Annotated in this window: 44 protein-coding genes and 1 tRNA gene (2 of these 45 cut by a window edge); 19 read left to right on the top strand and 26 right to left on the bottom strand. The window is 67.0% G+C overall.

The window, feature by feature from the left end; all coding sequences use genetic code 11:
* Both AAF604_01430 and AAF604_01435 read left to right on the top strand, forming a co-directional pair.
* A protein-coding gene (locus AAF604_01430; GenBank protein MEM7048283.1) for a M14 family zinc carboxypeptidase crosses the window boundary here: on the top strand, positions 1 to 840 show its 3' portion. 282 nt of this gene lie to the left of the window's left edge; the window shows 840 of its 1,122 coding nt (coding positions 283-1,122); the start codon falls outside the window, past its left edge; it ends in the stop codon at positions 838 to 840.
* Positions 841 to 923: 83 nt separating this feature from the next.
* The gene (locus tag AAF604_01435) at positions 924 to 3,539 is read left to right on the top strand and encodes a VWA domain-containing protein (GenBank protein ID MEM7048284.1); all 2,616 of its coding nucleotides are present in this window, start codon (positions 924 to 926) and stop codon (positions 3,537 to 3,539) included.
* A gap of 61 nt (positions 3,540 to 3,600) precedes the next feature.
* Here AAF604_01435 and AAF604_01440 read toward each other — a convergent pair whose 3' ends face one another.
* On the bottom strand, positions 3,601 to 3,939 hold the full coding sequence (locus AAF604_01440; protein MEM7048285.1) for a hypothetical protein: 339 nt from the start codon (positions 3,937 to 3,939) through the stop codon (positions 3,601 to 3,603).
* A gap of 238 nt (positions 3,940 to 4,177) precedes the next feature.
* Between AAF604_01440 and AAF604_01445 the strand changes: the two genes are divergently transcribed.
* Complete coding sequence (locus AAF604_01445) at positions 4,178 to 4,753, top strand: intradiol ring-cleavage dioxygenase (protein ID MEM7048286.1); 576 nt, start codon at positions 4,178 to 4,180, stop codon at positions 4,751 to 4,753.
* Between the two features lie 50 nt (positions 4,754 to 4,803).
* On the opposite strand, the gene AAF604_01450 is transcribed toward AAF604_01445, so the two are convergent.
* The 4 genes from AAF604_01450 to AAF604_01465 form a co-directional block, all read right to left on the bottom strand.
* On the bottom strand, positions 4,804 to 5,073 hold the full coding sequence (locus AAF604_01450; protein MEM7048287.1) for an ArsC family (seleno)protein: 270 nt from the start codon (positions 5,071 to 5,073) through the stop codon (positions 4,804 to 4,806).
* 117 nt (positions 5,074 to 5,190) lie between these two features.
* Positions 5,191 to 5,634, bottom strand: coding sequence for a thioesterase family protein (locus AAF604_01455; protein MEM7048288.1), 444 nt, complete (start codon positions 5,632 to 5,634; stop codon positions 5,191 to 5,193).
* On the bottom strand, positions 5,631 to 6,947 hold the full coding sequence (locus AAF604_01460) for a hypothetical protein (GenBank protein MEM7048289.1): 1,317 nt from the start codon (positions 6,945 to 6,947) through the stop codon (positions 5,631 to 5,633). Before AAF604_01460 ends, AAF604_01455 begins: the two co-directional genes overlap by 4 nt.
* Entirely contained in the window at positions 6,944 to 7,375 is a 432-nt protein-coding gene (locus AAF604_01465; protein ID MEM7048290.1) for a hypothetical protein, read from the bottom strand. The genes AAF604_01460 and AAF604_01465 overlap by 4 nt, the downstream gene beginning before the upstream one ends.
* 69 nt (positions 7,376 to 7,444) lie before the next feature.
* Here AAF604_01465 and AAF604_01470 point away from each other — a divergent pair, with 69 nt between their 5' ends.
* On the top strand, positions 7,445 to 9,808 hold the full coding sequence (locus AAF604_01470; GenBank protein ID MEM7048291.1) for a YfhO family protein: 2,364 nt from the start codon (positions 7,445 to 7,447) through the stop codon (positions 9,806 to 9,808).
* On the opposite strand, the gene AAF604_01475 is transcribed toward AAF604_01470, so the two are convergent.
* Positions 9,741 to 12,131, bottom strand: coding sequence for a hypothetical protein (locus tag AAF604_01475; protein MEM7048292.1), 2,391 nt, complete (start codon positions 12,129 to 12,131; stop codon positions 9,741 to 9,743). The two genes, AAF604_01470 and AAF604_01475, sit on opposite strands and share 68 nt — an antisense overlap.
* 32 nt (positions 12,132 to 12,163) lie before the next feature.
* On the opposite strand from AAF604_01475, the gene AAF604_01480 reads away from it, so the two are divergent.
* From AAF604_01480 to AAF604_01495, 4 genes are all read left to right on the top strand, one after another.
* A complete protein-coding gene (locus AAF604_01480) occupies positions 12,164 to 13,501 on the top strand; it encodes a class I SAM-dependent methyltransferase (protein ID MEM7048293.1) in 1,338 nt (445 codons plus the stop codon).
* On the top strand, positions 13,498 to 14,946 hold the full coding sequence (locus AAF604_01485) for a hypothetical protein (GenBank protein MEM7048294.1): 1,449 nt from the start codon (positions 13,498 to 13,500) through the stop codon (positions 14,944 to 14,946). The genes AAF604_01480 and AAF604_01485 overlap by 4 nt, the downstream gene beginning before the upstream one ends.
* Positions 14,947 to 15,012: 66 nt before the next feature.
* A complete protein-coding gene (locus AAF604_01490; GenBank protein MEM7048295.1) occupies positions 15,013 to 15,759 on the top strand; it encodes a hypothetical protein in 747 nt (248 codons plus the stop codon).
* A 38-nt stretch (positions 15,760 to 15,797) separates the two neighbouring features.
* On the top strand, positions 15,798 to 17,624 hold the full coding sequence (locus AAF604_01495; GenBank protein ID MEM7048296.1) for a DUF885 domain-containing protein: 1,827 nt from the start codon (positions 15,798 to 15,800) through the stop codon (positions 17,622 to 17,624).
* A gap of 78 nt (positions 17,625 to 17,702) precedes the next feature.
* Here AAF604_01495 and AAF604_01500 read toward each other — a convergent pair whose 3' ends face one another.
* From AAF604_01500 to AAF604_01510, 3 genes are all read right to left on the bottom strand, one after another.
* A complete protein-coding gene (locus AAF604_01500) occupies positions 17,703 to 20,345 on the bottom strand; it encodes a fibronectin type III domain-containing protein (protein MEM7048297.1) in 2,643 nt (880 codons plus the stop codon).
* A 174-nt stretch (positions 20,346 to 20,519) separates the two neighbouring features.
* Complete coding sequence (locus tag AAF604_01505) at positions 20,520 to 20,837, bottom strand: FmdB family zinc ribbon protein (GenBank protein ID MEM7048298.1); 318 nt, start codon at positions 20,835 to 20,837, stop codon at positions 20,520 to 20,522.
* Between the two features lie 106 nt (positions 20,838 to 20,943).
* A complete protein-coding gene (locus AAF604_01510; protein MEM7048299.1) occupies positions 20,944 to 21,762 on the bottom strand; it encodes a DUF4388 domain-containing protein in 819 nt (272 codons plus the stop codon).
* Positions 21,763 to 21,947: 185 nt separating this feature from the next.
* Between AAF604_01510 and glp the strand changes: the two genes are divergently transcribed.
* The 8 genes from glp (at position 21,948) to AAF604_01550 (ending at position 33,288) form a co-directional block, all read left to right on the top strand.
* Positions 21,948 to 23,138: a gephyrin-like molybdotransferase Glp gene (gene glp, locus AAF604_01515; protein ID MEM7048300.1), complete on the top strand. Its 1,191-nt coding sequence runs from the start codon at positions 21,948 to 21,950 to the stop codon at positions 23,136 to 23,138.
* Positions 23,139 to 23,285: 147 nt separating this feature from the next.
* The gene (locus AAF604_01520; protein MEM7048301.1) at positions 23,286 to 24,701 is read left to right on the top strand and encodes a VWA domain-containing protein; all 1,416 of its coding nucleotides are present in this window, start codon (positions 23,286 to 23,288) and stop codon (positions 24,699 to 24,701) included.
* A 157-nt stretch (positions 24,702 to 24,858) separates the two neighbouring features.
* A complete protein-coding gene (locus tag AAF604_01525) occupies positions 24,859 to 25,575 on the top strand; it encodes a hypothetical protein (protein MEM7048302.1) in 717 nt (238 codons plus the stop codon).
* Positions 25,576 to 25,650: 75 nt separating this feature from the next.
* Positions 25,651 to 25,750 (top strand) — tRNA-Sec (locus tag AAF604_01530).
* A gap of 546 nt (positions 25,751 to 26,296) precedes the next feature.
* Positions 26,297 to 31,315 carry an FG-GAP-like repeat-containing protein gene (locus AAF604_01535; protein MEM7048303.1) on the top strand — a complete coding sequence of 1,673 codons (5,019 nt, stop codon included), beginning with the start codon at positions 26,297 to 26,299 and terminating at the stop codon, positions 31,313 to 31,315.
* A gap of 250 nt (positions 31,316 to 31,565) precedes the next feature.
* Positions 31,566 to 32,180: a hypothetical protein gene (locus AAF604_01540; protein ID MEM7048304.1), complete on the top strand. Its 615-nt coding sequence runs from the start codon at positions 31,566 to 31,568 to the stop codon at positions 32,178 to 32,180.
* An 8-nt stretch (positions 32,181 to 32,188) separates the two neighbouring features.
* Positions 32,189 to 32,668 carry a DUF4442 domain-containing protein gene (locus AAF604_01545; GenBank protein MEM7048305.1) on the top strand — a complete coding sequence of 160 codons (480 nt, stop codon included), beginning with the start codon at positions 32,189 to 32,191 and terminating at the stop codon, positions 32,666 to 32,668.
* A complete protein-coding gene (locus AAF604_01550; GenBank protein ID MEM7048306.1) occupies positions 32,665 to 33,288 on the top strand; it encodes an NTP transferase domain-containing protein in 624 nt (207 codons plus the stop codon). The genes AAF604_01545 and AAF604_01550 overlap by 4 nt, the downstream gene beginning before the upstream one ends.
* Before the next feature lie 31 nt (positions 33,289 to 33,319).
* On the opposite strand, the gene AAF604_01555 is transcribed toward AAF604_01550, so the two are convergent.
* Positions 33,320 to 33,538 (bottom strand): zinc ribbon domain-containing protein, encoded by a 219-nt coding sequence (locus tag AAF604_01555; protein ID MEM7048307.1) that lies wholly within the window; start codon positions 33,536 to 33,538, stop codon positions 33,320 to 33,322.
* Between the two features lie 151 nt (positions 33,539 to 33,689).
* Between AAF604_01555 and AAF604_01560 the strand changes: the two genes are divergently transcribed.
* Entirely contained in the window at positions 33,690 to 34,412 is a 723-nt protein-coding gene (locus tag AAF604_01560) for a DUF4412 domain-containing protein (GenBank protein MEM7048308.1), read from the top strand.
* Between the two features lie 3 nt (positions 34,413 to 34,415).
* Positions 34,416 to 35,054, top strand: coding sequence for an NAD(P)-binding domain-containing protein (locus AAF604_01565; GenBank protein MEM7048309.1), 639 nt, complete (start codon positions 34,416 to 34,418; stop codon positions 35,052 to 35,054).
* Positions 35,055 to 35,333: 279 nt separating this feature from the next.
* Here AAF604_01565 and AAF604_01570 read toward each other — a convergent pair whose 3' ends face one another.
* The 14 genes from AAF604_01570 to AAF604_01635 all read right to left on the bottom strand — a co-directional run bounded on the left by AAF604_01570 (position 35,334) and on the right by AAF604_01635 (position 53,121).
* Positions 35,334 to 36,191, bottom strand: coding sequence for a YajG family lipoprotein (locus AAF604_01570; GenBank protein MEM7048310.1), 858 nt, complete (start codon positions 36,189 to 36,191; stop codon positions 35,334 to 35,336).
* A gap of 251 nt (positions 36,192 to 36,442) precedes the next feature.
* Entirely contained in the window at positions 36,443 to 36,682 is a 240-nt protein-coding gene (locus AAF604_01575) for a hypothetical protein (protein MEM7048311.1), read from the bottom strand.
* A 156-nt stretch (positions 36,683 to 36,838) separates the two neighbouring features.
* Positions 36,839 to 37,075, bottom strand: coding sequence for a hypothetical protein (locus AAF604_01580; GenBank protein MEM7048312.1), 237 nt, complete (start codon positions 37,073 to 37,075; stop codon positions 36,839 to 36,841).
* A 15-nt stretch (positions 37,076 to 37,090) separates the two neighbouring features.
* Positions 37,091 to 39,328 (bottom strand): PQQ-binding-like beta-propeller repeat protein, encoded by a 2,238-nt coding sequence (locus AAF604_01585; GenBank protein ID MEM7048313.1) that lies wholly within the window; start codon positions 39,326 to 39,328, stop codon positions 37,091 to 37,093.
* A gap of 15 nt (positions 39,329 to 39,343) precedes the next feature.
* On the bottom strand, positions 39,344 to 41,608 hold the full coding sequence (locus AAF604_01590; GenBank protein ID MEM7048314.1) for a TonB-dependent hemoglobin/transferrin/lactoferrin family receptor: 2,265 nt from the start codon (positions 41,606 to 41,608) through the stop codon (positions 39,344 to 39,346).
* Positions 41,609 to 42,004: 396 nt separating this feature from the next.
* Positions 42,005 to 42,808 (bottom strand): mechanosensitive ion channel domain-containing protein, encoded by an 804-nt coding sequence (locus AAF604_01595; protein ID MEM7048315.1) that lies wholly within the window; start codon positions 42,806 to 42,808, stop codon positions 42,005 to 42,007.
* A 99-nt stretch (positions 42,809 to 42,907) separates the two neighbouring features.
* Positions 42,908 to 45,163 carry an MMPL family transporter gene (locus AAF604_01600; protein ID MEM7048316.1) on the bottom strand — a complete coding sequence of 752 codons (2,256 nt, stop codon included), beginning with the start codon at positions 45,161 to 45,163 and terminating at the stop codon, positions 42,908 to 42,910.
* Between the two features lie 90 nt (positions 45,164 to 45,253).
* Positions 45,254 to 46,213, bottom strand: coding sequence for a 6-bladed beta-propeller (locus AAF604_01605; protein MEM7048317.1), 960 nt, complete (start codon positions 46,211 to 46,213; stop codon positions 45,254 to 45,256).
* A gap of 89 nt (positions 46,214 to 46,302) precedes the next feature.
* A complete protein-coding gene (locus AAF604_01610; protein ID MEM7048318.1) occupies positions 46,303 to 46,869 on the bottom strand; it encodes a hypothetical protein in 567 nt (188 codons plus the stop codon).
* Positions 46,866 to 48,050 (bottom strand): choice-of-anchor Q domain-containing protein, encoded by a 1,185-nt coding sequence (locus AAF604_01615; protein MEM7048319.1) that lies wholly within the window; start codon positions 48,048 to 48,050, stop codon positions 46,866 to 46,868. The genes AAF604_01610 and AAF604_01615 overlap by 4 nt, the downstream gene beginning before the upstream one ends.
* A 39-nt stretch (positions 48,051 to 48,089) precedes the next feature.
* Entirely contained in the window at positions 48,090 to 48,626 is a 537-nt protein-coding gene (locus AAF604_01620; GenBank protein MEM7048320.1) for a DUF6265 family protein, read from the bottom strand.
* 201 nt (positions 48,627 to 48,827) lie between these two features.
* Positions 48,828 to 49,589, bottom strand: coding sequence for a hypothetical protein (locus tag AAF604_01625; GenBank protein MEM7048321.1), 762 nt, complete (start codon positions 49,587 to 49,589; stop codon positions 48,828 to 48,830).
* Positions 49,590 to 49,888: 299 nt separating this feature from the next.
* Entirely contained in the window at positions 49,889 to 52,552 is a 2,664-nt protein-coding gene (locus AAF604_01630; protein ID MEM7048322.1) for a tetratricopeptide repeat protein, read from the bottom strand.
* Complete coding sequence (locus tag AAF604_01635) at positions 52,549 to 53,121, bottom strand: ECF-type sigma factor (protein MEM7048323.1); 573 nt, start codon at positions 53,119 to 53,121, stop codon at positions 52,549 to 52,551. The genes AAF604_01630 and AAF604_01635 overlap by 4 nt, the downstream gene beginning before the upstream one ends.
* A gap of 281 nt (positions 53,122 to 53,402) precedes the next feature.
* Between AAF604_01635 and AAF604_01640 the strand changes: the two genes are divergently transcribed.
* Positions 53,403 to 54,167: a hypothetical protein gene (locus AAF604_01640; GenBank protein ID MEM7048324.1), complete on the top strand. Its 765-nt coding sequence runs from the start codon at positions 53,403 to 53,405 to the stop codon at positions 54,165 to 54,167.
* Positions 54,168 to 54,305: 138 nt separating this feature from the next.
* Here AAF604_01640 and AAF604_01645 read toward each other — a convergent pair whose 3' ends face one another.
* Positions 54,306 to 55,583, bottom strand: a complete 1,278-nt coding sequence (locus AAF604_01645; protein ID MEM7048325.1) for a DUF1501 domain-containing protein — start codon at positions 55,581 to 55,583, stop codon at positions 54,306 to 54,308.
* A gap of 209 nt (positions 55,584 to 55,792) precedes the next feature.
* Positions 55,793 to 57,671, bottom strand: the 3' portion of a protein-coding gene (locus AAF604_01650; protein ID MEM7048326.1) for a DUF1800 domain-containing protein. Its footprint extends 77 nt past the window's final position; the window shows 1,879 of its 1,956 coding nt (coding positions 78-1,956); its start codon lies off the right edge, out of view; the stop codon is at positions 55,793 to 55,795.

Below are 57,671 nucleotides of genomic sequence, written 5' to 3' on the forward strand. Positions count from 1 at the left end.
GTCAACCCCGACGGCGAGGAGCGCAACCGGCGCTGGTCGGACCACACGCTGCCGGTCGCCGATTGGCAGGGCCGATCGGACCGCGGCTACGACCTCGAGCGCTACCTTCGCGACGTCGTCCGTGAGGCTCCCGGCGACGATCTCGAGTTCGGTTTTCCGCGCTCTTCCACCGACCTCGAAGCAAGGCCCGAGGCGCGTGCGGTGGCCGCCTTCCTGGAGTCCGCGCCAGGCCGAATCGTCTTTCACGCCACCCTCCACGGCATGGCCTTCGCCGACGGCCCTTGGTTTCTGCTCGAAAAGAGCTGGGTCGAACGTTCGGAGACCCTGCAACGGAACCTCGCGACCCGAGTCGAGTCGATGGGCTATCGCCTCCACGATGTCGACCGCGGTGGAGAAAAGGGCTTCGAGCGCATCGCTCCGGGCTTCTCGACCCGCCCCGACTCGCGCGCCATGCAGGCCCACTTCGAGGCTCGCGGCGAGCCGCAGACGGCGGCCCTCTTCCGACCGAGCTCGATGGAGACGGTGCGCCGCATCGCCGGCGATCCCCTGACCGTCGTCTCGGAGATGCCAATCTTCCTACTGCCTCCCCCGGAGCGCTGGCCGGCGAAGCTGCCGCATCCCACCGGTACCGAGGGGAAGGCTCGCTTCCTCACCGCGCTGATGCCTCGTCTGGCGGCCGGAGAGGAGATTCTCCGGCCAATGGCCCTGCGGGACCAGATGACCCTGCAGCTCGCCCTCATTGAGCAGGGCATCGTCTGCGCCCTCTTTCAGGGGCGCCCGGCTGAGGGGCGCCCGGCTCAGGGGCGCCCGGCTGAGGGGCGCCCGGCCGAGGGGGGCTAAAAGGCGACCTGAGCTTGCGACCAGCGGCCTCGAGCTCGCCCCTCGCCATGGCGCAGCGACATCCCTGATAGACTTCCGCGGCGATGAAGAGGACTTGGGCTGCAGCACAAGCCCAACCGGCAAAGGAGTCCATCGAGCTTGCGCGCACCGTACACCGCTACGTGCCGGTCTTGATCGCCCTTCTCCTGAGCCTGTTGCTGACCGCCGGCCTGGCTTCGGCCACCGAACCGCCGGCTATCGACGCCCCTGCGACCGAATCCCCCTCCGAAAAAGCCGGCTCCGGGGACGCCGAGGTCGATACGACCGACCCCATCGCCAACCTGAAACCGCGCTTCCGGCAGTGGCTGCGGGCCGCTTCCCCATTCATCACCGTCAACGAACGGCGGGCCTTCCTGCGGCTGACGCGGGACTACCAGCGCGATGCCTTCATCGACCGCTTCTGGCGCATGCGAGACCCCTTCCCGGAGACCGCCCGCAACGAGCTGAAGGAGCGCTGGGAGCGCACCGCCTCGACCATCGAGGCGCGCTACGAGACCTTCGACGACGATCGCGCCCGCATCCTGCTGACCCACGGCATGCCGCAAGGCGGCTTCCAGGTGCGCTGCACCACCACCCGGATTCCGGCCGAGGTGTGGGTCTATCAGCACAGCGAGATGGTCGACTTTCCGTTCTTCCTGGTCTTCATCAAGCGGCGCATGGACGGCCCCGCCTTCGTGCTGCGGCCCGACCAGGCGGCCTTCTACCAGGCCAACATCGACGCCGCCATCGAGTGCATCAACGGCCGGCGCCTGACCGACGTGCTGTCGGTCATGCGACGCATGGGCATCGACTACCAGCGAGTCCTGGTGCGAGTGCTGGCCAAGCCGCGACCGCGCAGCGAGGAATGGCTCGCCACCTTCGCCGCTTTCTCGACCGACGTCGCCGAGGGCACGACCCCGCTCAACGCCGCCTTCGAGACCACCTATCCCGGGCGTCGCGATAGCCGCACCGTGCTCCAGGGCCTGCTGACGCTGCCGCACCAGGAGATCACCTTCGGTGAGTTCGCGGGCCATCGTTCGGCCGACTTCCTGCTCGTCGGCGAGGTGGTGGCGGAGGATCGCCTGTTCGAGAACTTCCGCTACAAGTTCGGATTTCCCGCCGCCTCCCTGGCCGCCGGCCGCAACGTTCCGCTGGCCTTCCAACGCCTGCTGAGGCCCGGCACCTACCGGCTCATCCTGCGCCTCGAAGACCTCAACAGCCATGCCGTCTTCCGCCACGAGCAGGACATCACGGTGCCGAAGGTCGAGCGGGTGATCGCGGCGAGCCGCACCACCGACTCCGAGACCGCGCGCCTGTTCACCGAGGCCACCGAAGCGATCAGCGCCGGCGAGACCACGGTGCGCATCATCCCGCCGAGTGGCGACTTACACACTGGCCTGGTTCGCATCGACACCCTCGCCGTCGGGGACGACATCAAGAAAGTCTCGTTCTTTCTCGACGAACGGCTGGTGATGACCAAGAACCGGCCGCCCTACAACGTCGAAATCGACCTCGGCGAGTTTCCGCAGCTCCACACCCTGCGGGTCGAGGCCTACGACAGCGCCGGCCGCGACATCGCTCGCGACGAAGCTCTGATCAACGCCGGCGGCAATCGCTTTGCGGTGCGCTTGACGGAGCCGGTCAAGGGACGCCAGTACGAACAGAGCCTGCAGGCCCGGGCGGAGGTCGAGACGCCCGACGGCCGCGAAGTCGATCGGGTCGAGTTCTTCGTCAACGAGGACCTCATCGCCACCCTCTACCAACCGCCCTACAGCCAGCCCATCGTGCTGCCCCAGAGCGACGATCTGACCTACGTGCGCGCCGTCGCCTATCTCCCCGACGGCAACTTCACGGAAGACCTGGTGTTCGTCAACGCCCCGGAGTACCTGGAAGAGCTCGACGTCCAGTTCGTCGAGCTCTACACCAGCGCCTTCGATGGCCGCGGGCGACCGATTCAGGGGCTGACCAAGGACGAGTTCCAGGTCTCCGAGGACGGCGTGCCCCAGTCCATCGAACGCTTCGAAGAGGTCCGCGATCTACCGATCCACGCCGGCATCCTGATCGACAACTCGGGCTCCATGCGGGGCTCCCTGGAAGCAGCTCGCAAGGCGGCCCTGTCCTTCTTCGAGCAGGCGATCACTCCCCGTGACCGCGCCGCGGTGATCACCTTCAACAAGTTCCCGCACCTGGCGGTGAAGCTGACCAACAACCTACAGGCCCTCGGAGGAGGTTTGGCGGGATTGACGGCCGAGGGCGAAACGGCGCTCTATGACAGCCTGATCTTCTCCCTCTACTACTTCGCCGGCATCAAAGGCCAGCGGGCACTGCTGGTGCTCTCCGACGGCCGCGACGAAGCCAGCAAGTTCACCTTCGAGGAAGCCCTCGAGTACGCTCGCCGCGCCGGTGTGACGGTCTACACCGTCGGCCTCAACCTGGGCTCCAATGACGCCCGTCGCAAGCTTGCCCAGATCGCCGACGAAACCGGCGGACGCAGCTTCTTCATCGGCAACATCGGCGAGCTCGACGCGATCTACCAGTCGATTCAAGAAGAGCTGCGCAGCCAGTACCTGATCGCCTACCAGTCCTCCAACACCGCCGAGGATCGCGAGTTTCGCAGCGTCGAGCTCGAAACCGTCCGGCCGGGCGTCAAAGTCAAAACCATCAGCGGTTACTACCCTTAGGTCGAAGCTTCTCGCAAGCTACAACGGAGCTCCTCGACTCCCCGAAAAGCCGGTAGCCACCTCAACTTCGGTAGTTCGCGTGATCGGCACGCAGTCCGAGCTGGGTATCGGTCTTGCCACTGGTGGCTCGCTGGTGGCGGTTATAGCTCTCCTTGACATCCTTCTCGAACTGACAGCCCTGGAGGATCTGATCCACCGTCCAACCGGCCGGTGGGCTCTTGGTCTCCATCTCCTCCTCCACCAGCTCGAACAGTGACTTCTCATGGTCGTTGGCCAGGTAGATACCACTCGCCTTGCGAATCTTGGCGATGACCGCGGACTTTCCAACCAAGCTGCTGTAACCGTAGTACCTGTCTTCATAGTCCTTCCACTTCACACTGGTGTCACCCTGCTTGCCCATGCTCGGTACCCTCCTCAAAATCGAGTCCATACATCGTTGACTGCGGCGCTCGAGCAAAGCTAGCAACAGCAACCGGCGGTGCGGAATGATGCCTGTTCTTGGGGTTCCGAACGCGAATCAGTCGGCAAGGCCCGGTGGCCCCGCTGCTTCGAAGTGACCAGGCTGGGCTCGAAGCAACTTCGCCGGACCTATCTCGTACACGTGTAGTAGAACTTTCACGAGAAAGGACCCTGACCCGATGCGAGATGCCCTCTTGATCGTCGCTTTGGTGGCGACGCTGGTGCCAAGCCCCTTCGCCTCGGCGGCGCAGGACCGCAGCTCCCGTCCCTGCCGCGACTGCACCGTTCTCGATGAGGCCCCGGAGAAGCTCGACTGGCGCCTCACCATTCCCAGCCAAGGCGAGCCGGGTTCACCCTTGGTGCTCACCGGCCGAGTCCTCGCCGCCGATGGCGAGACGCCGGCCGCCGGCGTGCTGCTCTACTTCCACCACACCAACGGCGAAGGGGTCTACCCACCTCCTCCGGGAAGCACCGGATGGCGCCGGCGCCACGGCACCCTCCGCGGCTGGCTACGGACCGACGCCGAGGGGCGCTACGAGCTCCGCACCCTGAGGCCGGGTCCCTACCCCGACGCCAGGATTCCGGCTCACATCCACCTGCACATCCGAGAAGCGGACGGTAGTTCCTACCGCGGCAGGGACTTCCACTTCACCGACGACCCGTTCCTGAGTGAGACGGCGAGACGACGCGCCGTCGAGCTCGTGCGAGCAGGAGACGGCTGGCGCGGAGAGAAGGACGTCATCTTGCGTCCCTGAGTTGAATCGGGGAAGTCAGGGGGCGCCTGGGCGCCCCCTGGAAGCCGGTACTAGCCGCTGACCAGGTCCGCAGCCAGCTCCCGGTTGAAGCCCACCAACAGGGTATCGCCCGTCAGCACCATCGGGGCCCGGTAGTTGCCGGTCGGGCCTTTGAGGGCATCGAGATCGGTCTCGCCGGCCTCGAAGGTCACCACCTTCTTGCCCTTGGCGACGTGCACCGTGCTCACCTTGCCGAGCAAGACCTGGACCTCGTCATCGGAGAGGGGTTGTTTGCGCGCCGAGCGCTCCTCGACGATCTCGGCATCGTGGTTCGTCAGCACCTCACGGGTGCGCTCACAGCTCTTTCAAGAGGGGCGATGGTAATAGAGTTCGACCTGACTCACGGGATCTCCTTGAGAATTGTCTTCAATTCCAGCGACGCGAATGCTAGCAGGCTGCTAAGACCCAAGCTCTTCGAAGTCCTCACTGCGCGCGATCGAACGGAGGGCCGCGAGCAGCGCCGGCGGCGGCCGACGAATCCGCCGAGTGGTGAGATCGAGCCATGCCCCTTCGACGGTCACCGTCGCCGCGAGCTCGCCATCGGCTCGCAGCACCCGGTGGGTCAAGCGGTACTTGCGGCCGTTGGCGGAGAGGCCGGCAACGCGAAAGTCGATGGTGATGGTCTCTCCCATCGCCACCTCACGGCGGTATCGGGTCTCCTCGCGGAAGATCACCGGACCGACATTCGCGGCCTCGAAGCGCTCAGCCCCGAAGCCGCGCTCGGCGAGGCAGGAGAAGCGCACGTGGGTGGCGTAGTCGTTGAAAGCGGTGTGGCGAAGATGCCGATTGGGATCGAGATCCGCCCACCGGACAGGGAAGGCTTGCTCGTAGGTCTGACTCATGACGGCAGTGGCTTCTGTCTCGTGTCGGCTCGTTGTAGCCAGAGGGCCGAAGCCACCAGCAGCACCGGAACCAGATGGAAGAGGAGACGCGGGAAGCTCGAGCGAACGTAGAACCCGACGTCCACCGGAGCGGTGAAATAGACGAATAGATAGAAGGCGAGCTGGCCAGTGCAGACCCACGCGATGGCGCGCGTCGAGCGCCACCCCAGCAGCACCGGCAGAAGCAGCAGCACCCAGGGCAGGAAATGCCACTCGGGCAAATTGAGGATCTCGACCAGGGCGAGGGCGATCTCGCGACCGCGGGAGAGGTCCGGCCAGCCGGTGTTGGTGGTCTGAAACAGGTCGTGGCGAAGGTTGAGCGCCAGCCAGGGCACCACCACCAAGGCGGCGGGAGCCAAGGTGAGGATCGCACCACCCCAGCGCCAGGTGCCACTGCGCCAGCGGCGGATCAGCCAAACCAGGGCGAGAACCGCCGCCAACGCCGGGCCTTCGATCTTGGCCCCGGCCGCCAGAGCGGCCGCCGCACCGAGGCGGAGATCGTCCTCGAGACCCCGCGGCACCAGCAGAGCCGGCAGCGCGAGGAGCGGTGCCAGGGCCATGAACCAATCGGCCCCACCGGCGATGCGGTAGCCGATTCCGAACATGGCGACGGCGACGGCCATGAGGCCAACGGTCACCTGGCCCCCGAAGCCTCGTATCGCCAACCGCCGACAGGCTTCCTGGGCCGACAGCACCATGGCCGCGAACAGCAACACAGACCACAGCATCGAGGCGGCGACATCGAAGCCGCCTCCCAAGGTGTAGGTCAGGCCGTAGAGATTGGGCACCAGATTCGGATAGTCGGGATGGGCCGCAAGGTCGAGCGGATCGGCGAGATAGGCGAAGTCGGTGCCCTGGGCGAGGTAAGCGCGATGGGCCTTGATCCCCCAGTGATAAACAAAGTCCGGGAGATCGATGCGGCCCGCCACGGCGAGAAAGCCATAGAGGGCGACCGCCCCCCAGGCCGCCAGAGCCGGAGGGTGGAAAGCCGCTTCTGTCGCCGGTAGGCGGCCGACAGGACGCCCATTGCCCGACCGCTGTCGGATCAGCGTCCACAGGCCGACGAGGAGGAAGAACACCAGCGTCAGGGCCATCGGGTGCCACCGCCAACCGGCCAGATCGAAGAGCAGCAGAATGACGTGAACCTGAACCAGGCCAACCGCTCCCTCGACGGCCCAGCGATCGCCCGCAGCGCCTTGCCCGGCGGCGAGCCCTTCGCCCGCCCAGCGGCCCAGCAACACCGTCAGAACGGCGAGGAGGAGGACGCCGGTCACGGCGGCATCACCCGGTAGATCACGCCGCTCGGCGAGCGCTTGGCCTCGCGGATGCGCGGGTGCTCGAGCTCGGTGTTGTAGGCCGCCAAAACCTGGCCCATCTGCTGCGCTCGGGGATGGCTCAGGGGAATCACCCGATGCCGGGGCAGAAAGTAAGCCACCCAGTAGGTGAGGAAGAAATCCTGGGTCTCGGAGCCGGTCCCGGAGGCGAACACCACCACCCGGTTGGCGGGCACGCCGGTCGCGATCGGCGTCAGAAAGTCGCGCAGGGCTTCCGGACGCCCCTCGCCCAGGCGCCACTTCGCCACCTCGCCATGGCCGAGAGGGTCGGCGGTCGAGTGATGGTAGCGCTCGACTTCCCGGCCGAGCTGCGCGAGACACCACAGAAAGACCGCGAAGAGCACCAGTCGGGGCAGAAAGCGTCGCATTTGAATGGCTTCGAGGGACCGGACGCTCCGCGAGCCGGAGCCGTCGCCGGGGGCAGTATAATCGCGTCGATGGACACCTGGAGCCCCGCGGACCTCCTTCCGGGAATCTCCTTCCTGCTCTTCGGCGGCCTCTTGCTGGGCCTCCTGCACCGCCGCTTCGACGCCATTCCGCGGGCCTGCGGCGCCCTCTTCCTGGCCTTGCCCGTGCTGCTGTTCGGTAGCAGCCTGTTCGGCGGACGCGTCCTGCTGCCGCTCGACTTCCTGCTCGGCTTCGAGCCCTTCCGCCAGATCGAGCCGGCAGCCGGTCCGGGACACCCCCTGCAGGGCGACCTGCCGCTCCTCATCCACCCGTCACGGATCGCCGCCGGCGACGAGATCCTGGCCGGCCGCTGGCCCCTGTGGACGGATCACGTCGGTGCCGGCATGGGACTGCAGGCCGACCCTCAAGCCCAGGCCTTCCAGCCACTGGTGCTCGCCGCCCTGGCGCTGAGCCCCGACCAGGGACCCGCCCTCACCGCCGCCCTCAAAGAGCTCGTCGCCCTACTGTTCACTTTTCTGCTGCTGCGACGCTCGGGCTCGCAGCCGACCGCCGCCACCCTGGGGGCCTGCGCCTACGGCCTCGGCAGCTTCGTCATTCTGTGGGTCGGCTGGCCCCTCTCGACCACCTCCGCCGTCCTGCCGGCGGTGCTCTACGGCATCGAGGGCTGTCGGCACGAGCGCGGGACACGGTTCCCCTTACTCCTCACCGCCGCTCTCGTCACCCTGATGCTGGCGGGCCACCCCCAGACCATCGCCTTCGCCCTCGGTTTCGTCTTCCTCTTCGCCGCCGTCGGCTGGTGGAGCACCTCGGCGCCACAGCGCGGAAGAGTGTTCGCGACCTGGCTCTGCTGCACCCTGATCGCGGTCGGAATCACCGCCCCCCTGTGGCTGCCGGCGAGCCGCCTGCTCGACCTCAGTGATCGCCGCGCCGTCATGACCGGTCCGCCGGCCGAGCACGGCTTCACCTTCGCCGCCGCCGTCGCGCCGCCGGCCCTCGGGGACCATCGCCTGGGCGCCCACTGGGGTCCGATCAATCGTCTCGAGGACAGCGCCGCCTTCGCGTCGACCATCGCCTGGCTCCTCGCCCTCGCCGCCGGCACCGGCGGTCGGCGAAACCCCAGAGAGCTTCTGATCGCGGCCGTCGCCGTGGCCAGCCTGGGGCTCGCCGCCCTTCCGACGACCTGGACTGCAGGATTCCCGGCCATCGGAATCCTGTTCGCCGCCGGTCCCCAGCGGCTCGGATTTCTCACCGCCTTGGCCCTCGCCCTCCTCGCCGCTCGCGCCGTCGGACGCTGGCAGCAGGGCGAGATCCGTCGTCGACGCCTGGTGGCCGCTGCCGGCTTCTTGGTCGCGGCCTTGCTGTGGGCCTACCTCGCCCACCCGCCTCCCGTCGCCGGCACCCTCGCCGACTTTCGTCATGGCTGGCTGGCGGCTCAGATCGGTCTCGTCGTCCTGGCGACGGTGCTCCTGCTGCGCCCACCGAGTCGCCTCTCCGGGGGACTCCTGGTCGCCCTGGTGGCCGCCGAGCTGCTGGTCGCCCACGGCTCGGCCAATCCGGCTCAGCCGAAGCGCCTGGCGTTCCCGGAGACGCCGGCCATCACCGAGCTGCGCGCCGCCTCAGAGGAGAATCCAGGATCCCGCTTCGTCGCCCTCGGCAACGCCCTCGCCCCCAACCTCGGGAGCCTCTACGGCCTGCGCGACCTGCGCATCAACAACCCCACCGGCCCGGCGGCGCTGCGACGGGTGACGGCGCCGCTCCGCCCGGCGACGGGAGGACAGCGCTGGCACCTCGAGCGCCCCGAGCACCCGCTCTACGACCTGCTCGGCGTCGGCCAGGTGCTGACCCCTCGGGGGCGAACCCTGCCGCCTCCCCTCGAGCCCAGACTGCGTCATCCCTCGGGCTGGCTGTGGCAGCGCCCGCATCCCCTGCCGCGGCTGTTTCTGCCGGCGAGCGCCGAGCGCTTCACCGGCGGCTCCTGGGAGCGGTGGCTGGCTGACAACCACTCCTTCGCGGAGCGCGCCCTGGTGCAGTCCATGCCCGGCGACCCGTCGGAATGGCGCCAGCAGTCGCCGGGGCGGCTGACGGCGGCGACCCCGGAGAGCACCCGCTGGAGCGCTCAACTGGAAACCCTCGAAACTCGGCTGGTGGCCTCCTCGATCTACCAGGACGGCGGCTGGCGTGCCCTGATCGACGACCGAAGCCGACCGATCGTGCTCACCAACGGCCCCTTCGTCGGCCTGTGGGCGCAGCCCGGAGAGCAACGGCTCGAGCTGCTCTACCGCCCGCGAACGCACCTCCAGGGTTGCCTTCTGGCCGCCCTCGCCCTCAGCTTCGCCGGCGCCTTCCTGGGCCGGCCGCGAGGGCGCCGAGCAGCAGAGCGGCAAGGCCGGTGAACGCGCCACCAACGCCAATTCCGGAAGGCCGATAGTGCAGCTCGACGGCGCCCACGCCGGGCGGTATCCGCAGGCCGAGGAAGGCCCCGTTGACGGTCAAGGTGTCGAGGAGCCGGCCCTCGCTGGTCCGGGCTCGCCAACCGTCCGGCCCCCGCAGACTGGTCGCCAGCAGCCGATCCTCGGCGCCCGGTGACCACTGCAAACGCCGGTATCCTCGCCGCTCCTCGACCACCTCGACCACCGGTCGCGGCCCCGGGGTGGGCTGCCACCCCCCGGCCTCGCGCTGCAGTAGGGCCACTCGGTCGGCACGCTCGAGATCGCGCACCCAGGCGGGCAGGTCCTGCCGCGGCAGAACCTCGACGGCGGCAGGAAAGAAGGCCTCGGGCAGCGCCTCCGGATTGCTGAAAACGAAGAAGGGATAAAACCGCCCGTCGTCGAACTGGCGGAGCCCATCGGGCCGCGGCACGCCGAGACTGAGCAGGGCGCCGCGCACGCCGAGGAAGTCGAGCAGCGGATGGTCGAGATTCGAGAAGGGAGCGAAGTACTCCTCGGTCGAGGGCGAGAAACCGAAGGCGGCTTCCAGAACCGCGAGCTGGCGCACGTCCGCCAAGGGGTTGTGCGACCGCACGTCGCCGAGGTCATAGACGGAAAGCAACGCCGGATAGGCCAGCCGATCACCGCCCACGACCCGGCCTTCGCCGGTCGCGTCCGCCAGCGTCTCCACCAGTCCGGTGCGCGGGTAGAAGAGGGCCGACTGGCCGCGCGGCAGATGGCTACGGGCCCAGGGCACCAGATCGAGCAGCACCACCGCGGCCAACGCCCAGGCAGCGAGCCGTGGCTGCACCAGCAACAGGGCGCCGGCGGCGGCCAGCGAGAGCCAGAGCAGCAATCCCCAGCCGTCCGGCTGCAAAAGGAGGCTGACAGCGGCGGCGAGGCCGAAGGCCAGCGCCGGCCGAGGCCATGGACGCCGTGACCAGTGTCGCCGTGACTGGCGCCACCGTGACTGGGTTCGGCGCGCCAGGGAGTCGATGCCGAGCGCCGCCGCGACGTTGAGCGCCAGGCAGGCGACCAGCAAGAAGCGCGACCAGGCGGGACTGCGCAGCGCCGGCACCAGCTCGAGGAGCAAGGCGAGGGGTACGAAGCGGGCGGTCAGCAGATAGGCCAGCCCGACGAAACCTAGCCAGGGCACCAGGCGTCGCCGGGGGCCGACGAAGAGCGCCAGCCAGGCCCCGGCCCAGGCGACCAGGCCGGCATAGCCGCTGCAGGCATCGACCCAATTGATGGGGCCTCGGAAGGGCTCCGCGTAGGGCCAACCGAAGGCCCGCGGATGGCTCGGAGCACGCAAGAAGGACACCGCTTCGGGAACGAAGCCGGCGGTCTTCAGGCTGGCACCGAGGGCGCTCGTCGGGAGACGCCGGGCAAGGGTCTCGTCGGCGCGCTGGGAGTGCGACAGGACCTCTGCGAAGGGCACCAAATGCACCGCCGCCAGGGCCAGACCGAGGCCGCAGGCGAGACCGACGGCGATCAACCCGCGACGCCGGCGTAGGCGGTCCGCGGGCGCCAGGGCGAGGCCGACGACGGCCGCCAGTCCGGCGCCGGCGAAGGCCGTTTCGGGATGCCCCGAGAGCAGCGTGACGGCGGCCACCAGCGCCGCCACCACCAGATTTCGACGCACCGGACGCCGCACCAGGCGCAGCGTCGCCGCCGCCAGCCAAGGCACCCAGGCGACGGTGGCGGTGTGCGGAAAGAGGGACCAGGCCATCAGTCCACCGGAAAGGGCAAAACCGGTCGCAGCGATCAGAGCGGCCGGTGAGCGCACCCCGACCAGCCGAGCGAGAACCCAGGTCCCGAGGGCCGCGATCAACACCTTGAGGCCCAACATCACCAGCAGGAAGTGCTGAATCGGCACCGCGCGGGCGAGGTTGTGGATCGGCGAGAAGACGCCGGCCTGGGGATTCGCCCACGGCGAGCTGCCGCCGTCGAGCAGGTCGGACCATAGCGGCAACCGCCGCTCCGCCAGAGCGTGGCGCACCTCCAGCTCCCAAGGCAGAAACTGGTAGACGGCGTCGTTGAGCAGGTCGTGGCGCGGGCTCGCTTCCACCCGAGGAGCGTCGGGCAGCCAGCGCAAGACGTCCGTCGGTGCCAGCAAATGGTCGCCAACCAGCCAGGGCGCCAATAGCAGCCAGGGCAGGAGGAAACCGAGAAGGCGGGCTCCCGCGGACAGTGGACGCCGCAGGAGGCGCGCCAACAGCTCGCACGCGCCCAGGGCCAGCAACAGGGGCAAGGCGAGCTGGATCCAGAGCTGCCAGTGGAAGGTCGCCATTCGGCCGCGACTTTACACCTTAGAATCGCTCCATGGCGTCCCCCGGCCGATCGATCCCCCCCTCCTTGGAGGACGCCTTCTTCGCCGCCTTGCCCGGCGAGGGTCGAGCGATCGACCGCGCCATCCACCGCGACGACGAGATGTTGCAGTTCCTCCGCCAGGCTCTACGCGGCGACATGGCCCAGGCCCGCGGTCACTACTTCCGCTCTGGTCACTCGATCGCCGAGGCCCTGCTGCAGATTCTGCGCTGGCGCTATGGCGGCCTCTCGTCGGTGCCGTCGCTGCTCGACTTCGCCAGCGGCTACGGCCGAGTCACCCGCTTTCTGGCCCCCGCGCTGGGCGCCGAGCGGGTCTGGGTGTCGGACCTCTACGAGGCCGGCATCGAGTTCCAGCGCCAGACCTTCGGGGTGCGAGGCTTCGTATCGACCGTCGACCCGGCCGATCTCGACCGCCCGGAGCGCTTTGCCGTCATCGTGGCGACGTCCCTCTTCAGCCACCTGCGGGAGGAACGCTTCCACGGCTGGCTGCAGGCCCTCGGCCGGCTCCTCGAATCCAACGGCATGCTGATCTTCAGCGTCCATGACCAAAGCCTGCTACCGACCGACCGATCCCTCGATGCTTCGGGGTTGACCTTTCAAGCGCGCAGCGAAAGCGGCTCCCACGACCCGCAGGAGTACGGCTCCGCCTGGGTTTCCGAAGACTTCGTGCGCCGGGCCGTCGAGGGTGCCCTCGGGGAGGTCGCGATCAAACGACTACCCCACGGATTGTGTGCCTTCCAGGACCTCTATGTCGTCACGCGACCGGGCGACGTCGGCTCGCCCCTCGAGTTCGCCGCCGAACCGAAGTTCCATCTCGAACGCTGCGACGTCGACTCTGCCGGCCTCGAGCTCGCCGGCTGGACCGGCGGAGAGCCGGCCATCGAGGCCGTCGAGGCGACCTTCGGCGGTGCTCGGGCGACCCATGCCGCGGTGGCGCTGGAACGCCCTGAAGCGGAGCCCTTCACCGGCAGGCGTCGCTGCGGCTGGCAAATGACGCTGCCCCTCCCGGACGGCTTCACCGGCGCTCACCCCCTGCTGCTGCGCACCGTCGACGCCGAGGGGCGCCGCCAGGTGGTCCACCTCGCCAGCGTCGCGACCAGCACCCTGGGCTGCGCCGAGGAACGTCTGCGCTGGCTGCAGGAAGAGCTGCACCGCCGCGAGACCCGCTGGGCCACCGACCGTGACCGGGCGGATGCCCGTCATGGCGAAGATCAGGCTCGCTCCGCCCAGACCATTCGCGAGCTCGAAGCCCGCATCGCCGCCATGGAGGCGAGTCGCTTCTGGAAGCTGCGCAACCTCTGGTTCCGCCTCAAGGGCGGCGGCGACCGGTGAAACGGTACGCCACCCGCGCCTTCGCCACCGTCTGGCTGGTGGCCCTCGCGATCCTCTGCGGCCGCTTCTGGGGAATCGCCCTCGACGACTTCTTCATCACCTTCCGCTACGCCCAGAACCTGAGCGAGGGCCATGGCTTCGTCTTCAATCCCGGCGAGCGCGTGTTCGGAACCACCGCCCCCGGCCTCGGCCTGTTGCTGGCCCTGCTCCACAGCTTGACGCGAATCCCCATCGCTGGCCTCGGCACCCTGCTCAGCGCTGCCGCCCTCTTCGCCCTCGCCTGGTGGCTACGCAGCGAGACGCGCCCCGCCGAGAGCCTCGTCGCCGGCACCCTGGTGGTGGTCTCGCCCTTTCTCTGGATTCACAACGGCGGCGAGGGGTTGGTGGTTTTGGCCCTGCTGGCGACCGCTGCCATGACCGCTCGACGCTGGTCCATCGGCGCCGGAGCTGTCGCCGGCTTCGCCGTCTGGTGCCGCGCCGACGCCGGCCTCGCCGTGGCGATTCTCGGCCTGCTGCTGTGGCATCGCCAGCGCCGCCTGCCGCAGCCCTACGGTTGGACCGCCGCCGGAGTCATCGCCCTCGGCTTGATCTCCGCCCGCACCTGGTTCGGCGACTTCCTGCCGGTGACCCTCGAGGCCAAGCGCCTGCAGGCCGCCTGGCAGCCGGAGATCTGGCCTAGCGGCGGTTTGTTCTGGCCCGCTGCCCTGCGCTTGCAGGAGAGCTTCCTCGGCCCGGTGGCGCCGACCCTCGTCGCCGTCGGCCTGGCCGGGTCGTTTCTCCTCCTGCGCCACGGCAGCCTGGCCGGCCAGGTGCTGACCCTCTATGGCTACGCCCTGCTGGTCGCCTATCCGCTGCTCCACGTGCCTCACTACTCGTGGTACGCCATCCCGGTCTACCTGCCGATTCTCTACGGCTTGGTGTTTCTCGCCGGCGCCCTGGTGCGAAGAGTCGACGCCTTCTTCGATCGCACCCTCACCGCCAAGGTGATCGCGGCCGTCGCCGTCCTGTTGATCTTCGGCCCTCTCTTCCAGCCCCTCGTCAAGCGTGGGCGCAACCTCCTCCTGGCTCCCCACCAGGCTCCCCGGTACGAGCTCTATCGCGAGGTCGGCGAGTGGATGGCGACTCACGTCCCCGCAGGCGAGGCGACCGCTTTTGTCGAAGTCGGAACCCTCGCCTACTTCAGCCGCCGGCCGATATTCGACCTCCTCGGCCTGGTCAGTCCGGGAGTGCTGCCGGCGGTCGCCGCCGGCGACATGGCGGCGGCCTACCGCACCGCGCCCTCGGCCTGGATCCTCTATAGCGAGTCCGCCCACTCCTTCATGGAGCCGCTCCGCCAACTGCCCGACTTCGACCAGCGTTTCGAGGAGCGCGCCGCCTTCGGTCCGCCGGCGGCCGAGAGGCGCCTGATCCTGTATCGACAGACCCTGGAAGACCCTGGCGGATAAGTTTCTGTCTTTGACATTTCTGCCACTTTTCTCCTCACTGCGCCGGTGGGACGCTCCCTCCAGCGCATGTCACCGAGGAACTCCACCCCCCGCTTTCTGATCGTCGGCCCGCTGTTTCTGCTGCTGGCCGCCCTGTCCCTGCCGGTCGCGGCCTCTGAAGTCTCCTACGAGGTCGGCCTGCGGCCACGCCACGTCTGGCGGGGTATCACCCTGCGTCAGTTCCCGGTCCTCAGCGCCGCCGCCACCGTCAACTACCGCAACGGCATCGGCGGCCAGGTCTGGATCGGCGTCGACCTAGCGGACGACAACGGCCGCTCCGGCGAGATCCAGGAGATCGATCTCGACCTGTTCTACGACCGCCGCGTCGGCCTATTCGACCTTCGCTTCGGCTACGTCGAGCTGATCTTTCCCGGCGGCATCGACAACACCGGCGAGCTCTACTTCAAGGCGCGAGCCGGCAACGCCTGGTCGGCCGGCGTCGAGGCCTACTACAACGTCGACCTCCTGGAGGACCTCTTCGTCCTCGTCGATCTGCGCCGAGAGTTTCGCCGCGGCGACCTCTGGGGCGCTTCGGTCGCCACCGGCCTGGGTTGGTCCGGCGAAGAGTACGCGCGCTTCTTCGACGGTCGCGAGGCAGGTTTCCACCACTGGTCGCTGACTCTCGACCTCGACCACCGGCGAGACCGAACCTCCTGGAAGCTGCGCCTCGCCTACACCGACAACCTGCAATCGGAGGTCCTCCCGGAGCAGCCGATCCACCTCTGGGGCGGCCTCTATCTCACCTACCGTCCGGACTTTCAGGGCAGCTCCTGAGCCGGCCAGGAACGACATCCACAGGGAGGAGTATGTCCATGCGTCGAGCCTTCGCCCGTAGAACCTTGCTCACCTTGACCGCGGCGCTGGCCGTGACCGCTTGCAGCTCGCAGCCGAGCTCGCAGCCGGACCGCTGGCGGCTGGTCGACACCAGCGCCGCGCAGGCCCTCGACGGCCTGTTCGCGGCCAGCAACGACCGCCGCCTCGACCTCGATCCGCAAGCCGCCCTCGGCCGTGGCGATCGTCGCCAGGCGGACCGCTTCGGGGACTACCTCAGCCGCCGCCACCTGGCGGCGCGCAGCGACAATCTCCGGCGTGATCTCGCAGCGCTGGCGCGCATCGATCGCCAGGCCCTGCCGGCAGCGCAGCAAGTTGCCTACGACGCCTTCCGCTACCGCGCCGAGACCGAGCTCGCCGGCTTCGAGAACGGTTCCGAGGAGATCCTGCGGCAACTGCCCTTCGATCACCTCTTCGGCTATCACATCGCCTTTCCGGACATGTCCTCGGGGCAATCCCTGTTCCCGTTCACCGATCTCGCCGACTACGAAAGCGGCCTCCGCCGCCTCACCGGATTCGCCCGCTATCTCGACGACAGCCATCGGGTCCTCCGGCTCGGCATCGAGCAAGGCCACGTACCCGCCGAATTCGCCACCCGCCGGGTGATCGATCAGCTCAGTGCCGCCGTCGAAGGCGGGGTCGAGGGCAGCCCGCTCCTCGGACCGACGAAGAGCTTTCCGGACACCATCGGCGACGCCGATCGCCAGCGCCTCACGGCGGCCTACGAGCGCGCCATCGGCGAGACCGTGATGCCGGCCTTCGCCCGCCTCGAGACCTTCTTCGAAGAGGAGTACTTGCCGGCCAGCCGCCAGGGAGCGCCGGGATTGATCGGCATGACCGACGGCAAAGCCCTCTATCGCCACCTGATCACCAGACACACCTCGTCGCAGATGTCCCCCGAGGAGATCCATCAGCTCGGCCTCACCGAGGTCGCTCGCATTCGCGCCGCCATGGAGAAGATCAAAGAAGAGGTGAGCTTCGAAGGCAGCCTGCAGGAGTTCTTCGACTTCCAGCGCAGCGACCCGCAGTTCAAGTTCGACAGCGCCGAGGAGCTTCTCGCCGGCTATCGCGAGATCGCCGAGCGGGTCCGGCCGCGTCTGTCGCAGTTGTTCCCGAAAATGCCCCGCACCCCCCTCGAGATCCGCGCCGTTCCGGAGTTCTTCGAGCAGGCCGCCGGCAGCGCCTACTACTACGCGGGGACGCCCGACGGCTCGCGGCCGGGGGTCTTCTACGTCAACACCTACGACCTGCCGTCGCGCACCCGGCCGACCATGGAGACGCTCTACCTCCACGAGGCCTTGCCTGGCCACCACATGCAGGCCAGCCTCGCCCTCGAGGATCTCGAGCTGCCGTCCTTCGCGCGCTTCGAGGGCGGCACCGCCTACATCGAAGGCTGGGCCCTCTACGCCGAATCCCTCGGTCACGAGATGGGATTCTTCACCGACCCCTACCAGCACTTCGGCCACCTCGAGCTGGAGATGTTCCGAGCCCTGCGGCTGGTGGTCGACACCGGCCTCCACGATCAGGGCTGGAGCCGCCAGCGGGCCGTCGACTACATGCTGGCCAACACCTCTTCGGCCGCCAGCGTAGTCATCGCCGATGTCGACCGCTACGTCGTGTGGCCAGGCCAGGCACTGGCCTACAAGCTCGGCCAGCTCACCCTGCGCCGCTTGCGCGACCGCGCCGAGGAAGCCCTCGGGGAAGATTTCGATCCGCGAGCCTTCCACGCCCAGGTGCTCGACAGTGGCGCCGTGCCGCTGCCGGTGATCGAGGCCAAGATCGAGGCCTGGATCGCCGACTCCGACTAGGAGGTTGCCGGGCACGAAAAAAGGCCGTCTCCCAGAGGAGACGGCCTTTTTCCTATTGCGCCGAGGCGGCTTCCCGAGTTACGGCAGCGGCTCGTCGAGCAGACCGACAGTGTCGGCGTTGCCGCAGAAGTTCTCGGCCTCGTTGTTGTAGCTCACGCTGCGCCCGGTCACCGTGTCGGTGACGGTGATGTCGTACACCACGTCCGACAGGGCGCCGTAGAAGACCCAGAAATTGTTGCCCGCGGCGGTGTTGTCGAGCACCTTCAGCACCAGCTCGATGTTCTCCGGTCCGAAGAACCAGAAGTAGCCGGTCTCGGTGGTTCCCGGAACCGCCTTGCCGGTACCCGTCTGGCCGTTGCGGAAGTTGAACCAGTCGACCTTGACCTCGAAGCGGTCCTCGAACAGACAGAGGGTCTCGGTGCCGTCGACACAGGTTCCGACGGGCGAGGCGATGCTGGTCACGTCGTCGACCTCCGGCAGCGGCAGAGAGAATGCCCGCAGACCGCTCGCCGGGCTCGAAGCCGGCCCCTGGAAGGCCTGCGTGTCGGCGAAGCCGCACAGCTCACCAGGGGGGTTGTGGTACGTGTTCGAGCTGCCGTCGGTGGTATCGGTGACGGTGATCCAGTACTCCACCGTCGACAGAGCGCCGTAGAAGAACCAATAGCCCTGGCCGATGCCGGTGGCGTCGATGGCCTTGACGATCAGCTCCGTGTTGCGCGGATCGAAGAAGGTGAAGATGCCGCTGGTGTCCTGGGCGAAGGGCGCCTGGGCAGAACCGATGCCGTTGGTGCCGTTGGCGAACTGGTTGCGCCACTGGACCTTCACCCGGAAACGGTCGTCGAGCAGGCAAAGGGTGTCGTTGGCGGTCGTACAGGGACCGTTGATGCCATCGAAGGGCGTGGCGCTCGACTCGTTGGTGTAGCCCGAGTTGCCGTTGCCGTTGGTCGCCCGCACCCGGAAGGTGTAGGGCCGGCCGGAGACCAGGCCCCCGACCACCAGGCTGTTGGCGTTGGGACCGGTGGAGGCGATCTGGAAGTACTCGCTGACCGGCGAGCGGGCCTCGACCAGGAAGTTCGTCTCGTTGTTCGAGAAGTCTTCCCAGGTGAGCTGGACCGCCGTCGGCGACAGGGCGGTGGCGGTCAGGAAGTCCGGATCGTCCGGCAGCGTCGACGGAGTGCGCAGCGTGGCGATGTTGGAGTAGCCGGAGTTGCCGCCGCCATTGCGCGCCCGCACCCGGAAGTCGTAGAGGGTGAGGGGCGTCAAGCCGGTGACGATGAAGGCCTCGCTGTTGGCCGGCAGGCTGTTGACGATCTGCACGAAGCCGCCGCCCTCGGTGCGCTGCTCGATGCGGTAGGAAGTCTCGTTGTCGGCATTGTCCTGCCACAGCAGCTCGACCGTCGTCGACGACAGAGCCGCCGCCGTCAGGTCCGTCGGCGCCGTCGGCACCGGCGTGTTTCCGACGCCGTTTCCATAGATCGTGCGGATCGCCGTCAGGTCGTCCGCGCCCAAGCGGGCGCCGCGGCCGTCGTTGTGCACGAAGGCCCGCATCAGCGCATCGTTGAGGGTGCCGCTCGAGCCACAGGACGGGCTCGAGTCGTCGCCACAGGCGTGGCCGAAGCCGAGGGTGTGGCCGAGCTCGTGGGCGAACAGCTCGGCCGCCGCCGTCACCCGGTTGCCGCTGCGATCGAAGTAGCACTGCAGACCGGCGTTGGTGATGATGTCGCCGCCGATGATGTTGCGATAAGTGGTGCCGCGGAAGACGTGGGTCTGGTTGTTGAACCAGGGGCCACCGATGGCGAGAACTCCACCGCCGTTGCAGCTGAAGGGAGCCTCGAAGGAGTTGTTGTTGTTGGGGTCTTCGTAGGCGATGGCGTTGGTGCCGTCGAAGTTGGTCAAGCCGCCGGTCAGGCCGGTCGTTTGAGAAGAACCGTAGCCGTAGCTGACCAGACTCTGATTGTCTCCGGACCACGCCTGCATGCCGGCCCGGAAAGCATCGATCACCTGCTGCAGGGTCAATCCCGGCTGATTGGCGTTGCTCACCCGCCAGCGGACGGTGGCTCCGGAGTCGAAATCGGGCCAGCGAAGGGCCCGCCCCTGATTGTCTTCGAACTGGGTGAACTGGTCGTGAATCGAGGTGACGTCGTCGTCCGAGATCTCGAGAAAGTAGGACGCCGCCGGCTTGGCACCGGTCGAGCGCTCGCGGATCCAGTTGAGGAAAGCGGCGCGATCGCGCGGACCCCGAGCCGGAGCATCGATGCCCTCGAGGGCCAGCTCGTGGGTGCCGGCCAGGTTGCGGGCCAGGATCTTCCGCCCCTGCCAGTCGACCTCACGGAAAGCCCCGAGAAGATGGTGGGCGATGCGGAAAGTACCGTCCGGCGCCGGGCTGAGGAACAACACCACCCGCTCGCCGACGCGGAACTCGGGAATCCCCCACAGCTTGAGACCGATGCCGTCGGGACGCACACCGCCAGGCGTGCGCACGATCAAGCTCGAGCCGGGCACGTTGCCCTTGACCACCGCCTCGACCTCGACCTGATAGTCGGTCGACGGCCGACCGGAGGTCGGGGCGTTCTCCTTCGCCATCACCCGCGCCTCGACCACTACCGGGCTGCCATCGGCCAGGTTCTCGTCGGACACCATGACGAAGGTGGTCGCCGACAGCGGCACCGTCGCCAAACAGAGCAGAACAAAGAGGACAGAGGGGAAGATCTTCGATTTCATCAGCAATCTCCAAGAATGCGGGCTCGGCGACAAATGGGGATCTCAGGTGGGCTGCAACAAGAACTCATGGTGATTGTTTCCCATCGACCGAGGATGGAAACGCCCGGGGGGTGTCTTTCTGTCCAAACCACGCAATGTCATTATAGCATATGGACTTCTTCCTGACGGCGGCCTTCAGTCGCCCTTCTTCTCGCTCTTGGTTGCGGTCGAGGCCTTGCCGGCGGAGTCCTTGGAGCTCTTGCTCTTGCTCTCGCCCTCGCTCTTCTTTGCCTCACCGGAGTCGCTGGAGGACTTGCCGTCTCCGCCACTTCCGGCCCGAGCGTAGTCGGTGACATACCAGCCGGAGCCTTTGAACTGGAAGGCCGGCGACGACAAGAGCTTCTTGAGCGAACCGCCGCACTCGGAGCACTCGGTCAACGGCGGATCGGACATCCGCTGGATCTCTTCGCTACGACGGTCACATTGCTGACACTGGTACTCGTAAATCGGCATACAGACTCCGAACCTCGAGGTTCTGTGCTTCGTCCTACGGAGTAGGGATTCCCGCGGATGGGTGGACGGACGCTGCGTTTGCCGGCCGTCCCCGGCGAACCGGGGGCTAACCGGAGAAGCGACCGCCCGGAGTCTTGAGGCGAATCTTGACCGACGAGGTCTCGGGCTCGCTCTTCGACTCCTGCGGCTCATTCTCTTCCAGGGCGGGCCTGCGAATCAATTGCAGCACCTGGAAGGCGTACATCAGCTTGGCGTTTTCGGCCGCCGAGAAGGGACCGGCGGTGCAGATCTCATAGAGGGAGCGGCTGCCGTCGACCAGTCGCAGCAGATCGAACTGCTCGCTGTCGAGGCCGGCATCGATGATGCCTTCGGTGTCGTCCGTCGGCGCGAAAACGGTGCTGCGCTGTCCCAGGCGAGCGACCAGGGCCTTGGCGTTGGGAGCCCGCTGAATGCCCTGCAGGATGACGTGCCGCATCGGCAGGCGAATGCCGCCGCCGCCGGGATCGCCGATCTTGAAAGAGACCCGGCCGTCTTGCCAGTAGAACAGGCTCCAGACAATCGCCTCCACCTGTTTGCGAATCGCCCGCGCCACTTCGCCCGGCGACAGCAATCCGGCCTCCACCAGAATCACGCCATAGCGGCGCTTGCCCGCCTCGCGCTCCTTCATGGTGGCGCTGTAGTCCTCCGAGCTGAGCTGCCCGGAGCGCAGCAAATAGCTGCCCAAGCTGTCGTTGATGTCCGACGAGGAGGCGTGAACCACGCAGCGCCCCGAGACATGCACCCGCTTGCTCACGCCCTCACGCTCCGCCTCGATCACCCCGCCGACACCGAAGCGATCGATCGCGTTGAGCATCTCCGGGAGAGCCGTCTCCGAGAGATCTCCCCGATACTGGAAGACCTTTTCTTGAGAAGCCAGAGAATTCACCTCAAAATCATGCAAAAAGATGGAAAAGCAGCCTGGATCATACCAAATGCTTCCGCACACGAAAGTGCACGCCGGGCCGGCAATCCGGACAGGCCGCCACTCGGGCGCACCGTAGCGACCGCTAGAATCAGATGCGACCAGAGGCTCTCCGCCTCAGCGCCAATCAAACATCCCGAAACCAGACCATGATCACACCCCAAGAAGCCTGGAGCCGACTGAGCCCCCTGCTGGTCCCCCTGCCGCCGGAGGATTGTCCGCGCCGGCAGGCCCGCGGCCGCGTGCTCGCCCACGATCTCGCAGCCACCGTCGACGTTCCGCCGGCAGATGTCTCGGCGATGGACGGCTATGCCCTCGAGGGTGCCTTCGAGGCCGGCGCAGAACGTACCGTGGCCGGAGTCATCGCAGCCGGTGATGCGCCAGGCTTCGAGTTGCCGCCGGGCCAAGCGGTGCGCATCATGACCGGCGCACCGGTTCCCACGGGCGCCGACCGGGTGGTCCCGGTGGAAGCCACCGACCGCGGCCGCGAGCGGGTGCGCTTCGAGCGCCCGTCGACGGATCGCGACCACATCCGGCGCCAGGGCGAGGTCCTGCGAAGCGGCGCTCCGCTCCTCGCCACCGGCACTCCCCTGAGCTCGAGCGCCCTCTCCTTGATCGCCACCCACGGCTACCAAACCGTACCGACGGTGCGCCCACCGCGGGTGCGAGTGCTGGCGACGGGAGACGAGATCGTTCCGCCGGAGGCGCTGCCGCAGCCCGGCCAGCTGCGCGACTCCCACACCGACTTTCTGCTCGCCGCCGGCGCCGCCCGCGGTCTGACCTTCGAAGCTCTCGGCATCGCCCGCGACGACCCCCGCGATCTGCGGGCCAAGATTGCCCACGGCCTCGAAGCCGACGTGCTGCTGGTCTGTGGCGGAGTCTCGGCAGGCGAGTTCGACTACGCCGAAGGAATCTTCGCCGAGCTCGGCTGCGAGGCCCTCTTCGACGCCGTCGCCATGCAGCCCGGCAAACCGCTGGTCGCCGGCCGCCACCCTGGCGGACTGGTCTTCGGCCTGCCAGGCAATCCCGCCTCGGTGATGGTGAGCTATCGCCTCTTCGTGCAGCCCACCCTCGATCGCTTGGCGGGCCGGCCAGCGGAGCTGCTCGGCGATGCGCGGCAGGGAACTCTGCTGACCCCGGCCCCGGCGGCCAAGGGGCGCGACCGCTTTCTGCCCGCTCGCGTTGCCTGGCAGAACGGCGTCGCACGCGTCGAACCGCTGGTCGCCAAGGGCTCCCACGACCTCGCCGCCTTCGGCCTCGCCAACGCCCTGCTCCATCGACCGGCGGACAGCCCCGCAGTCGAGGTCGGTTCCACCGTCTCTTTCCTCGACCTCGACTGAGGTCCGCACCTCTCCTGGACACCGCGGAACCCGCCGGCCGCAAGGAATCTCAGGAGCCGAGTTTGGTGCTCGACCGGCGAATGGCGCACAATGCAGCCATCGCATGTCATGAACTCGGCCCTTACGGCCACCTTGGAGGGAGTCGTCATGTCTTCACGAGCGCTGAGAAACCTCGTCTTCGCCGTTCTCTGCCTGGTCCTCGGCTGGCCACTCGCGGCACAGCCCGCCGACCTCATCCTGGTTCTCGACGCCTCCGGCTCGATGTGGGGCCAGATCGACGGCAAGAACAAGATCGTCATCGCGCGCGAGGTGTTCGCCGAGCTGGTCGATGACCTGCCGGACGAGCAGACGGTGGGCGTCGTCGCCTACGGCCACCGCCGCGAGGGCGACTGCGAAGACATCGAGCTCGTCGCTCCCCTCGCCCGCCTCGACCGCGCTCAGCTCAAGACCACCGTCGACGGCCTGCAGCCGAAGGGCAAGACACCTCTGACGGCGGCCGTCGAGCGCGCCTTCGAGGAGGTCCGGCAGCGCGATTCGGCGACCGTGATCCTGATCAGCGACGGCCTCGAGACCTGCAACGCCGATCCCTGCGCCGCGGTTCGTCGCGCCAAGGACGAAGGTCTCGATTTCATCCTCCACGTCGTCGGCTTCGACGTCTCCAAAGAGGATCTGTCGTCCCTCGAGTGCGCCGCCCAGGCCGGTGACGGCCTGTTCTTCTCGGCCGCCAACGCCAACGAGCTCGGCACCGCCCTCGAACAGGCGGTCCAGGCGCCGGTCGACGAGCCGCCCGGTGCCTTGGCGGTCAAGGTGATTAACGGTGGTGAGCTGCAGGACGCCAGCGTCGTGGTCACCACCCCCAGCGGCGAGCAGGTCAACCTCGGCCGCACCTACACCGACCCGAGCACCAACCCGCGACGCCTACCCCTCGCCGCCGGCAGCTACGAGGTGAAGGTCCAGGCCCTCGGCATCAAGGGCGACACCCAGCGCCGGTTCTCGCTCACCCTCGAGGAGGGCGAGGTGGCCGAGCGCGAGTTCGACTTCACCTCCGGCGGGCTGTCCATCGGCGTCCTCCGCAACGGCCAGCTCAGCGACGCCACGGTGCGGGTCTACCTCGCCGGCACCAGCCAAGAAGTCGCCTCTGGACGCACCTACACCTCCGAAAAGACCAATCCCAAAGCCTTCGAGCTCACCCCCGGCACCTACGACGTCCAGATCCAGTCGGTCGAGATCAAGGGCCCGGTGCGCCACACCAGCACCGACCTGGTGGTCAATCCAGGCGACCAGACCACCGCCGAGGTCGCCTTCGAAAGTGGCGAGATCGCCCTCGGTGCCCGCCGCGACGGCGCCCTCGCCGACGCCGTCGTCCACGTCCGCTCCGTCGCCACCGGCAAAGCGATCGCCCAAGGCCGCACCTACACCTCCGAAAAGACCAACCCCAAGGTCTTCACCGTCGAGCCCGGCGAATACCGGGTCAGCCTCAAGCCCGCCGGGGACGGCGAGCCGCAAGAGCACACGGTCACCGTCGAAACCGGAGGCCGAGTCGAGAAGATGGTCGACTTCTGAGGTGGTGCGGGCCGCTTTTCGGTTTCAGGCGGCCAGTGGGACACCACAGGGCCTGCCGGTCAAGGCCGGAGAACCCAGACAAGATCGCAGGGAACGCCTCACCTGCGAACATCCCAAGTAAAATCCTCACTAAATTCCACAAGTGAACGGAGGATGGTTGCAAGCCCAAAGCTCAAGTCGTCTCTTCGTTGCCCTGCTCGTCGCGCTCGCGGTTGCTGGGCTGGCGCTCATCGGATGGGGCACGGATAGCGAGATCCCGGTCTTGACTTCCCTCGGTGGCGCCCTGCTCGGAACCAGCATCGCTTCCCTCCTCGGTGTCGCCAGTCGCTACGACCTCACAGAGCGCGTCACGAGCCTCCTCGAAGAAACGCAGCGCCCGAGCTTCACTTCCGACAACGCGAAGCTGAAAGATCACCGCAGGAAACTCCATCGCTACCACGCTTCCAAGCAGAACGGCTCGTTCATCTGGCAGTACGACATCCTCGATTTTACGAGCTCCAAGGATCCCGGAAGGCTTCGAACCGATGTAACGATCGGGCACGCCCGCGGCGCCAACAAAACCTACGCCGTCGAAGGAGGCTTCCGCGACCGGAGATTCGTCAGCTTCCAGAAAGCAACCATCGGTGACGAAGAGACAAGCGTCGGGGTCTATCCAGATCTCGGAAAGTCCTTCCTCGACAAGCACGTTGGTCTAGTGTTCAAAGAGACTTGGGACGGAACACCCATGTTGGCCCCCTCGATCATCAGTAACGAACCGATCGAGCCTTCCCTGCCGGAGGGAATCGTGTCCGCCGAGTTGGGATTGCGTCTCGACCGGATCTGGCGGAGCGGGATCCGCAACTACACGGGCAAGATCGAGGAACTGCTGAAATAGCAGAGCCTTCTCCCCTCTCGGTGCTTCCTTGATTGCGTGAGCTTCGAGCCATCGGAAAGTGTAGGATGGCGCCATGGAAGCGCTCGGGGGCTGGTGCCTCCCGCGGTCTTCAAAACCGTAGTCTCGTTCCGGTTCCGGCTCGAGGGGTGGGTTCGATTCCCATGCGCTTCCGCCAAATCCCGGCTCCGCCGGGATTTGGGAGGAACCGCATGGGAATCGGTGTGCGGCTCCCTCTGACGAGGTCGCAGCACGACGATTCCCTACGTGCTCCAAAGACCCTCACCATCAGGCTCTCGAAGTTCCGCTTGGAATCCACTCGGTGGCTCCCTCTGACGGGGTCGCTTCACGGCGATTCCCTTCTGCTCCAAATTCCTTCTCCAAATGGCACGAGTACTGCCGACGGAGATGCGGTGGGCAGCTCCCTCTGACGAGGTCGCTTCACGGCGATTCCCTGTTGGCTCCAATACCCTCTCCAGATGGGCCAATTCACGGCCTTGGGAATCCGCAGGCGCCTCCCTCTTCGAGGTTCGGCGCCTCCACCTGATGGGATCCCTGCCACCCGCTCGTCGAACCCGGCAGTGCTCGGTGACCTAGTAGCTTTCGCGCGAGGTAACGTGGCACGTACGAGACGGATCGGGCCCTTCCTGAGACCGAAATTCGGGATCCTGCGCTCTACCGGGCAGAAGGCTGAATCGCCTTTCTGGAACCAGGAGAGCCACGAATGCGATACCGGATCGATCATCAGGAAGAGCTTCTCTTCGTCCTCCTCCTCACCGCCGTTGTCCTTGGGTTGGCCCTGCCAGCCATGGCGGCAGAGGTACCCTTCGGTGGCTTTTCCGCGATCGAAGATCCCTTCGATGGTGCCGTTGACCTCGGCGTTGCCGATTTGGACGGCGACGGCGACCTCGACCTTTTCGGCTCAGCAGAGATAGCCGATGACGTGGCTTGGTGGGAGAACACTGCCGGCGATGGCTCCGCCTGGAGCCGCCATGATCTCGAGCTCGATTTCGACCTGGCTCGGGGTGTCGCCGTCGGTGACCTCGACGGTGATGGCGACGCTGACCTCGTGGGCGCCGCCTTTTTCTCCAGCGCGATCCTCTGGTGGGAGAACGATCTCGGTTCCGGGGCCGCCTGCGGTGGCGATTTTTGCGAGCACACCGTGGATGGCTCTGCATTCGGCGCCAATGCAGTGGCCCTGGCCGACATCGACCGCGATGGTGACCTCGACGTGGTCGGCATGTTGCGCGCCGGTGACGCTGTCGTCTGGTACGAGAACCCCGGGGACGGTTCGAACTGGACCCAACACATCGTCGATCCCGACTTCGAAGGAGCCCAGGCAGTCGCACTGGCAGACCTGGACGGGGACGGGGACACCGACATCTTGGGTGGTACCGGCGAGGGCGGCGGCGAGTTCAGTTGGTTCGAGAACGATCTGGACGGTGCGGGCCCCTGCCCCGCCGACTGGTGCGAGCACATCCTGGACACCGGCAATACCGCCAGCGTGGCGATCGCCGACCTGGACGGCGATGGCGACCTCGATCTCCTGCGAACGAGTATCAGCCCGGGTGCTGCGTGGTGGGAAAACACTGCCGGCGATGGCTCCGCGTGGACCGAGCAGCTCATCCCGATCTCGATGCTCGACGGGCGCGCCATCAGCACGACGGACCTCGACGGCGATGGCGATCTCGACGTCCTGACCGACGGGAGGGATCTCGCCGTCTGGCTGGAGAACACGAACGGCGACGGCTCCGCGTGGACCGAACGATTCTTGGGCCCTGGGGACGGGTTCAAGCTGCTCGCAGCAGACCTCGACGGGGACGGCGATCTCGATCTGGCTGGAGCATCGAGGCGGGACGATGTCGTCGGTTGGTGGGAGAACCGAACCCCGCATAGGAGTGCCGTTTTTCCCGATGAGCGCACGATCGGCACCGGTCTTCAGAGGGCGTCTTCTGTGACCACCGCAGATATCGACGGGGACGGTGATCTCGACGTTCTGACCGCTGCAGAGCTCCGCGACGAGGTCGCCTGTTGGGAGAACACCTCGGGAACCGGAACCGCATGGACGAAGACGACCATCGACGGGGGATTTCTGGGAGCTCGTTCGGTGGCCGCGGCGGACCTCGACGGCGACGGCGATCTCGACGCCCTGGGAGCGGCCTTTCATGCGAACGCCGTGGATTGGTGGGAGAACACGGCGGGAGACTGTACGTCTTGGATTCGACATCAGGTCGCGACGGGCTTCCGAGCCGCCTGGGACGCACAAGCTGCAGACCTCGATCGAGACGGCGATCTCGACATCATCGCCATGGCCCTCTGGGCCGACGACATTGCCTGGTGGGAGAACACACTGGGAGACGGCTCCGTCTGGACCCGCCACGACATTGCCCTCGACTTCGATGGCGCAGCCTCGGTCCTCGCCTCAGACATCGACCGCGATGGGGACATCGACTTGGTGGGAGCTGCCGCTCACGGGGACGACATCGCCTGGTGGGAGAACACGGCGGGAGACGGCTCCGTCTGGGTTCACCGCGACCTGATTCGCGACCTCGACGGGGCGTCGTCGGTCGCCGCTGCCGACATCGACCGCGACGGAGATATCGATATCTTGAGCGCTGCCCAGCACGAGGACGCCATCACTTGGTGGGAGAACACGATGGGAGACGGCTCCGCCTGGTCCCGCCGAGATATCGATCTCAACTTCGAAGGCGCCTTTACCGTGGCCGCCGAGGACCTGGACGGCGATGGCGATGAAGATGTGCTGGGCGCTTCCGGGACCAATGGTGGCGTGATCTGGTGGGAAAACGTCGAAGGGGACGGTTCCATTTGGAACCGGCAGATCGTCGACAGCAACTTTGCAGGGTCTTTCGACCTCGCCGTGGGCGACCTCGACGGCAACAGCATTCCTGATCTCTTGGCGGTAGGTGGCGGTAATCGAGTCGCCTGGTGGGAGAATCGCGGTGGCCACTTCGCCCTGCCAACCTTGGACGCCGTGACCTCACCGACACCCAACGACGGGACTGACGATCTGGCACTCCTGCGCATCGATGGGGTCCATCGCGGAAGGCTAGGAGACGAGGCCGCCGAGTTGGCGACCTTGGAGTTGAAGTTCGAAGAAACTGAGGGAGACCCCCTGAGTGACTCGGAGCTGAACGCGCTAGTCGACTCTTTGATGCTCTTTCGCGACGATGGGGACGCGATCTTCGAACCCACCACCGACGACACCCTGTTCTTCACCCAAGGAGCACCTTTCGCTCTGACCAACGGCGTGTTGACCTTGACGATGATCGACGGCGACCCTCACGTGCTCTTGGCCCATGGCTCGGATCAGTCGTGGTGGCTCGCTGCCGATATCTCGCCTTCTGCTACCACAGCGACGCCGGAGACCTTCCAGGTCAGCCACGTCACCAGCGCTTCCTCGTCCGGCGAGATGGCGGCAAACGACACGCCTCTGGTGCTCGAGTTTCAAGCCGACATCTCGTCGTCCTCCATCGAGATCAACGACCCCCCGGTGGTGAGCTCACCGATCGCCGACCAAACGGTCGACACTGGCGTGGCGGTGAACATCGAGGTCGCCGGCAGCTTTGCCGACGAAGAGATGCAGACGTTGAGCTTCGAGGCAGTGGGGCTGCCCGATTCTCTGACCCTTTCTCCGGCCGGCGTCATCACCGGAACTCCAACCCTCGGCGACGTCGGCGCTTCGCCTCATCTGGTCATGGTGACCGCAACGGATCCGGGTGGGCTCACCGTTTCGGACACCTTCTTGCTTTCGGTCGACTTCTTTGGAGGAACGATCGTGGTGGACGGTGCTTGTACTTTGAAGGATGCCATCGAGTCCGCCAATGCCAATCTGGATCAGGGTAACTGCCATGGCGCCGGTGGGGTCGAGACGATCCGGCTGGACGTCGACGTGACCTTGACTGCCGCAGATACGGCAGGCTCTTCGAATCTCGGCGGCGAGCATGCCGGCCTTCCCGACATCGCCTCGGAGGTGATCTTGAGGGCCGGCGCCGCCGTCGTCGTCGAGCGGGATGCCTCTCTTCCTTGCGTAGCCGATGGCAGCGACCAGTTCCGTCTCTTCAATATCGTCTCGGGCGGTCGCTTGGTTCTCGAAGGACTGACCCTACGGGGCGGGTGCGCTCAGCTCGGCGGTGCCATCCATTTGGATCTCGGTGCCGCCATCGAGGCTTCGGGTTGTCTGTTCGAAAACAACGTCGCGCAGGCCGATTCCAGCGACAGCATCGCTCGTGGCGGCGCCATCCACGCCGCCTCTCAATGGAGTGGAGTGACGATCGCCGACTCGGAATTCCAAAACAACCATGCGCGCGCAATCCAGGACTCGGCAGCGGGCTCCGGTGGTGCCCTCTTCCTCGCTTCCGGGGCGGGACAGCCCGCGATGCTGATCGATTCCGGGTTCTCCCACAACACGGCGGCCTCAGGCCCAGACGGAGATGCTCACGGAGGTGCCATCTTCGCGGCTCTCGACGCTCTCGGAACGATCGCAGGCTGTACGTTTTCACAGAATCAAGCCCTGGGCGGTGCCGGCGCGACCGGTGGTGGTTCCGGACTCGGGGGAGCGCTTTATGCCTGGGAGGTCCCAAACGTCTCGGAGACTTCGTTCCACGCCAATCTGGCGAGAGGCGGTCACGGAGGAAGCGGGTTCGGCGGCTTGGCGGTGGGGGGAGCGGTCTTCAAGCTCGACAACTCGGGAAGCTGGAGTGGATTGATCTTCGACGGCAATCAAGCAGTGGGCGGAAGCAGTGACCTGGGCGAAGCCGGTCGTGCCCAGGGAGGTGGCCTCTTCACCAACGCCGTCGAGCTGACGAGAAGCTACTGGTTCGGGAACCTCGCCCGCGGCGGTGACGGAGTCGTGGGTGGGGCTGCGTTGGGCGGTGCGGCCCTGGTCAATGCCGGATCCTGGTTCGAGGACGCGACGGTCGCCAGCAATCGGGCCCGCGGCGGCGACGCGACCTCAGGAGCCGGTGGAGACGCCAGCGGTGGCGGCCTCACCGTCGCCGGATCGACGACCCTGAGAGCGATGACCTTGACGGACAACGAGGCGCGGGGCGGCGACAGTAGCGGCGGAGGTACCGGAGGTCTGGCCTTTGGCGGAGCGATCGAAGGCAGGGTCCAACTTCAGCTCAGCCACAGTACTCTCACCGAGAACAGAGTGCTGGGAGGATTAGGAGACGGAGGCGGAGGCACCGCCGAAGGCGGCGGTTTGTGGATCGCGATCACCTCTTCCACTGCGATCGACAATACAGCTCTCGCCGGCAACTCGCGCACCAGCGGCGGAGGGTCTCCGACGGCTGAGGACTGCCACACCAGCGCTCCGATCGGAAGTTTGGGCCACAATCTGGTTCAAACCCCGGGCAATTGCACCTTCGCCGCCACCCATGACCAGGTCGGCGTCGATCCTCTGCTTGCTCCCCTCGCCGAGCTCGGCTGTACGACCCCATTGCCGAACGGTTCGTGCCTACCGGTCCACGCCGTTTCCCTCGGGAGTCCGGCTCTAGACCAGGGGAGCTGTGCGATTTCCTCAGCAACCCGAGACGTCCGTGGTTTCCTGCGGCCCTTCGACCATTCCAGCTCCGGCAACGCCGACGACTCTTGTGACGTGGGAGCTCACGAGCTCGTCGACAGCGACGGCAATGGGATCGACGATGCCCTGCAGCCAGACCTGATTTTCGTCGACGGCTTCGAGTCCGGGGGTACGGGCCGGTGGTCGTTCAGCGGTCCTTAGGCAAGGAAACCCGTCTCGGGACCGCTGAGCCCCCTCTCCCCAAGCCCCAGATCGGCTCGGAGCCGGAACAGCTCTCTGTCAACATCGCCTTGAGCCCCGGCCGATCAAGACGCTGAACCGGGAGCCGCTTCCGTCAGATAGAATCGAAGGCCAATCTTCCGGGGCCTGAACAGCGGCCTCGCCGGACTTTCCAACCCGACCTCGAGCCCCGCTCCACGCGAGCCCAACCAACGTGAGAAAGGACCGCACAATGCGCGCTCTGGCCCTGATCACCCTCGCTCTGATCCTCGTCGCCTGTAGTGGCGGCGAGGGTGCTTCGCCGGCGTCGGCCGGTACTTCCGATGGCGGCGGCACGCCGGAACCGATCGGCCCGATCACGACCCGCGGCGGCGGCGGTTCGCCTGCCGACTCTGGCGGTGGCAGCGGCCAGTTGACGGTCGACCTGCCGGCGGACTGGACCGAGGAGACTCCGAGCTCTCCGATGCGGCAGATGCAGGCCTCGATTCCCGGCGAGGCCGGGCCGGGCCAGATCGCCATGTTCCACTTCCCCGGCCAGGGCGGCAGCGTGGAGGCCAACCTGACGCGCTGGATCGGCCAGATGGAGATGGCGCCCGGCGATCAGCCGCGTCGTGAGACTTTCGAGAGCAACGGCCTGCGCGTCACTTGGCTCGATGTCGCCGGCACCATGCTGCCGAGCACGATGGGGGTCGGACCGACCGAGCGGCAGCCCAACTTCCGCATGCTGGCGGCGGTGATCGAAGGCCCCGGCGGCCCGTGGTTCTTCAAGGCCACCGGCCCCGACGCCACCCTCGCCGCCCAGCGCGACGCCTTCGTCGAGATGCTGCGCGGCCTGAGCGCGGCGTAGCACCGGACGTGGGCCGCCGGCGCACCTGGCTCCAGAGCCTCCGGCTCAAGGCCATCAACTTCTATCCGCCCTTCGTCGGCGCCGGTATCCGGGTGACCGAGATGCGACCGGCGGAGGGGTCGATTCGGGTGCGCATGAAGCTGCACTGGTGGAACCGAAACTACTTCGGCACCCACTACGGCGGCTCCCTCTACTCGATGTGCGACCCTTTCTTCGTGCTCATCCTGGCGCAGCGCCTGGGCCGCGACTACATCGTGTGGGACAAGGCCGCCGAGGTCCGCTTCGTCCGTCCGGGGAAGGGCACCGTCGAGGCTCATTTCCGCATCACCGGCGATCAGGTCGAGGAGCTGCGGCAGCAGGCGGAGTCGGCCGACAAGGTCGAGCCGACCTTTGTGGCCGAGGTCCTCGACGACCAAGGCGAGCTCGTCGCGCAAGTGGAGAAGCGCCTCTACATTCGCAAGAAGAGCGCCTCGGGCTCACCTTCGTGAGCTCCTTCCCTCCCCTGGCCGCGGGCCTTCTGATCGGCGGTGCCAGCCGCCGCTTCGGCCGCCCCAAACAACTGGCGGAAGTCGCCGGCGTTTCCTTGGCGGAACAGGCGTATCGCGCCCTCGCGGGCCGCGTCGGGGAATGTGTTCTGCTGGGTGCTGGGCCGGTGCCGCCCGCCCTCGAGGCCCTGCCACAATGGCCCGACGATCCTGCCGCAGAGGACCTGCGCGGCCCGCTGGCGGCCATGCTCACCGCCTTCCGAAGGCGCCCGGACCACGGCTGGATCTTCGCTCCCTGCGATCACCCGGCGGTGCGTCCCGAGGCGGTGGACTGGCTGATCAGCGAGCGACGGCCGGCGCGCCGCGCCATCCTGCCGATGACCGGCGATCCGCGCGAAGTGCAGCCGTTGCTCGCCCTCTACGAGCCATCGGCAGCGGCGCTGCTGGAAGACCTCGCCGCCACCGGCCGGCACGGCCCCCGGGCGCTCGCCGAAGGGGACGGCGTCGCGCTGCTGGAGCCACCCACCGAGCTCCACCGGTGTTGGCAAGACATCGATACGGTAGTGGACCTGGAGCGCTACCGGCGCGAGGCGGAAGCGCCACCGGCAGGCGAAGAAAATTGACGATGCGACCGCCCGGGCCGCTCGCCTAGCCTCAAGTGAAGCCGGCGCCGGCGCCGCAGGCCGGTTCGCCACAGCCCGCTGCTTCCTGCGAAGAGCCGCTGCCGCCATGAGCAGCGAAAGTGGAGAGCTGACGCTGTACGCTGTCGGCCCGGCAGCGCGGACAGCTCAAACCCTCGCCGTCGTCGCCGATTCGCTGAAGCACCTCGAAGCTGTGGCGACACTCGCTGCAGGCATACTCGTAAAGGGGCATGGCAAACTCTCCTTTGCGAAGGTCGAAATTCCCTCCGCTGGGTTCTATTCTGGCATCGAACCCCGGGACCGCCAAGAACGTAACCACCGGCACGGTTCCTGCTTCCATTCTCAGGGAATCAACCACTGCTGCCGGAAGGAGAATCACCCCCATGATCCAGCGGATCCTCAGAAGCTCTCAACTCGTCGCCGTCGCGTGCCTGCTGGCCTTTGCCGTCCCGGTCGCCGCGGACACCCTGCTGACCCTCGAGCGCACCCAGCAGGGTGAGAACGAAAACCCCTCCGAAATCGAGATCTGGATCGGGAAGGACCGCGTCAGCCGGGCCGACGGACGCACCACCATCGTGCTGGAAAAGGCGGCCAACGAGCTCCTGGTGGTCAACCACCAAGCCAAGAGCTTCAGCCGCATCGCCCTGCCGATCGACGTCCTCGCGATGCTGCCCGAAGAGATGAAGTCGATGGCCGCGATGTTCGATCTCGAGGTCGCCGTGTCCCCTTCCGAGGAGACCCAGGCAGTCGGTGAGTGGAAAGGCCGGCGCTACGACCTCGAGATCACCAACCCGATGGGCATGGCGGTGACCTCGAAGTTGTGGATGGCCGATCTCGATCTCGACCTCGAGCCCTTCCGCGATCTCACCATGAGCATTGCCACCATGCAGCCGGGCGGCAAGGCGGTCGTCGAGAAGCTCGAGAAGGTCCCCGGCTTTCCGGTTCTCAACGAGACCACCTACGATCTTGGCGGCAACGTCTTCACCTTCGCCGAGCAGCTGATCTCGATCCGCGAAGGGGAGGCTCCAGCGAACGCCTACGGCGCTCCCGCGGACTACGACAAGATCGAGTGGGATCCCCTGACCGCCCTCGGCGGCGGCCCCTAAGACATGGATTCACTCGCGATTGTCGGAGTGGGCAGCGTCGGAGCGGCGCTTGGCGAGCGCTTCGCCGAGACGGGTCACCAGATCGTCTTCGGAGTCCGGCCCGGCCGCGACGTCTCGGCGCTGTTGGCGCGCTGCGGTGAAAAGGCTCGGGCCATCGACATCGCCACCGCCTGCGCCGCCGCTCCGGTCGTCTTCCTCGCGGTGCCCCACGAGGCTGCCGTCGCGGCCCTGGAAGGCATCGACCTGGCCGGCAAGATCGTCGTCGACTGCACCAATCCGGTGAGCTTCGCCGATGGTAGCCCGGCGTGGGATCCGCCACCGGCCGGCTCGATGGCGGCCGAGCTCGCCAAGGGCCACCCGCTGGCCCGCTGGGTGAAGGGATTCTCGACCATGGGAGCCCAGCTCATGCGGCACCCGGAGCTGGCCCACGGCTTCGCCACCCAGGTGCATCTCGCGGCCGACGACGTAGCCGCCAAGGAGCAGCTCGCCAAGCTGATCTCCGGCGCCGGATTCGTCCCCCTCGATGCGGGTCCACTGCGCAACGCGGCGGCTCTCGAGAATCTCGCCATCCTGTGGATCCATCTCGCCATGAAGGGCGACCTCGGTCGTGAGTGGGCCTTCCAGACGGTCGGTCGCGGTTAGCCCGACCTTCTCACCAGCTCTCGGCTACAAGGCCGTAGGTCACAGAATCTGCTGCGTTATCGGCCGGCTACACTCCTCGCAGTACGTCCAGTACGGCGTCGTCGCGGCACCGGCCGATGCCTTGCATCTTCAGCAACCTTCGACCTTTCGCCAAGAGATCTGGTGAGAACGTCGGGCTAGCGGCGACGCGGACACGAAAAAGCCGGGGCTCGAGCCCCGGCTTAGAACGTTCTCCAGTCGCTCACCGAGCCACGCCGGCGAGCCGAAACCTTCCAGCGGCTACTCGACCCGCAAGGTCGCCGCCACCCGGATGACCGACTCCGGGACTCCCGCGTCCTTCCACTTGGCCAGATCATCCGCTCCCATGGCGCGGGTCAGGCGCCGGCCCTTGAGGTAGTCGATCAGGGTTTCTTCGCCGAAGTCTTTGGCCATCAGGCTCTCGACCTCCGACAGGGCCTTTTCCGGAGTCATCGGCGCCGCCGGCTTGCCGCTTCCAGAGCGCCCCCCGGCAGCCTGCTCGCCACCGCCCCAAGCATCGCGTAGGGCGGCATCGTTGAGACCCTGGGCGAAAGCCTCGGAAAGGGCATCGCTCAGCACCTCGTTGGTGTTCTCAGAGCTGAACTTCTTGCCGTAACGGCTGGCGTCGCCGTACACCGAGCTCGACCACAGGCTCTTGCCGGCACGGTCCCGGAGCTCTAGCTCGATGGTGCACTCGGCGTTGTAGCTGGCGCCGACCGCCTGATTGGTCTCTTCGACCTCGAACTGCATCACCCGCCCCACCAACACCACGCCGGCGTCACCGGCGTCGGCCACCGAGTAACCCCACTGGCGCGCCTGCTTCTCGAGCGAATCCTCGAGGAACTTGATGACGTCGTTGGTCGCCTGCAGGTCGAAGCGACGGTCGTCATCGTCGGTGCGACTGCCGAGGTGACGATCGTTCTCGCTGGCACGCTCATCGGAGAGCAGCAGCGCCACCGAGACGCCGCGCATTGCCGAGCTGGGCGTCGAGGAGGCTTCCGCCACCGCCGTCGTCGGGCTGTAGACCAGAGCGATATTGGGATTGTTCTTTTTCGCCCAGGCCGCCGTCGAAAGCAGAGACAGGCAGCCCAGGAGTGCAAGGATTTTGGTGCAGCGCATAGGGAGAGACTCCTCGTGGATTCGTGTCCATGGCTCCACTCCGACCGGGAGCCGACTCGCCATTGTACTTCCAGTCGAGGGACGGGGAGTGGTTCGCTGCCTGCGCGGGACGAGGCGCGAAGAAAGGCCCGCGCGAGTCCGCCGTCAGGCCACCAGCAGGGCGAACACCCAGAACAGCACGAGCACCAGCGAAACGACCCCGAAACCGAGGTATAGACCCGCCACGGAGCCTGCAGCCTTGGGAGCCGGCATCAGTTCGCCAACCCTTCGAGAGGAATGAGCTCCCCTTGCGTGGCGCCCAGCAGGGCTCGCAGGTGACCAAGCTCGGCGGCGGGCAGCACGAACCGAACTCCGGTGGCTCCGACGCGGAAAAAGATCTTCTGGTCGGGGTTGATTCCACGGTCGACCTGCTCCAGGAGTCGATCCACCTCGATCAACAGGCTCGACGCGCCATCCGAGTCCAGCGACAGGCGAAAGTTCCCATACTCCATCTCCCAACACCCACAATCCAGGCAGCGCGACATCGTCCCTTTGCCGGAACGAAAGCACATCTCCTGGCACGAATCCAACGGATTGCAGCCCTTGGTGGTCATCGGTCCGTCGTTCCTTTCGAACTAGCAAAGACGATCGGTGCCGGGACGAGCGAGTCATCCCGAAGGTTCACTTTCGAAGCGAGGCGTCTGCAAGGCGCAACCGGGTTCGGTGCTGCCGGACAAAGCCTCACTCAGGACGGCAGATCCCTCTGCGGAGGTCGGGCTGGCCGGCGAGCTCGCCAGCCAGCCGCCGATGATGATCAACAGCAGGGCCAACCAAGAGAATCCAGCAAAGCAACCCAGGCGAGCGAAGGCCCCGCCCGGACGGTCGTCGTGGATCCCATGGAACATGGAGGCGTCCTCCCCTCAGCGCTTGGCGCTTTCCGAGGTAACGGACGCGGTTTGAGTCGGCGCTCCGCCTTCGGAGCCACCGATACGGAGTATCTCGGTGCCGGTGCGAATGACGAACGCCTTGGGTACGGCCGCCACACCGTAGACCGTGCCATCGATCGGCAAGGAGTTCTCGGCGACGACGGTCGGTCCCTCGTCGCCCAGCTCGAGGACCGCGGTATCGCCCTTCTTGGTGAAGAAGTAGACCCGATCCCCGGCGAGCACCGGCGAAGCCCAGCAAGAAGACGCCAGGCGATGCTTCCACTTCGACTCACCGGTGTCCGGGTCGAGACAGTTGAGGACTCCGGCCTTGTTGACGAAGGTGACGCAAGGGCCTTGAATCGCCGGCGAGCCGAAGCCCGAAGCGACGCCGTCGGCCCGCCAGAGAATGGAATCGTGCTCGACGGCACCGGAATCGTCACGCCGGAAGGCCAGGCTCTGACCGGTCTCGGAGCTCGCCGCCACCACCAGCCCAGAGCTCGCCACCACCGACGGAACGTGGTTCTTCTCGATGCCGTTGACGGACCACAGCACCTCGCCGTCTTCGGACCGGAAGGCCTCGACCCGGCCGGCGGCGCTCGACAGCACGATGCCGTCGGCGAGCTCGATCGGCGTCGTCCAGGCGGTCTTCGACGGACGATCCACCTTCCAGCGGTTCTCGCCCGTCGCCGGATCGAGAGCAACGAAGTAAGAAGGACCGCCGTGGGTCACCTGGACGATCAGGCCGTCGTCGGTGAGCAAAGGCGAGCTCGCCAGACCGTGATTGCCCTCGAACGGACCATAGTCGTTGGTCAGGGAGCGCTTCCACAGGGTCTCGCCATCGTGACTGAGGGCGACGACATCACCGCTCTCCCAGAAAGCGTAAACCCGCTCGGCATCGACCGTCGGAGTCGGGGCGCTGCGGCTCACCATCTCCGAAGCTTCGATCTTCTGACTCGCCGGATAGCGTCGCCGCCAGAGGATTTCGCCGCTGTTGAGATCGACCGCCGTCATCACCAGCGTCTCTTTCTCATCACCGACGGCCGAGGTCACATAAACCGTCTCGCCCCACACCACCGGAGCGGACTGACCGTAGCCGGGCAGAGACAAGCGCCAGCCCAAATTCTGTTCCGCCGACCAGTGGACCGGCATCTCACCACCGTCGACCCGGCCATCCCCGCGACCGCGGAAGCCGGGCCAGACGCCGGAAGCCTTCGCCAGCGCCATCGACGCGGCGCTCACCAACTGGGTGCGGTCGAGAGCTTCGACATTGGCGAGGTGGCCGTTGAAGGAGGCACCACCCACGAACAGCAGGTGGTCACCGTAGGGCACCAGGCGATGGAAGAAACGCTCTTTCTTGATCTCGCCGAGGTTCTCCTCCCACTCGAGGCTGGCGCCATCGAGGGCGTGCACGGCGCCATCGGCGCCGGAGAGGTAGACCTTGCCATCGACCCCGAAGGCGGAGACGCCGAAGCCCTTCAGGTTGCCGGCCATCTTCGGCAGCTCCATGCCTTCCGCCCAGGTCTCCGTGTCGATGTCGAAAACGTCGACGCGCCGGCTAGTGCCATCGCGACCGAGGCCGCCGAAAGCGAACACCTTGCCGTCCGCCGCCGCCACCGCCAGAGCGCGGCGCTCGAAGGGCTGCGGAATGTAACGCCAAGCCGGCATCTCCGCCTTCAGGTCGAGCACCGCCATCTGATCGAGCCAGAGGGGCTTGTCGTCCTTGCCGCGGAGTTGCCAGCCGCCGACGACGAAGAGCTGATCACCCACCACGACGGCGTCGTGGGAAGACCGACCCTGCGGCATCGGCGGGAGGTCTCGCCAGCTCCCGGCAACGGTGTCGTAGCACCGTATCGAGGGCAGCGAGTACATGTCTTCGGGATCTCCCTTGGCGTTGCGCGCCTCCATACCGCCAACGCGGCAGACGTCGTTGCCGTGGGAGACCATCGGCAATCCCTGCAAGCCCTGCACGTCGCCCACCTTCTGCCAGCCGTTCTGCGGCTGGCGCAGATCGAGGTGGTAGAAGGCGTGGGACAGGTCGGACACCGAGTGCTGATGGACCTCGCCGATGTGACCGCCATAGACATAAAGGCCATCACCGTTGACGGCGGCACCAAAGCTGGCCACGGCGACGGGCACCGGCGGCAGCTCCTCGAGAGCAGCACCATAGGCCACGAACGACACCGCCTCGACGGCGACAGCGATCAAAAGCCAGCGACAGAGTCGAGCTTGCATGGGATCACCTCGCTCCTAGAATTCCATCCGGAACTGCAAACCGAAATTGCGGCCCGGACTGGTGAAACGATCGAGCGTCGCCGAGCCTTCGTTCTGGCCCCGGGCATTGGCCCAGATCCAGTAGGTCTCGTCGCTCAAGTTCCACGCCGTGGCCTGCAGCGAGAGTCGATCCGTCAGCCGCACCCAAGCCGCCAGGTCGAAGACCTCGTAGGCGGGGGCCTGGAAACGGGTCGAAGTGGACGGCAGATCCTCGGCGCTCTTCTTGGAGGTTACCGTGGCCGTCCCCTCGACTCCCCAGCGATCGGCCGAATAGCGCAGACCGGCAACCAGCGAATCGGGCGCGATCGACTCGAGGGGCTCGTCGATGGTCGTGTTGTCACCCTCGGTCTGGGTGTAAGCACCGCGCAGCAGCCAGTTGTCGCCGAAGCGCAGCTCACCGGCGAGCTCGAGACCGGAGATCTCGACGTCATCGACGTTCTGCGGCTGGAACTCGACCAGGAAGACCTGCGGGTTGAAGCCCAGGAAGACGGTGTCGATGAAGTCTTCATAGGTGTTCTCGTAGGCCACGATGCTGAAGCTGCCACGAGAGTAGGAGCCACGGAAGCCGAGCTCGATGTTCTGGCTGGTCTCCGACTCGAGATCCGGGTTCGGCAGGGTGCGGTAGCCACCGCCCTGGTTGGTGAAACCGTTGTTGACGGCGCTCATCGGCGGCGCCCGGAAACCCTCGGCGTACTGGGCGAAGAGGGACAGGCTGTCGCCCAAGCCGAGCACCGCACCGAACTTCGGCGAGACCGAATCTTCGGTCAGGTCGACGGGAGCGGGAGTGCCCGGGTTGCCGGCCAAGAAGACGGTGTCGTTCTGGTCCGCATCGAGATCGTAGCTGTCGAAGCGCACGCCCGGGATCAGGCGCAGGCGGCCCTCGAAGAGCTCGATCTCAGCCTGCAGGAAGGCACCGAGCTCGTCGACATCGCTCTCCGGGAAGTACTTCGTCGGGAAGGCGAGAGTGGTCGGCACCGGAGCGCCGGTGTCGCGGAAGAACTCCTCCCGGTCGCGCAGCTGATCGAAGCTGTCGCGACGCAGCGAGACACCGTAGGTCAGCAGGTTCTGGTCGCCGGCGCCCCAACCGGTGCGCGCCTCGACATCGAAGCCGTAGGTCTGCTGGTCGAAGGCCACGAGGCCGCTGCGATCGGCCTCCCGCTGGCTGGGCAGGCGCACCGAAGTGGTGTTCTGATCGGTCTCGGCATCCTGCCAGTAGCCGCGCCAGAGCAAGGAGTCGATCCAGCTGGTGTCGAGCACGAAGCTCTGCTCGACGCTGAAGCGCAGGCGATCTTGCGTATCGACGGCATCGGAGTCGATGGTCGCGGCGCTGAACGGCGACGCCGGCCGGCGGGAGCTCAGGATCTCGGTGTCGGCCTCGCTCTGGAACCACTCGACGGTGAAGTCGAGCTGCGAGCTGTCGGAAGTGCGGCCGAGCTTGGCGAGGACGTTGTCCTGCTGACGATCGATCGGATTCGGCTGGGTGCGGGTGAAGTTCTGGGCCCCGTTCTCACCCTGGTTGTCGAGCTCTTCGCCATCGCGGCGGCTGTAGAGAATCGAGCCCTGCCAGCGGTCCGTGCCGCGGGCAAAGACCAGCGTCTCGGCGAACTCGCTGGCGCGACCGTCATAGCCGGCCTTGAAGCCGAAGTACTGCGGCTGGCCGGCGAGATAGCTGCGCGGGCTGCGGGTGCGCAGGGCGACCACGCCGCCGAGGGCATCGCTCCCGTAGAGAGCCGAGCCGGCGCTGCGCACGATCTCGGCGCTCTCCAGAGAGTCGAGGTCGACACTGTACTGGGTGACGCTGAAAGGACCGAAGTCGAACTGCTCGGCGGTCGGAACGCCATCGACCTGGGTCAGCACGCGGTTGTCACCAATACCCCGAATGTTGAATCCACTGAGGCCGAGGCGAGTGACGTCGCCGTCGACGTAGACGCCCGGCGTGTACTTGACCAGGTCGGCGACGTTGGTGTGGCCGAGATTCTCGATCTCATCGGCGGCAATGACGTCGACCTGTCCAGGAGTCTCGGCGATGGTCCGCTCGGAAAGGCTGGCGGTGACCGTCACCGTGTCGAGAAAAGTTCCCTGCCCCTGAGCGGCCTCCTCACCGACCTCGGCTTCGTCGCCAGACTCCTCGGAGAGTTCTTCCGCCACCACCGAGGTGACGGGAATCAGCACTAGTAGCAGCATCAGGAGCGAAGCCCCGAGGGCTCCCCAAAAGCGCGTCGGATCGATGAAACGGCGCATTTCACATTCCTCCGAGACCCGAGCCCCGCGGGTGCGGCACCCGGTTCTCAAACCGGCGATGGACCTGGCTTTCTCGCCAGAAACGGACAAGCCACCGCCATCTTCGAAGATCGCCGCGACTCTCACCTCCCAGCCTCGCAGAGAGCAATCCAGCGAGGGCAGATCACGGCCTTATTGAGACGACGTCTCAATAGATGAGCTTTTATATTGGACCAATTCAGTCCGGTTTGTCAAGACGACAAACCCCTGGAATTCGGCTCTCGCAGAGTGCGAGAGGTCCCTGCTGGCGGACTCGCCGAGGACTCGAAAGGGGCGCGCCGAAACCGCGGCGCAAAGCGGGCGGCGGAGCGCCGTCGACCGGCGCTCCGCCCGGGGAGTGGGAGCTTGCGGTTGGCCTCAGTCGACCTTGTGGAGCACCATCTGATCGAAGGGAATCTCGATACCGGCGGCCTCGAGCTCGCGGTTGAGGGCCAGCCGCACCTGGTGGTGCATTCCCGGGAAGTCGTCCGGCAAGCTCCAGGGACGCACCAGGAAGTCGAGGGACGAAGCACCGAAGCCATCGAAGGCCACCGACGGCGCAGGATCGTCGAGCACCTTGTCGCAGCTCTGGCAGGCCCTGATCATGACCGCCATGGCGCGGTCGACATCGGTGCCGTAGGCGACGCCGATCGAGATATTGGCGCGCAGCTTGCCCCGCTCGGAGAAGTTGACGATGCTGCCACCGGTGATCTCGCCGTTGGGGATGATGATCTTCTCGTTGTCGGGAGTCACCAGGGTGGTGGCGAACAGGCCGATGTCGTTGACCGCCCCGGTGTGGCCGCCGGCGGTGATGCGATGGCCGAGATCGAAGGGCCGGAAGAACAGCACCATCACGCCCGACGCGAAGTGTCCGAGGGTGCCCTGGAGGGCGAGACCGACGGCCAGGCCGGCGGAGGCCAAGAGGGCCACCAGGCTGGTGGTTTCCACTCCCACCTTGGCGAGGGAAGTGATCACCGCCGCAGCGAGGACGGCGTACTGGACGATGGCACCGAGAAAACGGGCCAGCGCTTCGTCCACGTTGCTCTTGCGCATGACCCGCATGGCGAGCGCCCGGGCCCACTTCGAAGCGATCCAGCCGACGATGAAAATCGCCAGAGCGGTGGCGATCTGCACCACCAAGGGCATGTACTGCGAAAACTGCTCCGGAACCGGTACTTGCATCGAGACCTCCTCAGACTTCGAGATTCAAAGGACGAGCGCAGCGGCGAGGGAGGACGCCCTTCCGGCCTCCTGATATCGACTGAACAGCATTTGCGGCGATTATGGCAGACGCCTTTTTTCCTCTCCACGGAAGCCGACCAGGGTCACCCCGGCGGCGGTCACCATGGCGAGGGCCACCAGCAGGCCGAGGCGGGAGTTGGCGGGCACTTGCGAGAGGCCCAGCAGTCCGAAGCCGAGCCCCAGAGCCAAGGCGTCCAGCAGCACCGCCGGAGCGATAGCGGCCCGCGCCGCCTGCCGACTGCCGTGGGCCCGCTCACGCGCCATAAAATGGACCGAAAAATCGACTCCGACCCCCAGGCTGAGGGCCAAGAACATGGAGGTCGCCACGCCCATCGGGATGCCGCACCAGCCCATCACGCCGAGACTGACCAGCGCCGCCAAGGAAACCGGCAAGAGGGCCCGCAGGGCCCGCCCAAGGCTTCCCGCCGACCAGGTCAGCAGGAGCAGGATTCCCAGCCCTGCCAGCGCCAGAGACTTCAGCTGACCCCCGACGATGGCGGCGATCATCGCCTGACTGACGGCGACGTCGCCGCCGATCTCGACGCGACCACCGAGGGGCTTCAGATCGCGCTCGGCGAGCTCGTCGACCCGGCCGAGCACCGCCGCCGTGTCGCGGTAGTTGGCGTCGCCGAGAAACACCGTCACCAAGCCCTGCCGATAGTCGTCGTCGACGATCTCGCGGCGCCGATCCGGACCTCGGCCGAGCTCGATCCGCCGCCACATGCGGCGGATGTATTCGGCGTCGTCGGGAGGTGCCCGCGGCCCGGCGGGCCGACCGCGGGCGAGATGGGTCACCGCCGCGAGATGACCGTAGGGCCCGAGGACACCCCCCACGGCCGGCAAGGAGCGCAGTCCGCGCTCGAAGCGCTCGACGGCGGCGAGCACCTCGGGGTCCCAGAAGGGCTTGGCGTCCTGCGCTTCCCCGCCGGTGGCCGGCAGCTCGAGTCGAAGCTGCAACCGATGGGCGCCATAGAACTGCTCGTTGAAGCGCTCCACTGAGCGGCGGAAGTCGCTACCGCGGGCGAATCCACTGACCCAGCCGTCTTGAACCTCGAGCCGCAGAGCGCCGGCGACCAGCACCAGCAACGCCAAGGCGGCTACCAGCGGCCAGCGTCCCCGCAGCCGCCAGCCGGCGAAGTGCCACCCATCTCCCGGCGCCACCCAACGGCGAGGGCCGAGCAGGCGCATCAACACCGGGGTCACCGTAAGGGACCAGAGGAGACAGAACAGCACGCCGACGGCGGCCCATGAGCCGAAGCTGCGCACCGGCGGCAGGTCCGAAGCCAGAAACGACAGAAAGGCCAACGCCGTGGTCAATGAAGTGAGCGCCACCGGACGGGCGAGCTCCGCCACCACGGCGCGGGCGAGACAGCGACCGGCGACGGCCGGCCGGCGGCGGGCGATGCGCTGCCCGACGGCCAACAGATGGATCTCGTCGGTGAGGGCGAGGGTGGTCAGCACCACCGGCAGGATCGCCGTCGTGAGGTAGATCGGCTGGCCGCTCCAGCCGAGCAAACCGAAGGTGAAGATCAGGCAGCCCAGGACCTCGGCGAAGGCCAGGGCGACGGCCCAGGGGCGACGAAAGAACCATCCCAGAACCAGCGCCATCAGCAGCAGGGCGAGGGGCAGAAGGCGCTGCAGATCGGCTAGCACATGGCGCCCGAGCAGGACCTCCGCGGCCGGCGCCCCGACCAGGAATGCCTGCGTCCCCGCCGGCAGCTCGACCTCGGCGAGGACGTTCTGCACCGCCGTGACCAGTCTCTGCCGATCGACCCCACCGGGAACCTTGACGAGGGTTGCGGTACTGGCGCCATCGACCGAGACCAAGGTCCCGGTGAGAATCGCCGCGGCCGCGATGTCCCGCTCGAGCTCGGTGAGGTCGGCGGCGCTCTCCGGCAACGGCGAGAGGAAGGGCGAGGCGTCGATCGAGTCCACCCGATCCCGCGGCTCCGTCACCAGGCTCGAGAGCGCGCCCCAACCGAGCCCTTCGAGGCCGGCCAGGGCGCCGTTCAGCTCGCGCACCGCCCGCAGCCGGTCCGCCGACAGAATGCCCCCGGCGCGTCCGGTGTCGATCACCACCACCAGCGGGTCGCGGACTCCGAAGATCTGCTGAATTCGCTGGTCAGCGAGCAAAGCCGGCGCATCGGACGGCACCAGAGCGCGGCCATCGAGGCGCAGCTCGAGACGCGTCAGCCCGGGGGCCGCCAGGGCCAGGAGCAGGCAGAACGCAACGATCACCCACCGCGGATGATCGATGGCCCAGAAGGACAGCGTCCGCGGCAAGGATCGTTTCAACAGGCCGCCCTTCGGATGGAGAATGCCGGCGAATCCGCTCCGGGCGCTCGCCCACGGCACCGCCCGCCGGTCGATCTCACGGCCGGGAAATCAGTTGGGGCGGAAGACCTGGATCCGACCGTTCATGCCGTCGGTGACATAGAGCCGGCCCTTCGAGTCGATGCTGATGTCTTCGGGATAGTTGAACTCGCCGGCGCGCCCGCCCTGCTTGCCGAACACCCCCTGGGAGTTGCCCTCGGCATCGAACTTCTGCACCCGGTGGTTGCGACGATCCACCACCCACAGGTTGCCGGCGGCATCGAGGGCGATGCCCTTGGGCTCGGCGACCCGGCCGAGCTGGTTGCCGATGCTGCCGATCTGAGCCACGAAATTGCCCTTGGCATCGAGCTTCTGGATGCGGTTGTTGTCGGTATCCGAGACGAAGATGTTGCCCGCCGAGTCGAGGGCGGCATAGGTCGGGCGCCGAAACTCTCCGGGTCCGGTTCCCTTCTTGCCGATGCTGCGCAGGAACTCGCCGCGCTCGTCGAAGATCTGCAGTCGGTGGTTCTCGGTATCGACCACCAGGATTTCGTTGGCCGGCGTGACCGCCACCCCGGTGGGCATCTCGAACTCGCCCTCGCCGCTGCCGCGCTTGCCGAACACCAGCAACGTCTCTCCCGGCTTCTCGAGAAAGGTGGAGGTGCCGACCTCGGTCTTCTGGATGCGGTGATTGGCCGCATCGACCACCAGTAGCTTGCCCTGATGGTCGATCGCCACCCCTCGTGGCTCGGCGAACTGCCCCGGCTCCGTGCCGCGCACGCCCCACTTGTCGATGAACATCATGTCCGAGGTGAAGGCACGCACCAGATCACGGCCGGTGTCGGCCACCACCACCAGAATGCGGTCGCTGGCCGTGCGATCGAAGGCCACGATGCCGCGCACGCCGCGGAACTGACCGGTGCCGTTGCCCGGCTCGCCCCATTTGTAGAGGAAGGTCGCCGGCGGCTCTTTCTCGGCCCAGGACGGCCCGGCGGCCACCAAGATCAGGGCCAGCGCTCCGAGAACCGTCATCCGCATCGCCCATCCGCCAGCTTGAATCCTCGACATCGTGCTCGTCCTCATGGGTTGGAAATTGGTTCCACGAGCCACCAAAGGCTCGCTCAGTCGCTTCTCTGGCGCTTGAAGTCGCCTTCGATGGTGGTGTTCGGCAACACCTTGCGAAGGCGCTCGACGCCCGCCACCGTGACCTGCGTGTAGACCAGGCCGAGCCACTTGAGGCGGGTCATGTCCTCGAGCCAGCGCAGACCGCGGTCACTGGTTTGGGTGTAGGTCAAATTGAGGCGCTCGAGGCCGACCAGGCCGGCCAGATGACGCACCCCGGCATCGGTGACCTCGGGCAGGTGCAGGTCGAGGGCTTCGAGCTCGGCGAGGCCGGCAAGATGAACCAGGCCCGCATCGCTCACCGAGCCGCCGATGCGCAGCTTGTACAGCCCCTGGATCTGGGCCAGGTGGCGCAGTCCATCATCGCCGCCGCGCCACAGCGAGTCGGTGGTGACCATGACCCGTTCGCCACCGTCCTCGCCGACTCGCACCCGCACCTGGGCGCGCAGCTCGCGCAGCGCTTCGAGGGCGGTGTCGTGGGCCGAAGGCGAGGCTTCAGGAGCTGCCTGGGCGGCGCCGGCGAGAACCCAGCAGAACAGCAACCCCAAGCCGCGAAACCGCCTCAACGGCCGACCTCCGCAGCCGGAAGCAGCTCGACGGCCCCGATGTCGCAGCGCCCGGCGGCGCCGCCACGACGCTTGCCGCGCTGGTCGCGCACCGAGCAGGCACCGTCACCGCTACCGGGCGGCGCCGGGCTGCCGGCATCGAGGGCCGGGCTGCCGGCGCGTGGCAAATGGACCAGCTGGCCGTCGACCTCACGCAAGGGTCCGAGGCTGGCGCGGGTTTCGAGCAAGTCGCCCCGGGCCTCGCCCTGGAGGGTGCACTCGAAGAGTTTCTTGCCCAGCAGGTTGTGGCCTGCGGAGCGCAGCGAGCCCTTGCATTCGGCCGAGATCATCGCCTGGTTGTTGGCCAGGATGCTGTTGCCGAGGACCACCGAACCGAAGGTGAACAAGCCACCTCCGGTGACGTGGGCCTGGTTGTCGGTCACCGTCGAGCCATAGATCTCGAGCTCGCCATAATTCTGGATTCCGCCGCCGCGGTTGCCGGCCCGGTTGCCGCTGATGGTCGAGCTTTCGATGGTCACCGAACCCTCGAGCCACAGGCCACCGCCGGAGGCCCAGGCATCGTTGTCGGCGAAGGTGGTGCGCTCGATCCGGACCCTTGCCGGACCGAACTGCTCGGCATTCTGCAGGCCTCCCCCCACCCCACCGCGCCAGCGCGCCGAGTTGCGCCGCAACAGCGAGTCCCGCAGCACCAGGGTGCCGTCATTGCGAATGCCGCCGCCGTCATCGCCGGACTGGTTGTCTTCGATGACGCAGGAGTCGACCACCAGCTCGCCGACGTTCCAGATGGCGGCACCATCGAAGCCGCGCGGCGTCGCGCCGCCGGTCAGCACCAAGTGCCGCAGCTCCAGCCGCCCGGAGGCCGCCACTCGCAGCAGGCGAAAGGGCTGGTCATCGTCGGCCAACCGTTCGAGGCGGGCACCCCGGCCCTCGATCACCAGGTCGTCGGTGATCGCCGGCAACCCGTTGCCGCCTTCGTTCTGGTGGTCGGAGCTCTCGAGGCGGTACACCGCATCGGCTTCGAGAACCAGCACGTCGCGTCCGGGGGACTGATTGCTGCGCGCGATCGCCGCCGCCAGCGAGCACTTCTCGGGCGCATCGCACTCGGCCGGTACGAGAATCTCACCAGCCTGAAGGGACCCCACCGAGCACAGGAGGAGACAGACAGAGACCAGAGCCCTCATCGCGAACCGCCCTCACCGCGGATCGGGGGAGTCAATGCCTCAGGAACCACCTTTGACGAGGGCCGAGCGATGCTCCTCACCGCCGCAGGGAACCGCCGTCATGCGGAAGTTCTGCACTTTGGTGCCGTCGGTCTTTTCGATCTGGGCCACCAGTTGATCGTCGTCGATCAAGCGGTAGGAAACCCGCTGCGGATAGTCGTGCTCCGGATTCTCGAACACCGCCTCCGTCGCCGAGGACCGAGCCAGCGGGAAGGCCACCGTCTCCTTGCTCGCCGGGTAGGGGCGGTAGGCGATGCCGTCGGCCGTCTGCTCGACCCGAATGAACTCGAAGAACTGGGTCGCGCCGCCGGCCACAACCTGGCTGTTGCCGAACATGGCACCGCCCTTGGGGGCGGTGAAGGTCTCGCGGATCGAAGCGCCGCCCCCGAGATCGCCTTCCCAGCAACCGGCCATGAAGGACAAGCGGTCGATCGAAACCGCCTCCTCCGCACCGTCCGCCGCCTCGCCACCGGCCGCCTGCGGAACGGCCAGCGCCAGCGCCGACACCAGCGTTCCGAGCATCAGAATCGCTCTCATCGATACCTCTTGGCTCGCGGATCGCATCGCGTTCTCCTCGCTCCCATGGCGGAGTTTGTTGGCGGCCCGCCCACCAGCGGCAGCGCCTCCTCGGCCCATCTCGGCTTTCAGGACTGACGCCGGCCATGTTCTCACGTGCGCTCGCACGGCAATGGCCGCACGAGCGCTTCGGCGAGGTGGCAGAGGTCGGTGGTCGGAGGCCTACTGGCCCTTGAGGGTCATCTTGCCGGCCCGAATCGCCTTCGAGATGGCCACCCCATCGTCGAACTCGGCCTTGGTGATCTGGAACATGTCCTCGCAGGTTCCCGGATCCCAGCAACCGGTGTACGGGCAAGGCCCGGTCGGGAACGGCGGCTCGCCGGCGTTGTTCTCACCGCCGACTCCAGCACCCGCGGCCGTGTTGTCGAGGGCTCCCGGCTTGACATCTTCTTCCGGCCCGCGGAACGGCTTCGAGAAGGCGACGCTGATATTGCGCGGCGGAATTTCGTAGACGTTCTTCGCAAAGGCGACGCCGGGCTTGTTCTTCGCCACCCGCTTCTGACCGATGTAGATGTCGTAGATGGCGTTGTAGATGATCATCGCCGGGTAGTCGTTCTCCTCGGTCAGCGAGATCACCAAGCTCTTCGGCTGCACCGGCACATCGGACAGCTTGAAGGTGATGTCGGCATCGAGGAACTCGCTGTAGCCGTAGAGCTCCCAGTCGGCGATGGTGAACTCGATCTGACGATGGCCGAGGCCATTGCGCTTCGGCAGCTCGCGCTCGAGGCGCATGAAGGCGGTCAGCTTGAGGATCTCGACCGGGTTCTCCATGTCTTCACCGGCAAAGATCGGAATCGTGATGATCGACTGCTCGTATTCCGTCTCGGCGTACTCCGGGAATCCTGCGGCGCCGGCCACCATCGGGGTGCCGACCGCCAGCAAAGCGGCCAGAGTCCACAAAATGCTCTTCTTGAGACCACGCATAACGACCTCCGTTTCGTCCTTGGGTCGGTGACCGCCAGGACCCCGATCACCGACCGTCCGCTCGATTCACCGGCATAGGCGAAGCCCCAGCGCTCCAGGCGCTTCCCTCGCCGAAAGACTGCGCAAGTGAATTCAGATACAGCGATCATTGTATGCGATTTAACGCAGGTCAACAAGCTAAACAAAACGAGCATCCGAACACTCAAACATCTGAAAACACGAAATTTTTCATGGCGCGAGAGCCGAGCAGCGCCGACTCCGGAGCGGAGCCGACGACGCACTCCGAAAGCGAAACCGCCTCAGCGACTCCTCTCCATCCCTGCGAGAGCTGCACATTTTCCGCCTTCGCCTGCCGGTGAAGATTCACTTCGGAGATGGTGTGCCGCCAGCCGGGCGGCGGCGGCACGGGTCAATCGGGACCTCTCTCCGCGCTCCCGGAGCACGGTGCGATGGCCCTCCTCGAGCCACTCCAGGGCCTGCTCTCGACAACCGGCGCGAGACAGTACCGCTCCGTGAGCGCTGCGCGCGAACCCGAGCAGCCAGTGGCGCGGCGGCACGGCAGCCGCAATGGCGCGATGGGCGAGCTCCGCCTCCTCCAGGGCCTCGGCCAGGCGCCCGCGCTGCTGCATCAGCACCTCGGCCAGGTAGAGCCGGCTGTGGCAGGTGGAGCGATGCTCCGGTCCGAGCACCTCTGCCTGCCGGCGAATGGTCTCGACCAGCCGGGATTCGGCCTGTCCCAGCCGACCCGCGGCGAGATCGAGGCCCGCCAAGGTCCGGTGATAGCTCAGGGTGCCGCGATCCGCTGGCCCCCAGACCTTCAAGGCCTGCCCGAGGGCGCGCTCGGAGTAGGCGCGAGCCTGCTCCAGGTCGCCCAGCTCCCAACTCACCAAGGCGAGCGACTGGAGGTCCTTGGCGACCTCCGGATGATCTTCGCCACGCAGTCGAAGATCTCCCGCCAGCGCCTCCTCGAGGAGCCGGCGAGCACCCTCGAAGTCGCCCTGCCGAAAGAGCGTCTCTCCCATGGTGGCGACCGCGGTGACGGTCTCGGGATGGAACGCCCCTTGGGTGCGCCGCCGTATCTCGAGGGAGCGACGCATCAGCTCGACCGCTTCCTCGGCTCGTCCTTGGCGTACCCGCACGACCTTCAGGAAGTAGAGCCATCGAGCCTCGTCCGGCGTACCGAGCAGGCCGGCCTCGGCCAACAGCCCACGCGAGCGCTCGAGCTGCTCCTCGGCGGCCGGCAGATCGCGCTGCAGGCTCAACGCCCAGGCCAGATTCATCACCGTCAACGCCTCGCGCCGATCCCCTCGACCGGCGAAACCTTGGGCAGCGCGCCGAAAGGCCGCCTCGGCCCCGGGAAAATCCCCCCGGTAGTAGAGCAAGCGGCCCTCGAGATCGAGCCGGCGGAGACGGTGATCGGGCTGGGTTTGCATCGGCTCCAGCCGGGTGAGGTGCTGCGCTGCAGGAGCGAAGCGGCCGGCATCGAAGAGCGCCAGGATGACCGCCTCGAGGCGATCGAAGGTCACCGGATGGCTCCGACCGAGGACATCCCGCGCCAGACGCCAGCTCTCCTCGAGCAGGGCCAAGCCTTCGTCCAAGTTGCCGCGATGGAAGGCGGCATCGCCGAGGTCCGCCAACAGACGGGCCTGCAGGACCGGTTGATCGGCGAGGTCGCGCCGCAGCTGCTGGGCGGCAAAGAGCAGCATGCGGTCGAGATCGGCGCCCTCACCGTCCCGCGCCAGGTCGGGATTGTCGTAGGGGTCGGTGAAGCTCAGGACACCGGCCAGCAGATCGGACACCCGCTGGGACGCCTGCTCGGCTCGCGCCACCTGACGATCGGCCCGCCAAAGGGAGCCCATCGCCACCAGCGAAGCGAGCCCAGCGAGCAACAGCGCCGCCGTCGCCCAGCGACGCCGCTGGACGAGCTTGCCGAGGCGATAGACCAACGTCGGCCCGCGCGCCGCAATCGGCAACCCCTGGAGATAACGTCCGAGATCGCGATCGAGGGCCGCCACGGAGTCGTAGCGCTCGACCGGATCGTCGACCAGGCTGGTCTGCACGATGCGCTCGAGATCCCCGCTCAGCTCGATCCGCAATCGTCGGGGTGTGGAACGACGCAGGTGGGCCGCTCCTGCAACCGGCTCGACAGAGCTCGAATCGCCCGTCGGACGGTGACCGTAGAGCAGCTCGCAGAGCACGACCCCCAGGGAATAGACGTCCGAGACTCGCGTGGCCTCCCCGCCCTGAAGAACCTCCGGACTGGCGTAGCCCGGCGTCAGAAAACGCTGTGTGGTCTCGTCCCCGGCCTCCGCCGCCAGATACTTGGCGATGCCGAAGTCGAGCAGCCGCGGCTCGCCTTCGTCCGTCACCAGAATGTTCGAGGGCTTGAGATCGCGGTGGACGATGAGCTGTTGATGAGCGTGCTCCACCGCCTGACAGACCCTTCGAAAGAGCTTCAAGCGCTCCGCGATCGGCAGGCGACGGGTGTCGCAGAACTCGGTCAGGGGAAGACCTTCGACGTACTCCATGGCAACGTAGGGCTGTCCGGCGCCGGTGGTTCCGGCATCGAGAAAGCGCGCGATATTGGGATGGGCGAGGCGCGACAGGATGCGGCACTCGCGCAACAGGCTGTCGGCGCGGCCCCCGTCGCGGAGCACCTTGACCGCCAACCGCTGAGCGAGCCCCTCGTCACGCCGGCGACAGAGGTAGACCCGCCCCATGCCACCACTGCCGAGAAAGCTCTCGACCCGATAGCGATCGAAGACGGGCATTTCGTCGACGCGGCGGTGGGTCGAATCGTCCCCAGGATCGACGGCGAGAAGCTCCTCGACCACCCGGCGGAGATCGGCATCGTCAGCGAGGGACCGGTCGAGAAACGCCGCTCGCTCACCCGGCGACAACGCCACGGCCTCCTCGAAGATCTTCTCCGCCAGTCGCCAACGTGGTGGCGAAAGCTCTTTCACGACAGGCGACGAGCCAGCCAGGAGCGGGCGAAGCGCCAGCGTCGCTGCACCGTCGACCGCCCCAGGTTGAGGGCATGGGCGGTCTCGTCGAGACTCAGACCGGCGAAGATCAGGAGCTCGACCACCCGCGCCGCCGTCGCCCGTATCTCGGCCAGCTCTTCGAGGGCGCGATCGATATCGAGGAGCGAGTGGGAGGGCGGCAGCAGACCCGGCGCCGCGACCTCGTCGAGGGACAACAGGGCGACACCGGAGCCACGCTTGCGACGCAGCCGATGCTTGGCTCGATCCACCAGCACTCGTCGCAGAAGAGTCGACGACAGGGCGAAGAACTGCTCACGGCTGTGCCAGTGGCAGCGGTTCTGACGGGCCAGACGAAGAAACACCTCGTGGGCCAGCTCGGTCGCCTGCAGCGCCGTGTGGGGCTCCCGCAGTAGCCGTTGTCGCGCCAATCGACGCAGCTCCGGATAGAGGCGCTCGAAGAGATCATCCGTCGCCTGCTCGTGGCCCGCCGCCCAGGCGGCCAAGAGCGCCGTGATCTCGCCATCCGCCGTGGCTTGGAGTCCGGCCATTCACACCTCCGAAGTCGGCCCGCGCTCCTCGCCCGGAGCGGAGCCTTCAAGTCTCGAAATTGCCTTGCCCTAACAACGGACGCATCAATACGAAAATTTCCTGACCCTGGCCGCGAAAGTTCGTCGCGTAGAGGACCGGTGGACCCCGAAAGGAGCCCACGAGAGTCCGCCATTCGACGCTTCCCAGCTGGCTTTGGCCAGCCCGAGGCAGAGCCATGAAATCGGGTCCGAGCGGTGCCGACGGCACAGCCCTCGGCCCCTCCCGCAAGAGGAGATTCAACTTGAGGAAAAGCACCAGAGCCTTTTGCAGCCTTCTCCTGATCACCGCCCTCGGCTGGCCCTTGCTGGCCGCCGACAAACCCACCGAGGCCGCCCACCAATACGAATTCGCCGATGAGCAGGAGTTCCTCTCCCAGGCCGGGCCGGAGTGGACCGCCGTCGGCCCTTCCCGCTGGCAAAGGCAGGAGGCCGACGGCTCCATCCTCCGCCTCGGCTTCGGTCTCGCCGCCCTGCAGCAGGATCTCGACCAGGTCCGCAGCCAGCGGGAAGAGATCAGCGCACGGCTTGCCGATCTCAAGGCGAGCGGTTCGCGCTATTTCGAGCTGCGCCGGACGTTGCTCACCCTGGAGGCCGAGATCGACTTCCTGGAGCGCCAGCTCACCACCGAAACCGCGACGGCGACCAGCTCCGGCAACGTCTGCAGCGGCGGCTACAGTCTCACCGCCGAGGCCGACGCGGGCGGTTCCTGGGGCCTCGGGTCGGCGCAGTCCAAGTTCACGGCCCCCGGTCCGTTCTCTCCCTACACCAAAGAAATCTTCGCTTCGGTGATCGTCAACTCGAATCGCGGCAGCAACAGCGACTGGGACAGCACCACCTTCGTCGGAGGCTGCTGCTACCAGGTCAACGCCTCCGCTTCGGTGCTCGGCGGTACCTGGTGCTCGGTCGCGAGCCGCGCCTACTTCCAGGTTTCCAACGGCTGCACCGCTTACCGATCCCTGTGGCGCGCCGCCGCCTGCGAAGGCATTGGAGGCGGACCGGATTTCTGAGGAAACCGCTGAGGAGCTCGCGCTAGCGCGAAAAAAATGAGCCCGCTGGGAGTCCCCTCCCAGCGGGCTTCTCGCTTGGCGATGCGTCAAGCCCCGATACCGCCCGCCTCACGGGGCGGCACCAAGGCCCTGGCCTCTTCACGCTCGCCGAAAAACGGACAAACCGCCCCCGGACCAACCGGGGAAGAGAGCGGAACGGTCGGCGATCTTCAGGTGGTGACCGGCGACCTCCGAGAACACCGCCCGAAAATCCGTCGTCACCGGCAGGTCCCGGCCCTCGTAAAGCAGGTCCCGATCGAGCCCCGGGAAGCTGCCGTGGACACGGCCTCCATCGACCTCACCGCCGAGCACGAAGAGGCAGCTGCCGTGGCCGTGATCAGTGCCGCCGGAGCCGTTCTCCGCCACCGTGCGCCCGAACTCCGTCATGGTCATCAGAGTGACGTCGTCGCGGAAGGTTCCCAGGTCGGTCCAGAAGGCGGCGATCGAGTCCGCCAGGTCGCGGGCCCGGCGGGCGAAGGAGCCCTGGGCGGTGCCCTGCTGAACGTGGGTGTCCCAGCCGCCGGATTCGGCGAAGGCGACCTCGAGACCGACGTCGGACTTGATCAGGAAGGCGATCTGCTGCATCGCCCGGCCCAACGGGCTGCGCGGATAGCGCGCCTGGCGCGACGGCCGGTAGCGCGAGACGTCGAGCTTCTCGAGGGTGTCGACGGCCTCGAAGGTCTCCTGCGCGGTGTCCTGCAACAGTCGCTGGGAGGTCTCGCCATAGAGGGCCTCGAATCCCTGACTGGCGACCTGACCGGAGCCGTCAGCCGCGCGACGATCGACCCGGAAGCGCCGCAGGTCGGCGACCGCCAGAGCCGGTTCCGGGCCGTAGAGGGAACGCGGCATGGCGGTGGTCAAAGAGACGGCGCGAAACGGCGTCGCGTCGTGACCGAGCTGACCAGCGACCCGGTTGAGCCAGCCATCGGGCGTGCCTTTGCGACCGGGAGTGCCGGACTCCATGTAGTCCTGGGCGTCGAAGTGGGAGCGCGTCGCATCCGGCGAGCCGACGGCATGGACGATCGCCAAGCGACGGTCCTGCCAGAAGGTCTCGAGGGGCCGGAGGGCGGGATGAAGCCCGAAGCCGACGCCGAGGTCGAGGGCCCCTTCCTCACCGGCTCGCCGGGCCAGGCTCATGGCGAGGCGAGGGCGCAGCCGCCGCAACGCCGCGTCGTCCGCCGGCGGCACCGCCATCAACCCGTCCATGGCACCGCGCTGGAAGATCGTCACCAGCGTCTTGCGCCGGTGGAAGGGCTGCGGTCCGGCGGTCGCCAGAGCGGCGCGATGGAGAAAATTCGGCCCGGCCCCGAGGGCGACGAGGGCCACTCCCCCAGCCTTCAGAAAGGCGCGGCGATTCAGTGCGGTGGGTCGACTCATGAGGTTCTTCTCCTTGCAGCGGTTCGGGGCTAGCCCGGCCTGCTCACGAGGTTTCCTCGCGAGAGGCCGTAGGTTCTTGAAGATGCAAGGCATCCGTCGCTGCCACGACGCCGCCGTACTCGACTCACTGCGAGGAGAGCAGGCGACGGATAACGCAGCAGATTCGGGGACATGCGGACGCGCAGCGGAAAGCTCGTGAGAAGTTCGGGCTAGCGACGCTGGAATTCCGGCGAACCGAGGATCAAGCCCACCACGTAAGCGGTGGCGCTGGGCGGCGACGAGACGGCGACGGACATCGAACGGCGACGGGAGCGCGGCCCGTCCCAGGGCAACAGGCGATCGTCCATCGCCCCGGAAGGTGCCGCCTGGGCGGCTTCGGCCACCTTGTCGGCGAAGGATGGATCGCGCACCACCGGCAACAGACGATCGAGGGTGGGCGACGGATCACGCTCCGGCAGAAGCACCGGCAGGAAAGCCTCGAGGGCTTCCTCGGCCGAGGCCGGCTCGCGCCGTTCGAGGAGCTCTTCGAGATCGAAACGCACGCCCGGAACCCGCCCGCCGGCGAGCTCGAGGCCGAAGGTCATACGCGCCAGCAGCGAACCGGTATTGACCCAGTTCTCGGCGCTGTCGGGAAAGCCCGTCGGCGCCTGATAGGCATAGATCGGCTGGCCGCTCTGGATCACCCACTCGAGAACGCCGCGGGCCTCGGCGACCTCCGCATCGAGGGCGCGCAGGGCGGAGGCCGCGACCTCGAAGGGCGACTTGATCTTGCTCTGGCGCGCTTCCGGCTGCCAGAAGGCCGGGTGATAGGCGAGGCGACGGATCAACTCCGCCAGATCGCCCTGGCTGGCCAAGAAGCTGTCCGCCAAGTCTTCCACCAGCGGCGCCGGTGGCTCGTCGGCGACGAACCGGGTCGCCACCTTGGCCGCCAGGTGACGCGCCGTCGAGGGGTGAGCGGCCAGGAGATCGAGGACCGCGAGGCCGTCTTCGATACCGCGGCCGGCCGGCAGCTTCTTCCCCAGCACCCGCTTGCTGCCGGCGTCGTGGGCATCGGCCCGGAACAAGAAGTCGCCTTCGAACACGAACCCGGCATCGGCCGGTAGGCGACGGGCCTGACCGAGCCGCCGGCGAACGCTGTCGTCGGTCATCCGTCCTGGCGGAATCAGGGTCCAGCCGGTGAAGGCGCGCGCCACCTCGACGACGTCCTCCTGGTCGTAGCCGCCGTCGACGCCGAGGGTGTGGAGCTCGAGGAGCTCGCGGGCGTAGTTCTCGTTCAGACCCTGAGGACGACGCGAGGCACGCTGCTCATCGCCACCGCCGCGGGCTGCACTGCCGCGGGCAGCACTGCCGCGCGCCGCACCGCGCCGACCGAAGCCGGATCGACCGCCGCGACGCTGCCGCAGGTAGCGGTCGGGATCGAAGGTGGTGCGAGCCCCCGGTTCCGCCACCGAGCGAGCGTTGTCGAGATAGAGCAGCATCGCCGGGTGCTTGGCGGTGGCCTCCAGCAGAGCGCGAAAATCACCCACCACGTGCGGCCGGATGGCATCGCGCTCATAGGTCATCACGAAGGAGCGCACGTCGTTGTCGGCAAGGGACACATTGAAGTGGTTGAACCAGAATTCGGTGAGCACTTCGTGAAGCTGGTTCTCGCCGTAGACCGCGCGGTAGAGCTTCTGGCGATAGAGATCCGCCATCAGCTCCCGCTGGGGACGAAATCCCTCCTCCTGCATGGCACTGCGAAACTCCCGACGCAGGGCGGAACGATCGCCCTCCTCCATCGCCTGGGTCGCCTCCATGTCGAGGTCGAGCTTGCCCTCGCGCTGACGCTGACGCAGGACGATCCCCGGGTTGGGATAGCGCTCGAGAATTTCCCGCTGCTCGAGGCCGAGACTCTCGAGACCGGCCAAACGCGGCGCCAAAGCAGTCTCCGGGAGGTTGCCGGCGAGCTGGGCCTCGAGCCAGCGCTCGAGACCCAACTCGACCACCCGGTCGATGTCGCCCGGCCGGGCCCCGTAGGCGAAGCGATCCAGCAGGTGGGCGGCCGCCTGGCGCTCGCTCAGGCCGGCCTCGCGCCAGGGCAAGGTCGGA

The sequence above is a fragment of the Acidobacteriota bacterium genome (assembly GCA_039028635.1).
Lineage (GTDB): Bacteria > Acidobacteriota > Thermoanaerobaculia > Multivoradales > JBCCEF01 > JBCCEF01.

Bases quoted from the DNA above. Each gene is read 5' to 3' on its own strand.
- AAF604_01435 (MEM7048284.1), top strand. From the start codon at position 924: ATGAAGAGGACTTGGGCTGCAGCACAAGCCCAACCGGCAAAGGAGTCC.
- AAF604_01440 (MEM7048285.1), bottom strand. From the start codon at position 3,939: ATGGGCAAGCAGGGTGACACCAGTGTGAAGTGGAAGGACTATGAAGAC.
- AAF604_01445 (MEM7048286.1), top strand. From the start codon at position 4,178: ATGCGAGATGCCCTCTTGATCGTCGCTTTGGTGGCGACGCTGGTGCCA.
- AAF604_01455 (MEM7048288.1), bottom strand. From the start codon at position 5,634: ATGAGTCAGACCTACGAGCAAGCCTTCCCTGTCCGGTGGGCGGATCTC.
- AAF604_01465 (MEM7048290.1), bottom strand. From the start codon at position 7,375: ATGCGACGCTTTCTGCCCCGACTGGTGCTCTTCGCGGTCTTTCTGTGG.
- AAF604_01470 (MEM7048291.1), top strand. From the start codon at position 7,445: ATGGACACCTGGAGCCCCGCGGACCTCCTTCCGGGAATCTCCTTCCTG.
- AAF604_01475 (MEM7048292.1), bottom strand. From the start codon at position 12,131: ATGGCGACCTTCCACTGGCAGCTCTGGATCCAGCTCGCCTTGCCCCTG.
- AAF604_01480 (MEM7048293.1), top strand. From the start codon at position 12,164: ATGGCGTCCCCCGGCCGATCGATCCCCCCCTCCTTGGAGGACGCCTTC.
- AAF604_01490 (MEM7048295.1), top strand. From the start codon at position 15,013: ATGTCACCGAGGAACTCCACCCCCCGCTTTCTGATCGTCGGCCCGCTG.
- AAF604_01495 (MEM7048296.1), top strand. From the start codon at position 15,798: ATGCGTCGAGCCTTCGCCCGTAGAACCTTGCTCACCTTGACCGCGGCG.
- AAF604_01500 (MEM7048297.1), bottom strand. From the start codon at position 20,345: ATGAAATCGAAGATCTTCCCCTCTGTCCTCTTTGTTCTGCTCTGTTTG.
- AAF604_01505 (MEM7048298.1), bottom strand. From the start codon at position 20,837: ATGCCGATTTACGAGTACCAGTGTCAGCAATGTGACCGTCGTAGCGAA.
- glp (MEM7048300.1), top strand. From the start codon at position 21,948: ATGATCACACCCCAAGAAGCCTGGAGCCGACTGAGCCCCCTGCTGGTC.
- AAF604_01520 (MEM7048301.1), top strand. From the start codon at position 23,286: ATGTCTTCACGAGCGCTGAGAAACCTCGTCTTCGCCGTTCTCTGCCTG.
- AAF604_01535 (MEM7048303.1), top strand. From the start codon at position 26,297: ATGCGATACCGGATCGATCATCAGGAAGAGCTTCTCTTCGTCCTCCTC.
- AAF604_01540 (MEM7048304.1), top strand. From the start codon at position 31,566: ATGCGCGCTCTGGCCCTGATCACCCTCGCTCTGATCCTCGTCGCCTGT.
- AAF604_01555 (MEM7048307.1), bottom strand. From the start codon at position 33,538: ATGCCCCTTTACGAGTATGCCTGCAGCGAGTGTCGCCACAGCTTCGAG.
- AAF604_01560 (MEM7048308.1), top strand. From the start codon at position 33,690: ATGATCCAGCGGATCCTCAGAAGCTCTCAACTCGTCGCCGTCGCGTGC.
- AAF604_01565 (MEM7048309.1), top strand. From the start codon at position 34,416: ATGGATTCACTCGCGATTGTCGGAGTGGGCAGCGTCGGAGCGGCGCTT.
- AAF604_01570 (MEM7048310.1), bottom strand. From the start codon at position 36,191: ATGCGCTGCACCAAAATCCTTGCACTCCTGGGCTGCCTGTCTCTGCTT.
- AAF604_01575 (MEM7048311.1), bottom strand. From the start codon at position 36,682: ATGGAGTATGGGAACTTTCGCCTGTCGCTGGACTCGGATGGCGCGTCG.
- AAF604_01580 (MEM7048312.1), bottom strand. From the start codon at position 37,075: ATGTTCCATGGGATCCACGACGACCGTCCGGGCGGGGCCTTCGCTCGC.
- AAF604_01585 (MEM7048313.1), bottom strand. From the start codon at position 39,328: ATGCAAGCTCGACTCTGTCGCTGGCTTTTGATCGCTGTCGCCGTCGAG.
- AAF604_01590 (MEM7048314.1), bottom strand. From the start codon at position 41,608: ATGCGCCGTTTCATCGATCCGACGCGCTTTTGGGGAGCCCTCGGGGCT.
- AAF604_01595 (MEM7048315.1), bottom strand. From the start codon at position 42,808: ATGCAAGTACCGGTTCCGGAGCAGTTTTCGCAGTACATGCCCTTGGTG.
- AAF604_01605 (MEM7048317.1), bottom strand. From the start codon at position 46,213: ATGACGGTTCTCGGAGCGCTGGCCCTGATCTTGGTGGCCGCCGGGCCG.
- AAF604_01615 (MEM7048319.1), bottom strand. From the start codon at position 48,050: ATGAGGGCTCTGGTCTCTGTCTGTCTCCTCCTGTGCTCGGTGGGGTCC.
- AAF604_01620 (MEM7048320.1), bottom strand. From the start codon at position 48,626: ATGAGAGCGATTCTGATGCTCGGAACGCTGGTGTCGGCGCTGGCGCTG.
- AAF604_01625 (MEM7048321.1), bottom strand. From the start codon at position 49,589: ATGCGTGGTCTCAAGAAGAGCATTTTGTGGACTCTGGCCGCTTTGCTG.
- AAF604_01635 (MEM7048323.1), bottom strand. From the start codon at position 53,121: ATGGCCGGACTCCAAGCCACGGCGGATGGCGAGATCACGGCGCTCTTG.
- AAF604_01645 (MEM7048325.1), bottom strand. From the start codon at position 55,583: ATGAGTCGACCCACCGCACTGAATCGCCGCGCCTTTCTGAAGGCTGGG.